Source organism: Pseudomonas sp. GW456-12-1-14-TSB6, assembly GCF_059424205.1.
Map to the genome: position 1 here is coordinate 284,762 of NZ_JBWKZE010000001.1, position 57,671 is coordinate 342,432.

Annotated in this window: 45 protein-coding genes and 1 tRNA gene (2 of these 46 running past the window's edge); 24 read left to right on the forward strand and 22 right to left on the reverse strand. The window is 61.0% G+C overall.

Annotation, left to right across the window (positions count from 1 at the left end; all coding sequences use genetic code 11):
• Positions 1-821 carry the 5' portion of a LysR substrate-binding domain-containing protein gene (locus tag AC07Y2_RS01315; RefSeq protein WP_011334135.1) on the reverse strand. 94 nt of this gene lie to the left of the window's left edge, so only the first 821 of its 915 coding nucleotides appear in the window; the start codon lies at positions 819-821; its stop codon lies beyond the left edge, outside the window.
• Between the two features lie 198 nt (positions 822-1,019).
• Here AC07Y2_RS01315 and AC07Y2_RS01320 point away from each other — a divergent pair, with 198 nt between their 5' ends.
• The 4 genes from AC07Y2_RS01320 (at position 1,020) to AC07Y2_RS01335 (ending at position 5,051) form a co-directional block, all read left to right on the forward strand.
• Entirely contained in the window at positions 1,020-1,769 is a 750-nt protein-coding gene (locus AC07Y2_RS01320) for an SDR family NAD(P)-dependent oxidoreductase (protein WP_085667039.1), read from the forward strand.
• Between the two features lie 97 nt (positions 1,770-1,866).
• The gene (locus AC07Y2_RS01325; RefSeq protein WP_039768386.1) at positions 1,867-3,165 is read left to right on the forward strand and encodes an MFS transporter; all 1,299 of its coding nucleotides are present in this window, start codon (positions 1,867-1,869) and stop codon (positions 3,163-3,165) included.
• Between the two features lie 18 nt (positions 3,166-3,183).
• Positions 3,184-4,032 carry a transketolase gene (locus AC07Y2_RS01330; RefSeq protein ID WP_011334132.1) on the forward strand — a complete coding sequence of 283 codons (849 nt, stop codon included), beginning with the start codon at positions 3,184-3,186 and terminating at the stop codon, positions 4,030-4,032.
• Positions 4,029-5,051 (forward strand): transketolase family protein, encoded by a 1,023-nt coding sequence (locus AC07Y2_RS01335; protein WP_103385280.1) that lies wholly within the window; start codon positions 4,029-4,031, stop codon positions 5,049-5,051. The genes AC07Y2_RS01330 and AC07Y2_RS01335 overlap by 4 nt, the downstream gene beginning before the upstream one ends.
• 16 nt (positions 5,052-5,067) lie before the next feature.
• Here the strand turns inward: AC07Y2_RS01335 and AC07Y2_RS01340 are convergent, their stop codons facing one another.
• Positions 5,068-6,045: a GlxA family transcriptional regulator gene (locus AC07Y2_RS01340; RefSeq protein ID WP_103385281.1), complete on the reverse strand. Its 978-nt coding sequence runs from the start codon at positions 6,043-6,045 to the stop codon at positions 5,068-5,070.
• Positions 6,046-6,150: 105 nt separating this feature from the next.
• Between AC07Y2_RS01340 and AC07Y2_RS01345 the strand changes: the two genes are divergently transcribed.
• From AC07Y2_RS01345 to AC07Y2_RS01355, 3 genes are all read left to right on the forward strand, one after another.
• Positions 6,151-6,948 (forward strand): SDR family NAD(P)-dependent oxidoreductase, encoded by a 798-nt coding sequence (locus AC07Y2_RS01345; protein ID WP_103385282.1) that lies wholly within the window; start codon positions 6,151-6,153, stop codon positions 6,946-6,948.
• 23 nt (positions 6,949-6,971) lie between these two features.
• Complete coding sequence (locus AC07Y2_RS01350) at positions 6,972-7,736, forward strand: SDR family oxidoreductase (RefSeq protein WP_011334128.1); 765 nt, start codon at positions 6,972-6,974, stop codon at positions 7,734-7,736.
• Positions 7,737-7,948: 212 nt separating this feature from the next.
• Positions 7,949-9,100, forward strand: coding sequence for an L-dopachrome tautomerase-related protein (locus AC07Y2_RS01355; RefSeq protein ID WP_092163879.1), 1,152 nt, complete (start codon positions 7,949-7,951; stop codon positions 9,098-9,100).
• Positions 9,101-9,172: 72 nt separating this feature from the next.
• On the opposite strand, the gene AC07Y2_RS01360 is transcribed toward AC07Y2_RS01355, so the two are convergent.
• On the reverse strand, positions 9,173-10,144 hold the full coding sequence (locus AC07Y2_RS01360; RefSeq protein ID WP_178082836.1) for a LysR family transcriptional regulator: 972 nt from the start codon (positions 10,142-10,144) through the stop codon (positions 9,173-9,175).
• Positions 10,145-10,428: 284 nt separating this feature from the next.
• Between AC07Y2_RS01360 and AC07Y2_RS01365 the strand changes: the two genes are divergently transcribed.
• A complete protein-coding gene (locus tag AC07Y2_RS01365) occupies positions 10,429-12,822 on the forward strand; it encodes a glucose/quinate/shikimate family membrane-bound PQQ-dependent dehydrogenase (RefSeq protein WP_103385283.1) in 2,394 nt (797 codons plus the stop codon).
• Positions 12,823-12,906: 84 nt separating this feature from the next.
• A complete protein-coding gene (locus tag AC07Y2_RS01370) occupies positions 12,907-14,205 on the forward strand; it encodes a carbohydrate porin (RefSeq protein WP_041475272.1) in 1,299 nt (432 codons plus the stop codon).
• A gap of 67 nt (positions 14,206-14,272) precedes the next feature.
• Here the strand turns inward: AC07Y2_RS01370 and AC07Y2_RS01375 are convergent, their stop codons facing one another.
• Positions 14,273-16,468 (reverse strand): OsmC domain/YcaO domain-containing protein, encoded by a 2,196-nt coding sequence (locus AC07Y2_RS01375; RefSeq protein WP_207273856.1) that lies wholly within the window; start codon positions 16,466-16,468, stop codon positions 14,273-14,275.
• Positions 16,469-16,645: 177 nt separating this feature from the next.
• Between AC07Y2_RS01375 and AC07Y2_RS01380 the strand changes: the two genes are divergently transcribed.
• Both AC07Y2_RS01380 and AC07Y2_RS01385 read left to right on the forward strand, forming a co-directional pair.
• The gene (locus AC07Y2_RS01380; protein ID WP_103385285.1) at positions 16,646-19,267 is read left to right on the forward strand and encodes a bifunctional diguanylate cyclase/phosphodiesterase; all 2,622 of its coding nucleotides are present in this window, start codon (positions 16,646-16,648) and stop codon (positions 19,265-19,267) included.
• A gap of 99 nt (positions 19,268-19,366) precedes the next feature.
• On the forward strand, positions 19,367-20,650 hold the full coding sequence (locus tag AC07Y2_RS01385) for an OprD family porin (RefSeq protein ID WP_256586950.1): 1,284 nt from the start codon (positions 19,367-19,369) through the stop codon (positions 20,648-20,650).
• 9 nt (positions 20,651-20,659) lie between these two features.
• On the opposite strand, the gene AC07Y2_RS01390 is transcribed toward AC07Y2_RS01385, so the two are convergent.
• From AC07Y2_RS01390 to AC07Y2_RS01410, 5 genes are all read right to left on the reverse strand, one after another.
• Positions 20,660-20,755: transfer RNA gene (locus AC07Y2_RS01390), tRNA-Sec, on the reverse strand.
• 6 nt (positions 20,756-20,761) lie between these two features.
• On the reverse strand, positions 20,762-22,672 hold the full coding sequence (gene selB / locus AC07Y2_RS01395) for a selenocysteine-specific translation elongation factor (protein WP_103385287.1): 1,911 nt from the start codon (positions 22,670-22,672) through the stop codon (positions 20,762-20,764).
• Positions 22,669-24,075 carry an L-seryl-tRNA(Sec) selenium transferase gene (selA, locus tag AC07Y2_RS01400; RefSeq protein ID WP_103385288.1) on the reverse strand — a complete coding sequence of 469 codons (1,407 nt, stop codon included), beginning with the start codon at positions 24,073-24,075 and terminating at the stop codon, positions 22,669-22,671. The genes selB and selA overlap by 4 nt, the downstream gene beginning before the upstream one ends.
• A 51-nt stretch (positions 24,076-24,126) precedes the next feature.
• Entirely contained in the window at positions 24,127-24,807 is a 681-nt protein-coding gene (locus AC07Y2_RS01405; RefSeq protein WP_103385289.1) for a DUF3313 domain-containing protein, read from the reverse strand.
• 17 nt (positions 24,808-24,824) lie between these two features.
• On the reverse strand, positions 24,825-25,136 hold the full coding sequence (locus AC07Y2_RS01410) for a hypothetical protein (RefSeq protein WP_074690604.1): 312 nt from the start codon (positions 25,134-25,136) through the stop codon (positions 24,825-24,827).
• A 149-nt stretch (positions 25,137-25,285) separates the two neighbouring features.
• Here AC07Y2_RS01410 and AC07Y2_RS01415 point away from each other — a divergent pair, with 149 nt between their 5' ends.
• Together AC07Y2_RS01415 and AC07Y2_RS01420 are read left to right on the forward strand one after the other, a co-directional pair.
• Positions 25,286-26,011 carry a response regulator gene (locus tag AC07Y2_RS01415; RefSeq protein WP_074690605.1) on the forward strand — a complete coding sequence of 242 codons (726 nt, stop codon included), beginning with the start codon at positions 25,286-25,288 and terminating at the stop codon, positions 26,009-26,011.
• Positions 26,008-27,339, forward strand: a complete 1,332-nt coding sequence (locus AC07Y2_RS01420) for an ATP-binding protein (RefSeq protein ID WP_103385290.1) — start codon at positions 26,008-26,010, stop codon at positions 27,337-27,339. Before AC07Y2_RS01415 ends, AC07Y2_RS01420 begins: the two co-directional genes overlap by 4 nt.
• A gap of 3 nt (positions 27,340-27,342) precedes the next feature.
• On the opposite strand, the gene fdhE is transcribed toward AC07Y2_RS01420, so the two are convergent.
• Genes fdhE through fdnG form a run of 4 tightly spaced genes read right to left on the reverse strand, consistent with a single transcriptional unit; the run spans position 27,343 to position 32,938 of the window.
• Positions 27,343-28,269 carry a formate dehydrogenase accessory protein FdhE gene (gene fdhE, locus AC07Y2_RS01425; RefSeq protein ID WP_103385291.1) on the reverse strand — a complete coding sequence of 309 codons (927 nt, stop codon included), beginning with the start codon at positions 28,267-28,269 and terminating at the stop codon, positions 27,343-27,345.
• Positions 28,270-28,272: 3 nt separating this feature from the next.
• Positions 28,273-28,926, reverse strand: coding sequence for a formate dehydrogenase subunit gamma (locus tag AC07Y2_RS01430; protein WP_085654089.1), 654 nt, complete (start codon positions 28,924-28,926; stop codon positions 28,273-28,275).
• The gene (gene fdxH, locus AC07Y2_RS01435; RefSeq protein ID WP_103385292.1) at positions 28,923-29,858 is read right to left on the reverse strand and encodes a formate dehydrogenase subunit beta; all 936 of its coding nucleotides are present in this window, start codon (positions 29,856-29,858) and stop codon (positions 28,923-28,925) included. Before fdxH ends, AC07Y2_RS01430 begins: the two co-directional genes overlap by 4 nt.
• A 14-nt stretch (positions 29,859-29,872) precedes the next feature.
• Positions 29,873-32,938 (reverse strand): formate dehydrogenase-N subunit alpha, encoded by a 3,066-nt coding sequence (gene fdnG, locus AC07Y2_RS01440; protein WP_146040470.1) that lies wholly within the window; start codon positions 32,936-32,938, stop codon positions 29,873-29,875.
• 233 nt (positions 32,939-33,171) lie between these two features.
• Here fdnG and AC07Y2_RS01445 point away from each other — a divergent pair, with 233 nt between their 5' ends.
• From AC07Y2_RS01445 to AC07Y2_RS01460, 4 genes are all read left to right on the forward strand, one after another.
• Positions 33,172-34,320 (forward strand): MalY/PatB family protein, encoded by a 1,149-nt coding sequence (locus AC07Y2_RS01445; RefSeq protein WP_103385294.1) that lies wholly within the window; start codon positions 33,172-33,174, stop codon positions 34,318-34,320.
• 95 nt (positions 34,321-34,415) lie between these two features.
• Positions 34,416-35,273 (forward strand): glucose 1-dehydrogenase, encoded by an 858-nt coding sequence (locus tag AC07Y2_RS01450; RefSeq protein ID WP_039768357.1) that lies wholly within the window; start codon positions 34,416-34,418, stop codon positions 35,271-35,273.
• A 90-nt stretch (positions 35,274-35,363) separates the two neighbouring features.
• Positions 35,364-35,975, forward strand: coding sequence for a Yip1 family protein (locus AC07Y2_RS01455; RefSeq protein ID WP_011334107.1), 612 nt, complete (start codon positions 35,364-35,366; stop codon positions 35,973-35,975).
• A 48-nt stretch (positions 35,976-36,023) separates the two neighbouring features.
• Positions 36,024-37,400 carry a cation:proton antiporter gene (locus AC07Y2_RS01460; RefSeq protein WP_052266547.1) on the forward strand — a complete coding sequence of 459 codons (1,377 nt, stop codon included), beginning with the start codon at positions 36,024-36,026 and terminating at the stop codon, positions 37,398-37,400.
• An 11-nt stretch (positions 37,401-37,411) separates the two neighbouring features.
• Here AC07Y2_RS01460 and AC07Y2_RS01465 read toward each other — a convergent pair whose 3' ends face one another.
• From AC07Y2_RS01465 to AC07Y2_RS01485, 5 genes are all read right to left on the reverse strand, one after another.
• Complete coding sequence (locus AC07Y2_RS01465) at positions 37,412-37,948, reverse strand: hypothetical protein (protein ID WP_039768355.1); 537 nt, start codon at positions 37,946-37,948, stop codon at positions 37,412-37,414.
• 54 nt (positions 37,949-38,002) lie between these two features.
• Complete coding sequence (locus AC07Y2_RS01470) at positions 38,003-39,943, reverse strand: hybrid sensor histidine kinase/response regulator (RefSeq protein ID WP_074690614.1); 1,941 nt, start codon at positions 39,941-39,943, stop codon at positions 38,003-38,005.
• A gap of 98 nt (positions 39,944-40,041) precedes the next feature.
• Positions 40,042-40,950, reverse strand: coding sequence for a zeta toxin family protein (locus tag AC07Y2_RS01475; protein WP_039768351.1), 909 nt, complete (start codon positions 40,948-40,950; stop codon positions 40,042-40,044).
• Positions 40,951-41,115: 165 nt separating this feature from the next.
• Entirely contained in the window at positions 41,116-43,401 is a 2,286-nt protein-coding gene (locus tag AC07Y2_RS01480) for an ATP-dependent DNA helicase (RefSeq protein ID WP_103385295.1), read from the reverse strand.
• Positions 43,398-45,050 (reverse strand): VRR-NUC domain-containing protein, encoded by a 1,653-nt coding sequence (locus AC07Y2_RS01485; RefSeq protein WP_103385296.1) that lies wholly within the window; start codon positions 45,048-45,050, stop codon positions 43,398-43,400. Before AC07Y2_RS01485 ends, AC07Y2_RS01480 begins: the two co-directional genes overlap by 4 nt.
• A gap of 195 nt (positions 45,051-45,245) precedes the next feature.
• Here AC07Y2_RS01485 and AC07Y2_RS01490 point away from each other — a divergent pair, with 195 nt between their 5' ends.
• Positions 45,246-45,470: a YgdI/YgdR family lipoprotein gene (locus tag AC07Y2_RS01490; RefSeq protein ID WP_039768348.1), complete on the forward strand. Its 225-nt coding sequence runs from the start codon at positions 45,246-45,248 to the stop codon at positions 45,468-45,470.
• A gap of 58 nt (positions 45,471-45,528) precedes the next feature.
• Here AC07Y2_RS01490 and AC07Y2_RS01495 read toward each other — a convergent pair whose 3' ends face one another.
• From AC07Y2_RS01495 to AC07Y2_RS01510, 4 genes are all read right to left on the reverse strand, one after another.
• Positions 45,529-45,903 (reverse strand): hypothetical protein, encoded by a 375-nt coding sequence (locus AC07Y2_RS01495; RefSeq protein WP_074690617.1) that lies wholly within the window; start codon positions 45,901-45,903, stop codon positions 45,529-45,531.
• A gap of 112 nt (positions 45,904-46,015) precedes the next feature.
• Complete coding sequence (tssM, locus tag AC07Y2_RS01500; protein ID WP_103385297.1) at positions 46,016-49,663, reverse strand: type VI secretion system membrane subunit TssM; 3,648 nt, start codon at positions 49,661-49,663, stop codon at positions 46,016-46,018.
• A 9-nt stretch (positions 49,664-49,672) separates the two neighbouring features.
• Positions 49,673-51,109 carry a type VI secretion system protein TssA gene (gene tssA / locus AC07Y2_RS01505; protein ID WP_103385298.1) on the reverse strand — a complete coding sequence of 479 codons (1,437 nt, stop codon included), beginning with the start codon at positions 51,107-51,109 and terminating at the stop codon, positions 49,673-49,675.
• On the reverse strand, positions 51,097-51,630 hold the full coding sequence (locus AC07Y2_RS01510; protein ID WP_235375881.1) for a type VI secretion system-associated protein TagO: 534 nt from the start codon (positions 51,628-51,630) through the stop codon (positions 51,097-51,099). The genes tssA and AC07Y2_RS01510 overlap by 13 nt, the downstream gene beginning before the upstream one ends.
• Positions 51,631-52,090: 460 nt before the next feature.
• On the opposite strand from AC07Y2_RS01510, the gene tssB reads away from it, so the two are divergent.
• The 6 genes in view from tssB to tssJ are tightly spaced (at most 37 nt apart) and all read left to right on the forward strand, a layout consistent with a single transcriptional unit that may run on beyond the window.
• Positions 52,091-52,594: a type VI secretion system contractile sheath small subunit gene (tssB, locus tag AC07Y2_RS01515; RefSeq protein WP_074690621.1), complete on the forward strand. Its 504-nt coding sequence runs from the start codon at positions 52,091-52,093 to the stop codon at positions 52,592-52,594.
• A 37-nt stretch (positions 52,595-52,631) separates the two neighbouring features.
• Positions 52,632-54,104 carry a type VI secretion system contractile sheath large subunit gene (gene tssC / locus AC07Y2_RS01520; protein WP_103385299.1) on the forward strand — a complete coding sequence of 491 codons (1,473 nt, stop codon included), beginning with the start codon at positions 52,632-52,634 and terminating at the stop codon, positions 54,102-54,104.
• On the forward strand, positions 54,105-54,518 hold the full coding sequence (gene tssE / locus AC07Y2_RS01525; RefSeq protein ID WP_039768339.1) for a type VI secretion system baseplate subunit TssE: 414 nt from the start codon (positions 54,105-54,107) through the stop codon (positions 54,516-54,518). It begins immediately after the preceding gene.
• 7 nt (positions 54,519-54,525) lie between these two features.
• A complete protein-coding gene (gene tssF, locus AC07Y2_RS01530) occupies positions 54,526-56,292 on the forward strand; it encodes a type VI secretion system baseplate subunit TssF (protein ID WP_039768337.1) in 1,767 nt (588 codons plus the stop codon).
• Complete coding sequence (tssG, locus tag AC07Y2_RS01535) at positions 56,256-57,275, forward strand: type VI secretion system baseplate subunit TssG (protein WP_103385300.1); 1,020 nt, start codon at positions 56,256-56,258, stop codon at positions 57,273-57,275. Before tssF ends, tssG begins: the two co-directional genes overlap by 37 nt.
• Positions 57,272-57,671: the 5' portion of a type VI secretion system lipoprotein TssJ gene (gene tssJ, locus AC07Y2_RS01540; RefSeq protein WP_103385301.1), read on the forward strand. It continues 950 nt past the right edge of the window; 400 of the gene's 1,350 nt are visible here — the first part of the coding sequence; it begins with the start codon at positions 57,272-57,274; its stop codon lies beyond the right edge, outside the window. Before tssG ends, tssJ begins: the two co-directional genes overlap by 4 nt.

The following is a 57,671-nucleotide window of genomic DNA, read 5'->3' on the forward strand; positions in this document are numbered from 1 at the left end:
TGGTGTGCGGTGATCGGGGCGCTCAACCCGGGAATGACTTCGACCAACTCGCCGCGCGCCAGGTAGTCCTGCGCCAGCAGCGTGCTTTCCAATGCAAATCCAAGCCCGTGGCTGGCGGCCTCGAGGGTCATGTAGGAGCGGTCAAAGCTCAAGGTGTAGGGGCTTTCAGGGCGCGACAGCCCGTGTTGAGCAAACAGTTGCGGCCACTTGATCAGCGTCGCTTCCGACAGGATCAGGTTGCAGTCCAGCAAGTCGGCGACGGCGCGGATCGGGCGTTTTTCCAGAAGTTTGGGCGATGCGAGGACCGCGATTTTTTCGTTGCGCAGCGTACGCACTTCGAAACTTGGCCAGTTCGGCATGCCGTGGCGGATGTCCACGTCGATCTTGTCCCGACTGAAGTGCAGCGATTCATAGGAGCATGAGAGATTGAGCTGAATGTCGGGATGGCTCTCGCGAAACTGTTCCAGGCGCGGCATCAGCCACAACAGGCCGAAGCTGGGTGATGAATGCAATCGCAGACAGTCGAGGCTGACATCACTGGTCGCGCGCTCTGTTGCCACCGCCAGGCTGTGCAGGATGCCGGATATCTCGGACAGGTATTGCTCGCCCACGGGCGTCAACGTCACTCCCCTGGCCGTTCTGAGGAACAACTGCCGCCCGATCATCGCCTCGAGCTTGGCCAGTTGGTGACTGACTGCCGAGGGCGTCAGGTCCAGCACTTCGGCCGCACGCGCGACGTTGCCAAAGCGCGCAGTTTGCTCAAAGGCCTGAATGGCTTTCAGGGGTGGCAGGATTGGCGGTGCTTCGCCAGATGAACTCATGATGTGGGTTGTTCCGCTGCAAGTGGCTGAGGCCGGGCGTTCGACTATTCAAACACCGCAACCGCATGTTGGCGAGTGCTGAATTTTTTTCAGCATCCAGTGAAGTTTGCGTTATTGCTCAGGGTCGTTGCGGGAGACAAGCTGAGTCATCGGTTCTGCACGGACCGACTCAATAACAACAATCAGAGGTTTTCTCCCATGCTTCTTCAAGGCAAAGTCGCGATCATCACAGGTGCTGCCTCCGCACGTGGTATCGGCCGCGCGACAGCTACGACCTTCGCTCAACATGGCGCCCGGGTGGTGATTCTGGATCTGGACGCATCCGCTGCCCGCGATGCCGCTGCCTCTTTGGGCGAGGGTCATCTCGGCCTGGCTGCCAACGTCGCCGACGAGTCCCAGGTGCAGCAGGCTGTCGCCACCATCATCGAACACTTCGGCCGGATCGACATACTGGTCAACAATGCCGGCATCACCCAACCCCTCAAGACCCTCGATATCCGCCCCGGTGATTACGACAAGGTGCTGGACGTCAGCCTGCGCGGTACGTTGCAGATGTCCCAGGCGGTAATTCCGCTCATGCGCCAGCAAGCCAGCGGCAGCATTGTGTGCATGTCTTCGGTTTCCGCGCAGCGCGGCGGCGGCATTTTTGGCGGGCCTCATTACAGCGCCGCCAAGGCCGGTGTGCTGGGCCTGGCCAAGGCCATGGCGCGTGAGCTGGGGCCGGACAACGTGCGCGTCAACTCCATCGCCCCCGGCCTGATTCACACCGACATTACTGGCGGCCTGATGCAGGACGAGCGCCGCCACGCGATCATCGACGGCATTCCGTTGGGTCGCCTGGGCGAGGCGCAGGATGTGGCCAATGCGGCGCTGTTCCTGGCCAGCGACTTGTCCTCCTATCTGACTGGCATCACCCTGGATGTGAACGGCGGCATGCTGATTCACTGACACACGTGGCGGGCCTCGCGGCCCGTGCGGTTCTGGATCGATGATACGGCCGGGCAGACTTGCCCGGCGGTCAATAAAAACAAGAGATCAGACCATCATGACTACCCTGTCGCTCGAAGCCGTTTCGGCGGTGCGTTCCAACGCCTACCGTAAAACCGCCTGGCGCCTGATGCCGTTCCTGATGCTGTGCTACCTGTGCGCCTACCTCGATCGCGTCAACGTCGGCTTTGCCAAACTGCAAATGATGAACGATCTGGCGCTCAGCGAAACAGTCTACGGGCTGGGCGCGGGCATGTTCTTCATCGGCTACTTTCTCTGCGAAGTGCCCAGCAACATCATCCTGCACAAGGTCGGCGCGCGAGTCTGGATCGCGCGCATCATGATCACCTGGGGCATTGTCTCCGCCCTCTTCGCCTTCGTCGAAACCGCCTGGCAGTTCTACGCCCTGCGCTTTCTGCTGGGCATTGCCGAAGCCGGCCTGGCGCCGGGGCTGCTGCTGTACCTCACCTACTGGTTTCCGTCCTACCGGCGTGCGCGCATGACGGTGTTGTGGTTCATCGCTATCCCGCTGTCGGGCATGGTCGGCGGCCCGCTCTCCGGCTGGATCATGAACCACTTCGCCGGTATGCACGGCTGGGCCGGCTGGCAATGGATGTTTGTGCTGGAGGCTGTGCCTACGGTGGTCGTCGGACTGTTGGTGCTCAGCTATCTCAAGGATGGCGTGCATCAGGCCAGTTGGCTCAACGACGACGAAAAAGCCCTGATCACCCGTGAGCTGGCGGAGGATGACCAGCAGAAAGTGACGCATGCGTCCGTGGGCGAATTCATTCGTGACCGTCGCCTCTGGCTGCTCGCGGGGATCTATTTCTGTGTGGTGATGGGACAGTACGCAATTACCTTCTGGCTGCCGACCCTTGTGCGTAATGCCGGGGTCTCCGATCCGATGAAAATCGGCTTGCTGACCAGCCTGCCGTACCTCTGTGCCATCGCCGCCATGTTGCTGGTCGGACGCAGTGGCGACAAACATCGCGAACGCCGCTGGCACCTGATCGTGCCGATGATCGCCGGGGCCATCGGCCTGACCCTCGCGGCGCTGATGGGAGGCAATGTGATGCTGTCCATTCTCAGTCTGTGCCTGGCGGCTTCCGGCATCCTGTCCGCGACCTCGCTGTTCTGGATGCTCCCCACCACGCTGCTTGGTGGTGTCTCCGCTGCGGCAGGCATCGCCGCCGTCAACAGCTTCGCCAACCTTGCCGGCTTCTGCTCGCCCTACCTGATTGGCTGGATAACCACCCTCACTGGCTCCAGCGCTATCGGCATGTATCTGATCACTGGCGTATTGCTGGTCGGCGCCTCGCTGGTCCTGCGCATTCCCGCTGCCTTGGTCAATCGTTGATTCACAGGAGAATTCACCATGACTGCCAACCTTTCATTCACAACACCCCAGACGCTGGCCGAGCGCGCCCACAACATCCGCCGCCATGCCTTGCGCATGGGCCAGGTGCAAGGCCAGGGCTACGTCGGCCAGGCCCTCGGTGCCGCCGACCTGCTCGCGGTCGCCTACTTCCATGCGCTGAGCTATCGCCCCGAAGACCCGGCGTGGGAGCCGCGTGATCGTTTCTATCTGTCGATCGGTCACTATGCGATTGCGCTGTACGCTGCGCTGATCGAAGCCGAGATCATCCCGCTCGATGAGCTTGAAACCTACGGCTCGGATGACAGCCGATTGCCGATGTCGGGCATGGCCGCCTACACGCCGGGCATGGAAATCACCGGTGGTTCGCTGGGTCAGGGGCTGGGCATCGCCGTCGGTGCTTGCCTGGGTCTCAAGCGCAAGGGCTCGACATCGTTCGTCTACAACCTGCTGTCGGACGGCGAGCTGAACGAAGGCTCGACCTGGGAAGCCGTAATGTCGGCCTCGCACTGGAAGCTCGACAACCTGATCGCCATCGTCGACGTCAACAATCAGCAAGCGGACGGCCATTCCAGCGAGATCCTGTCGTTCGAACCCATCGTGGATCGCTGGAAAGCGTTTGGCTGGTTCACCCAGCGCGTCGACGGCAACGACCTGGACGCACTGGTCGAAGCCTTCGATGCCGCCCGCCACCACCCCGGCACTCAGCCACGGGTGATCATCTGCGACACCACCATGGGCAAAGGTGTGCCCTTCCTCGAAAACCGCGAAAAGACCCATTTCATCCGTGTGGACGAACACGAATGGGATCTGGCACTGACCACGCTTGAAGAAGGAAAAAACCAATGAGCAACGCCGCCAACACACCGACCTCGACTGGCGAATCGATCAAGAAGCGCCTGACCACCTCGGCGATGATTGCCTCGATTGCCTCTGAAGGCCAAGCCACCCGCTCAGCACCTTTTGGCCATGCATTGGCTGCACTGGCGGATCAGCGTCCGGACATCGTCGGCCTCTCCGCTGACCTGTCCAAGTACACCGACCTGCACATTTTCGCCAAGGCCCACCCGGATCGTTTCTATCAGATGGGCATGGCCGAACAGTTGCTCATGAGTGCGGCCGCAGGCATGGCCCGCGAAGGATTCGTGCCGTTCGCGACCACGTATGCGGTGTTCGCCTCGCGTCGCGCCTATGACTTCATCTGCATGGCCATTGCCGAGGAAAACCTCAACGTCAAAATCGTTTGCGGATTGCCCGGCCTCACCACCGGTTACGGCCCCAGCCACCAGGCCACCGATGACCTGGCGATCTTCCGGGCGATGCCCAACCTGATGATCGTCGACCCTTGTGATGCCTTGGAAATCGAACAGGCCGTGCCCGCCATTGCCGCGCATCAGGGGCCGGTCTACATGCGGCTGCTGCGCGGCAACGTGCCGCTGGTGCTGGATGAGTACGGGTATCAATTCGAGATCGGCAAGGCCAAGACCCTGCGCACCGGCAACGATGTCCTGATCATCTCGACCGGTTTGATGACCATGCGCGCATTGGAGGCCGCCAAGGCGCTGCAGACCGATGGCGTCGATGTCGCCGTGCTGCATGTGCCGACGATCAAACCGCTGGATGAACAGACCATTCTCGCCGAGGCCCGCAAGTCTGGCCGGCTGGTGGTTACCGCAGAAAACAGCTCGATTATTGGCGGGCTCGGTGAAGCGGTTGCCGGGGTACTGCTGCGCAACGGAGTGACGCCGACGTTCAGGCAGATTGCATTGCCCGACGCCTTCCTCGACGCCGGTGCATTGCCGACACTGCATGATCGCTATGGCATTTCCACCGACGCCGTCTGCGCGCAAATCAAATCCTGGCTTTGACTGCTGATCGGGGCGCTTACGGATGAGCGGCCCGATCAGATGGATTCTCCTGGCCGATCCGCCTGGCATCCCTTCGAACTGCCTGCGGCGGAACGCCAAACCCTCGCATGAATACTTCGCGCATGTGGCGACGGTCTCGAAACCCCGTTTCCTTCGCCACGCGTTCCAGGCTGTGACGACTTTGCTCGATCATCACGCGAGCGGCCTCCAGACGCAGGCTTTCAACAGCCTTGGCCGGTGACTGGCCTGTCTCGGCGGTAAACACCCGGGTGAATTGTCTGGGACTCAAGTGCACGACGTCGGCAAGTTCCTCCACGCTGAGCGGACGGTCCAGGTGCGTGCGCGCATACTCCAGCGCACTTTGAATACGGTCCGACTTTGGAGCAAGCGTAAGCAGTTCCGAATGCTGGGATTGCCCACCCGAACGCCGTTGATGCATGACCAGTTTGTGCGCCACCGACCTGGCCATGTCGGTGCCCAGATCCTTTTCCACCATGCCCAGCGCCATGTCCAGCGCGGCTGTCATGCCTGCCGACGTCCAGACGGGACCGTCGACGATGAAGATCCGGTCTTCCTCGACCTCGATTTTTGGATGCAGCTCACGGAGCTTGTTCGCATAGGCCCAGTGGGTGGTCGCCCTTCGATCGTCCAGAACCCCAGCCTGCGCCAGAACGAACGAGCCGGTGCACAGACCTGCTGTGCGTCGGGCTCCATCGACGAAGGCGCGCACGCTGGCCAACACTTCTTCATCTGGTGGATTCAACGGGGTCAGCGTACCGGTAATCATCCACGTGTCGGCCAATCCCGGGGCGCCCAGAGGGAGCGTGTCGATGTACATGCCCAACGAAGAACGCATGGTCCCACCACCGATCGAGAAGTTCTGGACCTTGTAGATCTCTTCCCCCGCAACGATGTTGGCGAACTCGAATACAGCCTGGGTTGCCAGGGACATCACCTGAAAACCTTCGGTAATCAGATAGCCGACGCGATGCATGACTGAACTCCTTTTTGAATGTCTTTAAACACTACCATATACGTCGTTTAAGACATCTACCACATCCTTCATCATGGCTCCACACCCAACCCACGGAGCTTGATCATGTCGCAACAATACAAAGGCACTGCACTCATCACCGGCGCGTCCACCGGCATCGGCTCGATTTACGCCGAACACCTTGCCCGCCGGGGTTACGACCTGGTGCTGGTGGCGCGCAACCGCGAACGTCTGAACGCACTGGCCAGCCGCCTGACCAGCGAAACCCGGCAGAACATCGAAGTGTTGCAGGCCGATCTTGGCCGCCCCGAGGACCTCGCCAAGGTAGAACGCAAGTTGCGTGAGGACGCCAGCATCACTTTGCTGGTCAACAATGCCGGCATCGGCACCCATACCGGCCTGCTGGAGAGTGATGTAGAGCGAATGGCCGAGATGATCACGCTGAACGTCACCGCCCTCACCCGCCTGACCTACGCCGCGATTCCAGGCTTTGTCGCCCGCGAACAAGGCGCCGTGATCAATATTTCCTCGATCGTCAGCCTGGCGCCGGAGTTGCTCAACGGCGTGTACGGCGGCAGTAAGGCCTACGTCACCGCGTTTACCCAATCCCTGCACAAGGAACTCTCGGATAAAGGCATCCGGATCCAGGCCGTCCTGCCCGGCGCAACCGCGACGGACTTCTGGCAAATCGGTGGATTGCCTGTCGAGCATCTGGATCCGGGCATCGTGATGTCGGCCCAGGACCTGGTCGCCGGCGCTCTGCAGGATTTCGACAACGGCGTGCTGATCTCCATCCCCTCGATGCACGACCTGCAAGGTTACGAGCGTTACGAAGCCAGCCGCCAGGCCTTGTTCTCCGAGCTCTCGAGCAACCGGCTCGCACCGCGCTACAACGCCAACTGATCGCTATCAAAAGGATATGAATCATGAAACTCAGCGCTAACACGATCTTCATCACCGGCGGCACCTCCGGCATTGGCCGCGCTTTGGCCGAGGCATTTCACCAGCGCGGCAATCAGGTCATCATCGCGGGCCGTCGACAGGCCCTGCTGGATGAGATCGCCCGGGCCAATCCCGGTATCGACACGGTCCAGCTGGACATCAATGACCCGCAGCAAATCAAGGATGTCGCCCAGGAAGTCATACGCCGCCACCCCTCGCTGAACGTGATCATCAATAACGCCGGGATCATGCCGTTCGATAATCCAGCCTCGGGTGATTACGACGACGAACAGGCGGTGAGTCTTTTGCAAACCAACCTGCTCGGCCCGGTGCGTGTCAGCGCCGCATTCGTCGAGCACCTCAAGCGTCAACCCGAAGCCTTCATCATCAACAACAGCTCCGTGCTGGCCTATCTGCCACTGGCTGCGACAGCGTTGTACTCGGCGACGAAGGCGGCCATTCACTCCTACTCGCTGTCGCAACGCTTCACCCTGCGCGACACCCGCGTAAAAGTGCTGGAGATCGCGCCGCCATGGGTCGACACCGACCTGATTCACAAAAGCGGCGATGAACGCGCCATGCCGCTCGACGAATTCATTCGGGAAACCCTGGAAAAACTCGAAACGGCGACCACGGAAGTGTTGGTGGATCGGGTCGTCCCGTTGCGAGCCAACCAAGGCATTAATGAGCATGCGCTGATCAATCAGTTCAACCAGGCACTGGAGGAGAACCCGATTCCGGTCGCCTGAGTTGAAGCCATCTGTCGTCAAGGCTGCCAGCCCTCCCTGATGGAAGGCTGGCCGTTTTGTATTTTCCGCAAAATGCGGAAAGTCTTCCTGCGATCTGCTTCTGTCTGGAGAAGGTCTTCGTGCATAGCCTGTCACTGCCTTCTCGCGCTCACTGATTTATCGCGACTCGTGCTTGAAGGCTCCTCATATCACTGGCGCTCAAGGACTTGAACATGAACAGATTATTTAAAATCGCAGGCCTGGCCTTTGCGGTATCCGTAAGCGGCGTGGTCGTAGCGCAAAGTGATACGGGCAAAGGCGCCGCCATCGAACGTGTTTACGCGTTCAACGGGGCCATGCCGACAGGCGTGACGGTGACCGAAACCGGCCGTATCTTCGTGAACTTCCCCCGCTGGGGCGATGACGTGCCCTACACCGTTGCGGAAATTTCCAACGGTCAGCTTGTGCCCTACCCTGATCTGAAAACCAATGTCGCGGATCCGCGGAACCCGGCCAAGGGATTCATCAGCGTGCAAAGTGTGGTTGCCGACGGCAAAGGCCGCGTCTGGGTGCTCGACACGGCCGCACCGAAGTTTTCCGCGCCTCAGGCGGGCGGAGCCAAGCTGGTGGCGATCGACCTGGCCTCCGACAAAATCACAAAAACGATTGTGTTCCCTGACGACGTCATCCTGCCGACCACCTATGTCAATGACGTGCGCTTTGACTTCCGTACAGGCAAGGAAGGGACCGCCTACATTACCGACTCTTCGGTCAGCGGCCCTGGCGGCATCATCGTGGTCGATCTGGCGAGTGGCCAGGCAAGCCGCAAACTGACTGGTGCCCAATCCACCTCGGCCGACCCGTCCTTTATCCCGAAGGTTGAAGGCAAGCCCGCACTGGTGACGCGCGATGCTCAAGGCAAAACCGGCCTGTTGACGGTGGCGTCTGACGGTATTGCCCTGTCCAGTGATGGCAAGACGCTTTACTTCTGCCCGTTATCGAGCAGGCATCTGTACGCCGTGCCGACTGCCCTGTTGCGTGATCCGGGTGTGAGCGATGCCGAACTGGAAAAAGCCGTCGTCGACCTCGGTGAAAAAGGTGCTTCCGACGGTCTTGAAGCCGATGCCGACGGTGCCGTGTACGCCGGTGACTACGAGCACAACGCGATTCGCAAACGCCTGCCGGACGGTCGCTGGCAGACGCTGGTCGAAGACTCACGAGTGCTTTGGCCCGATACGTTGTCGATCGGCCCGGACGGCTATTTGTATTTCACCGCCAACCAGCTGCATCGCTCGGCAGGTTTTAATGACGGACAGGACAAACGCGTCAAACCGTACAGCCTGATGCGCGTCAAGATCGGCGCCAGGCCTGCAGCGACGTACTAAAGAAACGTCAGAGCAATGAGGTGTGGCTCAAAGGCCTGAACCTGACGCGGCACCTGCAGCCTCGTCAGGTTCTCATTGAGCTACGTAACGTTCGAAGCGTTGCGCCAGGAAAGCCCTCAAGGCCTGCACGGCAGGTGTGAGCGAGGTGCGATGGGGGCAGACGAGTTGGAGCGGTGCCGGCTGCCCGACGTCTGCCGGGAAAAGCTCCACCAGTCGACCGCTGCGCAAGTCATCCAGCACATCGATTTTCGACCTGTAGACGATTCCGAAACCGGCAACCGCCCAGCGCCGGACGATATCGGCATCATCACTGACCCGGTCGCCCGTCACCTGAACGGTCCTGACACCGTCCGCCGAATGAAAGCTCCAGCGTTCGTAGGTCTGCTCCCCCATCACAAACCGAAGGCAGTTATGGTTGCCCAATTCTTCAGGTGTGGCTGGCTGGCCGTGGCGGGCCAGATAGTCCGGCGAGGCGCAGACCGTTCTTCTGTTCGACGGCGCCAGGGCCAGAGAGACGAGGCTGGAATCGGCCAGCAAACCATAACGGATACTGGCATCCAGTTGTTCGCCGACCAGGTCGGCAATCTGATCGCTGACCCGTAACTGCAACAGCACCTTCGGATGCAGTTGCTGAAACTCGTCGAGCCATCGCAACAGCACGTTTCGGCCGATATCCGACGGTATCGACAAGCGAATCGTGCCGGCGATTTCATCGCGACCTTCACTCAGCGCGATCTCGCCATTTTCGAGCGCTTCGAGTGCCTGCCGGGCATGGGAAAGATAGCGTTCGCCATCGTCCGATAATCTCAAGCGCCGGGTCGAGCGAACGAACAACCGTGCTCCAAGACTGCCTTCAAGACGCTGAACCGCTCCGCTGGCCAAGGCTGGAGAAATGTCGAGCAATCGGGCGGCGGCGGAGAAACTGCCGGCCGCAGCCGTGGTGACGAATACCTGAAGGTCATCTACGCGGACTATTTTCTTCACGATCACGAAATTCTGTAGGGTGCGGACGAAGTTTTTCAGCGTAATGGGAAAAATGATCATTGCCCAGCCGTCGCTCAGGCGCCGGCGCTGTTAGCCATTAGTCTAATCAGCCCAGGCACCGGCGTGATCACTGCGCGAACCATGTCTGTCACAAATCCCACTTCCCCTGACAGAAAAGCGACTTTCAACCGCATTTCAATATCGCTTGCAGCCTTACAGGCGCAAACCGTCCCCCGATCCGACGCTTCGCTGAGCAGCAAACTACACTTCATGCTGATTTAGTGATTTAACTAGGTAGTTACCTAACTATATAATGCACGCCTCATTTCAACGGGACATTCAACGTGAAGCAGAGTCAACGCCTCTCGGGCATATCAACATTCATTCTGGTCGGGCTGGGCGTGATCATCGCCCTGCTCGGCCTGGCACTGGCCGCTGGCGGTGTGAAATTGGTCAGCCTGGGAGGCTCCTGGTACTTCCTGGTGGGTGGTCTGGTGATGGCCGTTTCCGGTCTGCTGATCGCGCGGCGCAAGCCTGCCGGTGCCTGGCTGTTCGCGGCGTTTCTGGTTGGGACCGCCATCTGGGCCGTGATCGACGCAGGGCTGGTGTTCTGGCCGGTGTTCTCCCGCCTGTTCATGTTCAGCGCGGTGGGTCTGGTGGTCGCGCTGGTCTATCCGCTGCTCAAACGCGCCAATGGTGACGTTGCAGGTCGCGGTGCTTACGGCGTTGCGGCTGTTCTGGTCGTTGGACTGGCCGTGGCTGCCGGCAACATGTTCGTCGCGCACCCGACCGTCGCCCCTACCGGCACCGGCCCGGGCCTCACCCCGGTCGAGCCGGAAAAGGCGCAGAAAGACTGGGCCCACTACGGCAATACCGAAGGCGGCAGCCGCTTCGCCGCGCTGGACCAGATCAACCGCAGCAACGTCGACAAGCTGAAAGTGGCGTGGACCTACCACACCGGCGACATCGCCGAGAGCGATGGCAACGGTGCCGAAGACCAGCTGACCCCACTGCAGATTGGCAACAAGGTGTTCATCTGCACCCCGCACAACAACCTGATTGCGCTGGATGCCGATACCGGTAAAGAGCTCTGGAAAAACGCGATCAACGCTCAATCCAAAGTCTGGCAGCGTTGCCGTGGCATGGCGTATTTCGACGCCAGCGCCGCCGTCGCCAAACCGGCCAGCGCGCCAGTGAGCGCTCCAATCGCCAACTGCACACGTCGCTTGCTCACCAACACCATCGACGCCCGCCTGATCGCGGTCGATGCCGACACCGGCGAGTTCTGCCGGGGTTTCGGCAACAACGGCCAAGTGGATCTGAAGGCCGGTCTGGGTGATGTGCCGGACAGCTACTATCAACTGTCCTCGGCGCCGCTGATGGCCGGCACCACCGTGGTGGTTGGCGGTCGCGTGGCCGACAACGTGCAAACCGACATGCCGGGCGGCGTGATCCGTGGTTTCGACGTCATGACCGGTGCCATGCGCTGGGCGTTCGACCCGGGCAACCCGCAGGATAAACAGGCACCGGCCGATGGCAAAACCTATGTTCGCAGCACGCCGAACAGCTGGGCCCCGATGTCCTACGACCCGGCGACCAACACCGTATTCCTGCCGATGGGCAGTTCGTCCACCGACATCTATGGTGTCGAGCGCAGCAAACTGGATCACACCTACGGTGCCTCCGTCTTGGCGCTGGACGCCAACAGCGGCGAAGAAAAGTGGGTATTCCAGACCGTGCACAACGACCTCTGGGACTTCGACCTGCCGATGCAGCCAAGCCTGATCGACTTCACCAAGGACGGTAAAACCGTACCGGCGGTGGTCATCGGCACCAAGGCCGGGCAGATTTACGTGCTCGACCGCGCCACTGGCAAACCGTTGACCGACGTAAAGGAAGTGCCGGTCAAGGCCGCCAATATCCCCAACGAGCCGTACTCGCCGACCCAGCCGAAATCCGTGGGCATGCCGCAAGTCGGTGCCCAGCACTTGACTGAATCGGACATGTGGGGCGCCACCCCGTACGACCAGCTGCTGTGCCGGATCGATTTCAAGTCGATGCGTTACGACGGCTTGTACACCGCGCCGGGCACTGACAAATCCCTGAGTTTCCCGGGTTCGCTGGGCGGCATGAACTGGGGCAGCATTTCCACTGACCCGGTGCACGGTTTCATCTTCGTCAACGACATGCGTCTGGGCCTGTGGATTCAGATGATCCCGTCGCAGAACAAGGCTCAGGCCTCTTCCGGTGGCGAAGCGCTGAACACCGGCATGGGTGCCGTGCCGCTCAAGGGCACGCCTTACGCCGTGAACAAAAACCGCTTCCTGTCGGTCGCCGGCATTCCGTGCCAGGCCCCGCCGTTCGGTACGCTGACCGCCATCGACATGAAAACCCAGAAAGTCGCCTGGCAAGTGCCGGTCGGCACCGTTGAAGACACCGGTCCCTTGGGCATCCGCATGCACCTGCCGATCAAGATCGGTCTGCCAACCCTCGGCGGCACGCTGTCGACCCAGGGCGGCCTGATCTTCATCGCCGGCACCCAGGACTTCTACCTGCGCGCCTTCAACAGCGCCAATGGTGAAGAAATCTGGAAAGCGCGTCTGCCGGTCGGCAGTCAGGGTGGCCCGATGACCTATGTGTCGCCGAAAACCGGCAAGCAATACGTGGTCATCACCGCCGGTGGCGCTCGCCAGTCGACTGATCGCGGTGACTACGTGATGGCTTACGCCCTGCCGTAAACCGTCGCGTTCGCCTTCGTTTCACTTGTGCGCGGCACCTTCGGGTGCCGCGTTGTTTCATGTCCTTCGCTCTGGATTTGCGCAATGTCATTGGCTGTTCGCTTTTCTCACGCCGGGGTTTTCACCGGCATGCTGTTCGGTCTCACCTGCGGCGCTGCCCTGCCCGCCCTTGCCGATACCGATTCGAACGTATTTACCCGCAGCACCCTGACCGGCGACTGGGGCGGCCTGCGCCACCAGTTCGACGAAGACGGCATCAAGTTCACCGGTGATTACACCGGCGAAACCGCCTACAACGCCGACGGCGGCCTGCATCGCTCGGCGCGTTACTCGCAGAACATCAAGCTCGGTGCGCAGTTCGACCTGAGCAAACTGTACGGCGTCGATAACGCCGGCAAGATTCAGCTGACCATCAACGATCGACGCGGCAACAGTGCCTCCGAAGATCTGGTCGGCAACCGTCTGCCGATCCAGGAAAACTACGGCGGCCTCTACACCCGCCTGACCGAGCTGAGCTACGAGCGCAGCCTGTTCACCCCGGCACTGAACGTCAAACTCGGCTACATGGCCATGGGCAACGACCTCGGCGGCCTCGACAGCGGCATTCTCTGCAACTTCATGAACGCCGGTTTCTGCGGCCATCCGCTGAACATGTCCGGTGGCAGTGGCTGGACCAACTACCCCAACGCCCACCTGGGTGTGCGGGTGAAATACGACCTCTCCCCGGCCTGGCAACTGCGCGTGGCCGCGTTCAATGTCGATCCGGAAAGTAACGGCAATTCCAGCCGTGCCTGGCACTTGGGCCCGAAACACACCACCGGCACCGTGGTGCCGATCGAGCTGGTCTACAAGCAGGCCGGCAAACTGCCCGGCGAGTACAAGCTCGGGTATTACTACGACAGCTCCGACGTCAAACGCATCGGCAGTGACAAGGAAGTGTCCGGACGCGGCGGCCATTACGTCCTGATCGACCAGGCCGTGTGGGCTTCGGATGTCTCCGAAGGTCGCAGCCTGCACGCTTTCGGCCAATACTCGGCGGCCAGCGAAGCAGCTTCGCCGTTCAGCAAGTGGTACGGCACCGGTCTGGTTCTGTACAAGCCTTTCGAAGGCCGCCCGCGTGACACCGTGGCGCTGGGCTATGGCCGCGCAGTGCCGAACCCGCGCAGCCGCGATGTGCTGCAGGACACCGCCATGGCCAATGGCGCCGCGTTCCCCAATCTGGACAGCGCCGAGCAATTGATCGAGCTCGGTTACGGCTATCAGGCCACGCCTTGGCTGACGCTGCGCCCGAATGTGCAATACATCATTGAACCAGGCGCGTTCTCCGGCCAGGACATCGACAATGCGTTGGTGTTTGGATTGCAGGTGAAAGCCGCGCTCTGACACCATCATCTGCCGACCACAAAAAAAGCACCCGAAGGTGCTTTTTTTGTACGTGCCGCCAACCGAATCAACCCGCGAAGTTGGCCCGCGCTGCATGCAGTTTCTTGTAGCTCTCGATCAGGCGCAGATGCCGATCCAGCCCCTCCAGTTTCATGCTGGTCGGCGTCAAACCGTAGAAGCGCACGCTGCCATTGACCGAGCCGATCGCCGCGTCCATGCGCTCGTCGCCGAACATGCGGCGGAAGTTGGCTTCGTAGTCTTCCAGCTGCAGATCCTCGTCCAGCTCCATTTCCAGCACGACGTTGACCGCTTGATAGAACAAGCCGCGCTCGACGGTGTTGTCGTTGTATTGCAGGAAGGCTTCGACCAGATCCTTGGCCTGCTCGTACTTCTGCAAGGCGAGGTAGATCAGCAGGCGCAGTTCGAGAATGGTCAACTTGCCCCATGGCGTGTTGTCGTCGAACTCGATGCCGATCAGCGTGGTGATGTCGGTGTAATCGTCCAGCTCGCTGTGTTCCAGGCCTTTGACCAGGTTGCGCATGCCGACTTTGCTCAGGTTGTGCAGGTTGAGAATGTTCGCACGGAATTGCAGCGCTTTGTTGGTGTTGTCCCAGATCAGGTCTTCTACCGGATAGATCTCCGAATAGTCCGGCACCAGAATGCGGCACGCCTTGGCGCCGATGTGCTCGTAGACCGCCATGTAGACTTCCTTGCCCATGTCTTCGAGGATGCCGAACAGCGTTGCGGCCTCTTCGGCGTTGGAGTTTTCGCCATTGCCGGAGAAGTCCCACTCGACGAATTCGAAGTCGGCCTTGGCGCTGAAGAAGCGCCACGACACCACGCCGCTGGAATCGATGAAGTGCTCCACAAAGTTGTTCGGCTCGGTCACGGCCTGGCCCGAGAAGGTCGGCTGCGGCAGATCGTTGAGGCCTTCGAAGCTGCGGCCCTGCAGCAACTCGGTGAGGCTGCGCTCCAGCGCCACTTCGAAGCTCGGGTGCGCGCCGAACGAGGCGAAAACGCCACCGGTGCGGGGGTTCATCAGTGTCACGCACATCACCGGGAATTCACCGCCCAGCGACGCGTCCTTGACCAGCACCGGGAAACCCTGCTCTTCCAGCGCCTGGATCCCGGCGAGGATGCCCGGGTATTTCGCCAGCACCTCTTGCGGCACGTCCGGCAGAGCCATTTCGCCTTCGAGGATTTCGCGTTTGACCGCCCGCTCGAAGATTTCCGACAGGCACTGCACCTGCGCTTCGGCCAAGGTGTTGCCGGCGCTCATGCCGTTGCTGAGAAACAGGTTTTCGATCAGGTTGGACGGGAAGTAGACCACCTCGTTGTCCGACTGACGCACGAACGGCAGTGAGCAGATGCCGCGCTGGGTGTTGCCGGAGTTGGTGTCGTACAGGTGCGAGCCGCGCAGTTCGCCGTCGCGGTTGTAAATGCCCAGGCAATATTCGTCGAGAATTTCCGCAGGCAACTCGTCTTTGGCGCCGGGCTTGAACCAGCGCTCGTCCGGGTAATGCACGAACTCGGCATTGGCGATCTCTTCGCCCCAGAACTGATCGTTGTAGAAGAAGTTGCAGTTGAGCCGCTCGATGAACTCGCCCAGCGCCGAGGCCAGCGCGCTCTCTTTGGTCGCGCCCTTGCCGTTGGTAAAGCACATCGGCGACTGCGCATCGCGGATGTGCAGCGACCAGACGTTAGGCACGATGTTGCGCCACGATGCGATTTCGATCTTCATGCCCAGGTCGGCCAGAATCCCCGACATATTGGCGATGGTCTGTTCCAGCGGCAGGTCCTTGCCGGCAATGCAGGTGCCCGCGCCTGAGGTGGACGCCGGCATCAGCAGGGCCTGGGCATCGGCGTCGAGGTTCTCGACTTCCTCGATCACGAACTCCGGCCCGGCCTGCACCACCTTCTTCACCGTGCAACGGTCAATCGAGCGCAGGATGCCCTGGCGATCCTTCTCGGAGATGTCCGCCGGCAGCTCGACCTGGATATTGAAGATCTGGTTGTAGCGGTTTTCCGGATCGACAATGTTGTTCTGCGACAGACGAATGTTTTCGGTCGGGATGTTGCGGGTGCTGCAGTACAACTTTACGAAGTAAGCCGCGCACAAGGCCGACGACGCCAGGAAATAGTCGAACGGACCCGGTGCAGAGCCATCGCCCTTGTAACGGATCGGTTGGTCGGCCACCACCGTGAAGTCATCGAACTTGGCTTCGAGTCGGAGGTTGTCGAGAAAATTGACCTTGATTTCCATGCGGGTTACCAGAATAGCGGGCTAAACAAATTGGCCGCCATTATCCGGCTTTTGAGCGTTAAGTCTTGTGCTTTTGCGCAACGGGGCCTGAGCGGTCAGACACATTTGGCGAACTTCTGAACATCTCGAAGCTGAAGTTGTTCTAGATTGAAGAAGTACCGGATCAAGGACGAGCAAATGGACATCTCCAGCCGTGCGACGTCGTTACCCACCCTGCAGGGCTCTGTCACCCGGCGCCTGGCCATTGCGGTGGGCGCGCTGTTCATTGCCGGGGTGATGGCGGCGACCGCCGCGTTGCTCGGCATTGCCACTCAACTGGATGAGGATGACGTCAACGACGTGCGGTTCTATTCGGCCCGGGCGCTGGAAAACCGGATTACCGCATCCAAGAACTACATCACCAGTTACGCCTACTGGACGACAGCGTATGAACGTTTGAGCGGTACGGTCGACACGAACTGGGCGTACACCGAGCAGAACATGGGCAAGACCCTGTTTACCAGCGACGGCTATGACGGTCTGTTCGTGCTGGATCGGGAACGCACCAAATACGCCGTCGTTCGCGGGCAAATGCTCGATGCGCAACTGCCCCAGTTCCTTCAGCTTTCGGCGAACAGCCTGGTGGAGCAAGTGCAGAGTCAGCCCGACCTGACCAGGCCCGTCAGTACTTATTCATTGTTCGAAGACTGGCCGGCGCTGGTCACCGCGGCGGCGATCCTTCCCAACGATGAGCGCCCAGTGGGCGATCCCCAAAAGACCTCGGTACTGGTATTCGTCGACAAGCTGACGCCCACCAAGTTGCGCAAGATCGGCAGCGGGTACGGCCTGAACAATCTGACGCTGGCACCGGACGAGACCATCGATCCGGGCCAGCCTCGCGTCCCGCTGGACAGCACCGGATACAGCCTCGTTGCAGATCTGGAACGACCGGGCCAGCATCTGCTCTGGTCGTTGCTGCCAACGCTCGGCCCCGCTTTGCTCGTGTTGATGGCGCTGACGGTCTGGTTCTTTCGCCATGCGTTACGTTCCTCGCGGTATGTCGACGACAGTTTCGAAGCGATGCAGGCGTCGAATCAGGCACTGCTGGCGTCCAACCGCGCACTGGAAGCCAGCGAGGAGCGCTTTCGGGCGGTGGCCGAAGCGGCGTCCGACTGGATCTGGGAGGTGGATGAAGCGTTGTCCATCACCTATCTGTCGACCCGGTTCAGCGCGGTCACCGGCTATCCGCAGGCGCAGTGGATCGGGAAACACATCGGGCACTTGCTGGCGTGCGACACCACTCCGCTGGATCTGTGGCTGAAAAAACTGGATGAGGAGAGCAATGCCAGCGACCTGCGCTGCACCTATCGCGACCGCAAGGGGCAACAGCGCCACTGCCGTCTCTCGGCCAGGCCGATCGTGGAAAGTACGGCAGTCGTCGGCTATCGCGGCACGGCCAGCGACATCACCGATGAAGTCGCCGCCCATGCGCAGATCCAGCATCTGTCCTTGCATGACGCGCTGACGGGACTGCCCAACCGCAACAAACTGTCGCGCTATCTGGATGACGCCCTGTTGCTCAAGGAGCACGCTCCGCCTTTATCGGTGCTGATGATTGACCTGGACAATTTCAAACCGATCAACGATTCCCTCGGGCACCCGGCCGGCGATGCGGTGTTGCAAGAGGTTGCCGGCCGTCTGCGCGAATGCACGCGCGACCACGATATCGTCGCCCGTCTGGGCGGTGACGAGTTCGTCGTTGTGCTCTGCGGCATGGACACGCATCAGGAAATCGACAGGTTCTGCACACGTCTGATCGGCAGTCTGCATCAGCCCATCCACTTCGAACAGCAACCGTTGCACATCGGCGCCAGTGTCGGAATCGCCTTGAGCCGGCGTCACGGGTACGTCGCCAGTGAGCTGATCCGTTGCGCGGACATTGCGCTGTACCAGGCCAAATCCGAAGGCAAGAACACCTGGTGCTATTTCGAAGCGCACATGAGCGACCAGATCCAGACCCGCCGGCAGATGGAGGACGACCTGCGCAGGGCCCTGAAGAACAACGAGTTCGTGCTGCACTATCAACCCCGATACAAGGTCGATGGCAAGGAAATCGTTTCGGTCGAGGCTCTGGTGCGCTGGCAGCATCCGGTAAAAGGGTTGCTCGGACCGGATTTATTCATTCCGCTGGCCGAACAGACCGACCTGATTGTTCCCCTGGGTCGCTGGGTCCTGCGTGAGGCTTGCGAAACGGCACTGACCTGGCCGGCGGACATTCTCCTGTCGGTGAACCTGTCACCTGCGCAGTTTGCGATCAGCGATGTGGTCGAAGATGTACGTGAAGTGCTGGTTGGCACTCGCTTCCCGGCCAGCCGGCTGGAGCTGGAAATCACCGAGAACGTGATGCTCAACGACACGGACGGCGCGTTGACCACCATGAACGCGCTCAAGGAACTGGGCGTGCGGCTGAACATGGACGACTTCGGCACCGGATATTCCTCCCTTGGCTACCTGCGTGCCTACCCGTTCGACGGCATCAAGATCGACAAACGCTTCATCGCGTCCATCAGCACCGGCGCCAATGATCGGGCGGTGGTGCAGGCCATCATCGGACTGGGTAAAGCGATGGGGCTGACCGTGACCGCCGAAGGCGTCGAAACCGAGGAACAACTGGACATCCTGGGCAAGGATCAATGCAACGAAGTCCAGGGTTATTACATGAGTCGCCCGATCGACAAGGCGGCCTTCGCCAGTCTTCTGCAGGCATCAAGAGCCGCCGCTGTCGATCCTTCCAGGCAACGAAAAGGCCGGGTGACCTGAGGACGCTGACTCAGCACATCCGCTCAATCGCAGCACGAATGTTTGCTTCAGTATCCGGCAACTTCCCTCACGGCCGGTCACTGACACATGAAAGGTTTCATGCAACCGCGTTTCGCCCTGGCACTGTTGTATTGCGCAATGGCCGACTCGGCATTTGCCAGCGGTTTTCTCGACGACGCCAAGACCGAGGTGCTCAGCCGCAACTTCTTTCTGAGCAACGATTACCGCTCGCCCTCGCCCGCTGGAAAAAACTACAAACAGGAATGGGCTCAAGGGTTTATCGGCACTTTCGCATCCGGTTTCACTGAAGGAACCGTCGGGGTTGGTCTCGATGCCCACGCCTTTTATGGGCTGAAACTCGATGGCGGCAAGGGGCACTCCGGCACGGGATTATTACCGGTGGACAGTGATGGCCGCAGCGAAAGCGAATATTCCAGCGCCGGTGGTGCGCTGAAGTTGAAGACTTCGAAAACCACCCTCGCCTTCGGTGAAATGACCGTGGAAACGCCGGTGTTCGACACCTCGGACAAACGCCTGCAACCGGAATACGCCACGGGGTTGCTGCTCGATAGCCACGAAATCGAAAACGCACGCGTTGTGGCCGGGCGCTTCACGGCGTTCAAGAATCAGGACAGCTCTTCCGGCAAAGGCGACTTCCAGGGCTATGGCGCCAGCACCCAAGGCGAAAGCATCAGTTTTGTCGGCACCGAGCTGTTCAGCGACAGCCCGGTGGGCGGCGCGCTGTATGCGTCCGATCTGAGCGACACCTGGCGCCAGTACTACGCCAACCTGCATTTCAAACAGTCCGGTCTGTTGCTTGACGCCAACGTCTACCACACCCGCGACACCGGGCAGGCATTAGCCGGCGACATCGACAACACGGCGTTCAGCCTATCGGGCAAATACACCTTCGGCGCCCACGCGGTGATGCTCGGCTGGCAACGCATCAATGGCGACACGCCGTTCGATTTCGTCGGCGGCGACTCGATCTACCTGGCCAACTCGATCAAATACGCCGACTTCAACGGCGCCCACGAGCGCTCCTGGCAAGCGCGCTACGACCTGGATCTTGGCGCCTTCGGCATTCCCGGGCTGAACTTCATGACCCGCTACGTCGCCGGCAGCCACATCGACGGCACTCACGCGCCCAAGGGCGGCGCCTATAACCCGTTCGACGCGGATTCCGGTGAATATCAGCCTCAGCAAGGGGACGGCGGCAAACACTGGGAACGCGACATCGATCTGCGTTACATCGTCCAATCCGGCGCGGCCAAGGATCTGTCGGTGCAGCTGTCCCACGTTTCGCACCGGGCCAACAGCGCTCAGGCGGGCGACGACATTGACCGGATCTACGTGGTGATCCAGTACCCACTGGGGTTTTGAGGGGAGAAATGGCGGAAGGCAGCCGGAGTCGAACCTGCCCGGGAACGGATGCCGTCCCCAACCGGGTTTGAAGCCCGGCCGCGCCACCGGGCGCGATTGCCTTCCTTGAACTCAGTCGGCGCCGGGGTTGGCCAGCGCACTGTCGGTGCGGATTTGCCGGCCTTCGCCGACGCGCCGGGTCAGGCCCAGCCGATCGAAGTATTCAAGGATCTGAATACTGCGCTTGCGTCCCAAGCCTAGCGCATCGCGGAAGGCCGTGACTTCGATCTGCGGATTTTCTTCGGCCAGGCGCAGCAGCACCGCCACCATTTGCCGCAGCGTGATGTCGGTGACAAACAGGTCGCGCACCACTTGATGCATCACGCCAAGGCGCGCCAGTTTGCGCAGCAGCAAACGCACGATCGCGTCTTCCAGACCGACGACTTTCGCCACGTCACGTACCCACGGCGGATCGAAACCAGCCTGTTCGAACAACGGCTGCAACGCCTGCCACAGGGCTTCGTCGTCGGCGCTCAGGCGCACCTGATGGTCGGGCAAATGCAGCCACGGGCCGCTGGCGACCAGCGAGCCGGCGCCGAGCAGTTCTTCCAGCAGGCTGATGAAGGTCGCGCGTTCGAGGCTCAAACCGCTGAAACGCCGCAGACGGTCGCGGTCCGGGCCCATCTGATCGGGCTCCAGCTCATGAAAGCGCGCCAGTTGCTCCAGCAGCCTGAACTTGAGCATGCCCCAGCGCTGCGCATTGAACAGCACCGGGCCCTGACGGGTTTCGATCAGGCGGACATTGTCCGGCAGCGTCCAGCCGTCACGCGGACGGTTGAACTGTCGCTCCAGGCGTTGCGGGTCGAGGCCGCTTGCGCTGTATTCCAGTAACGTCGGCAAGGCCTGTTCCAGCTCGGAGCTGATCGCCAGTGCCCGCAGTTGTGCCAGCCGTTCCGGGCTGCGCCGCTGGCGGGCCGGGGCGAAAGGATCAAGGACGCGCCCGCCGCCAAGGGTTCGCTGGGCGCTGGCATCACGCAGGATCAGCGGATCACCGTGGACGCCGTGCACCGGGACGTTCGTCAGCACTTGCGCAAACATGCGCTCGCCGGGCGCCAGGCTCGAACCCTCCAGCAAGGCGACCCGGGCGATCACGTCCTGCGTGCCGAGATGCAGGTGCACCGGCTGGAAATGCTCGAAAACCCGCTCGCCCGGCAACAACCGGAATTCGATATCCAGCCGCTGGGTCGGCGCGTGCAGCCATTCGGCGAGCAACCATTGGCCGCGATGGATCTGCCCGAGTTCCAGGCGATCCGCGCTGATGTTCAGGGCCACGCGCTGGCCGGCGAAGGCTTGTTCGGCAGTCTGATTCTGCGCGTGCAGACCTCTGACCCGCACGGTTTTGCCCGCCGGGCCGAGGCTGAGTTTGTCACCCACGGCGACCAAGCCCGAAAGCGCCGTCCCCGTCACCACAATACCGGCGCCGGCGACACTGAACGCCCGGTCGATGGCCAGGCGAAAACCGCCTTCGCGACTGCGCTCCTCTGCGTCTATCTCCAGCAACGCCTCGCGCAGCGCGTCGACGCCCTCGCCCGTCACGCTGGAAACCGTCAGCAACGGTGCTTCGGCATAGGGTCCGGTCGCCAGCAGGCTTTCGACTTGTCGGTGAACCTCTTCCACCCTGCCCGCCTCGACCCGATCACACTTGGTGATCGCCACCAGCGCCCGTGGAATGCCCAGCAGCTCGACAATCGCCAGATGCTCGCGGGTCTGCGGCATCACCCCGTCATCCGCCGCCACCACCAGCAACACCAGATCGATGCCCTGCGCGCCGGCCAGCATGTTGTGGGTGAATTTCTCGTGGCCCGGCACGTCGATGAAACCGGTCAGCCCGGCGCCGGGTGCCAGTTCGGCGTACAGATAACCGAGGTCGATGGTCATCCCGCGCTCGCGCTCCTGCGGGCGGCGGTCGCCGGTTTGCCCGGTCAGCGCTTCGAGCAGTGACGTCTTGCCGTGGTCGATGTGCCCTGCCGTGCCGACGATCACGTTTGCAACTGCCCGAGTTGTGCCTGCCACGCCGGTTCATCGTCGAGTTGCCGCAGATCCAGCCACAACGCGTCGTCATCGATGCGCCCGAGCACCGGGATCGGCAGGGCACGCAGCGCGGCTTCCAGATTCAGCAGGCAACGTCCGCGCAGGCGTTTCGATACCTGTGGGCGCAGGCACAGCGCTGCGCTTGGCAGGCGCGCCACCGGTTGGCTGCCACTTCCGATCATGCCCAACGCGGGCTCTGCCGTGACGTTCCACTCTTCGCCCAACACTTGAGACAAGGCCGGTTGCAGGCGTTCGGCCTGGGCCAGAATGTCAGCTTGCGGCCGGGTCAGCAGGCGCAGGCTCGGCAAGCGTTCGGCCAGACGATCCGGGTCGCGATAGAGTCCGAGCACCGCTTCCAGTGCCGCCAGCGTCAGTTTGTCGACCCGCAATGCGCGTTTCAGCGGGTTCTTCTTGATCTTCGCGATCAAGTCCTTGCGCCCGACAATCAACCCCGCCTGGGGCCCGCCAAGCAGTTTATCGCCGCTGAAAGTGACGATGTCAGCGCCATCGAGCAGCGCCTGACGCACCGTCGGTTCCGCCGGCAAGCCCCAGCGGGTCAGGTCCAGCAGACTGCCGCTGCCGAGGTCTTCGAGCAGCGGCAAGTCATGTCGATGGGCCAACGCCGCCAGTTCGGAGGTCGGCACCCGGGCGGTGAAGCCTTCGATGCTGTAGTTGCTCGCGTGCACGCGCATGATCAGGCCGCTACGTGGGCCTATCGCCGCTTCGTAGTCGCGGGCATGGGTGCGGTTGGTGGTGCCGACCTCGTGCAGGCGCACGCCGGCGCGGCTCATGATGTCGGGGATGCGGAACGCGCCGCCGATCTCGATCAGCTCGCCCCGGGAAATGATGCCTTCCTTGCGCGCGCCGAGGCTGTTGAGCGTCAGCAGCACAGCGGCGGCATTGTTGTTGACCACGGTCACGGCTTCGGCGCCGGTCAGTTCGCGGATCAGGCCTTCGATCAGATCGTCGCGGTCACCGCGCTTGCCACTGGCCAGATCGAACTCCAGATTCAAGGGATAGCGCGCCGCCAGTTGCACCGCTTCAATGGCTTCTTCGGGCAACAAGGCCCGGCCGAGGTTGGTGTGCAGCACGGTCCCGGTCAGGTTGAACACCCGGCGCACCTGGCTGCGCTGCTTCAATGCCAGACGTTCGGCGACCCTTCCGGCCAGCGCTTCAGGGCTGATTTCAACGGCGGTCAGTTGCCCCGCCACCACCGCTTCGCGCAAGTCATCCAGTAATTGGCGAAACCCCGTCAACAAGGCCTCACGCCCGTAACGCTCGGCCAATGGCTGGCACGCCGGGTGGCGCAACAGGCTGTCAATCGACGGTAACCGCAGGGCAACACTTACGGACATCAGGCACTCCCGAAATCGAAATACGCCTGATGATGTTAGACCACCCTGCTTCTAGCGCAGCGCGGCCCGCTGAACCGGCACATAGGTTTGACTCAAGTCCGTCGCCCAGCCATCGAGCACGGCTTTCACGTTATCGGGCGTCATGACCTGTTTGTCGTTCTCCAGCGGCACGCCCTTGCCCTTGCGCACCACCTCGGCCACGACTTCCCCGGTCGAACCGTCCTCGAAGGACACTTCCGTGGCGATTTCACTGTCGCGGTCACGAATGCCGGTGGCGCTGCTCACCCCGGCCGCGACCAGCGTCACCGGCAGCCATTCATAAAAGCGCAGGCCCTGAGTGCTGGCGGAGACCTGGGTGATGGCCGGTTTGACGATCAGCGTGTCCGGGCCGGGCTTCGACGCCAGCGGCAGCACCTTGCCCAGTTCCAGCCTGAGGGCTGCGTCGTAGTAGTGGGTCACGCCCGACAAGGTGCTTTGGGGAATGCGCTGAGAAGGCTCGAACCGTGGATAGAACTGGCTCGGCGCCAGGTAAACCTGGGTGTAACGCCCCCTCATCAGTGTCGGGCTGACCCAGCTCAGAATCTTCTGCCCCGAAGCGGTCTGCCCTTCCTTGAGCACGCTGTAATCCCGTAGAAACCCGGCCTGCGGCTCGGTCGCAAGCTTCTTGCTGCTGCACGCCGACAGGCTGAGGGTGGCGGCAAACAACACGGCCAGTGAGCGATGGCTAGTCATCGATGGTGTTTCCTTGTTCAAGCGTGGACGTGGCTGTGCGGGGTGTTGTCGGAGCACTCGATGCGCAACTGGCCGTGGGTCATGATCCATTGGATGAATTCGGCGGTGGGAATCGAGTGGAGGTATTCGACCCAATGGGCCTCGGTCGGGCTGAACCGTTCGAAATAGCGGCGCAGGATCAACTGACTCTGATCGTTGGCCAGCCCCAGGCACGTCTCCTGGAACAGGATCGGCGTGTCCGGGCCCGGTGCGGTGGTGCGCTGGGTCAGGATCAACGGGCGCACGGCGCCATGGTCCCGGGTGATGTAGCCGCTGTTCATGTCCTTCATGTTGAGCCCCCTTGGTTGGAAGGCGTGCAGAGTGCCTGCGGATGTTTGCCCGACGATGTCCGGCTGATGTCCGCGCTGAAGGAATGTTGCAGGATTGAAATATATGACCGGCGCATCGAAATGGTTTTAGATGCGCTTCTTTTGGGTTCATGGATTGCGCAAACGTGAGCAGATTGCTGATCGTCGATGACGACGGGGAAATTCTGTCCTTGCTGAAGAAATTCTTCGTTCAGCACGGTTATCAGGTCGATGTCGCCGCCCATGGCGAGGCCATGTGGGCGGCCATTGCGCAGGCGCGACCGGACACGATCATCCTCGACCTGATGCTGCCCGGCGAGGGTGGCCTGAGCCTGTGCCAGAAGGTCCGGGCGCAGATGGGCATCCCGATCATCATGCTCACGGCCATGGCCGAGCTGAGCGACCGCATTGTCGGCCTTGAACTGGGCGCCGACGACTACCTGACCAAACCCTTCGCCCCGCAGGAACTGCTGGCCCGGGTGCGCGCCCTGCAACGGCGGGTCGGTGAGAGCACGCCGTCCGGCGCCGAGCCTTCACGGCCGGTCATGGCCTTCGCCGGTTGGCATCTGGACATCACCTGCCGTGAACTGCGCTCGCCGGAGGGCGTGATGATTCCGATGTCCGCCGGCGAATTCGACCTGCTGCTGGTATTGCTCGAACATCCGCAACGCATCCTGACCCGCGAACAACTGATCGACCTGACCCACGGTCAGGGCCACGACGCCTATGACCGCAGCATCGACGTGCAGATCAGTCGGCTGCGACGCAAGATCGAACCGGACAGCAAACGTCCGGACCTGATCCGCACGGTTCGTAACGGCGGCTACATGTTCACTGCCAAGGTCAGCCGCTCATGATCGGCCGGATGCTGCGGCGCGACACCCTCAGCCGGCGGATTGCCCTGACAATCGTCGCGGCCATGCTCGCGTCGCTGCTGCTCAATGCGCTGTTCGTTCAGGTCGCGGGGATCTGGGCTCGGCCGCCGATCGAGCGCACCGGGCTGCTGGAACAGATTGCCGCCACCACGCGCGTGATCGAGGCAGCGCCGGCGGCTCTGCGCCCGCGACTGGCCAGTGCCGCCAGCAGCCCGATTCTTGAAGTGGTGTGGAAACCCCGTCGAGCCGACTTCGGTCTGCCGGGGGACGGCGAACAGGTCGAGGCCGGAAAAGTTCCGGCGCTGCGGCAGTTGCTCGGCGATGACCGACAGATCGACGTGTTCAACCCCGACGACTGGCCCGCCGGCAGCCCTCGCGCGCATTACATGGCGCTGGTGCGGCTGGCCGATGACAGCTGGCTGTCGTTCACGCCGCCGGAGCGCAGTTGGGGCTTGAGTTTGAACGTGCGGATTGCCGTGATCGTGGCTTTGGGATTGGTTGCCACGCTGCTGGTCGCCTGGCTCGCTACACGGCAACTGGCCCAGCCGTTACAGCGCTTTGCCCATGCGGCGCGGCGTTTCGGCGGGGACCTGAAAGCGCCGCCGATCCACCTCGAAGGCCCGCACGAGATCCGTCAGGCCATCGTCGCCTTCAACACGATGCAGGCGCAGATCCAGCATTTCATCGGCGAACGCACCCACATGCTCGCCGCCATCTCCCACGACTTGCGCGCCCCGCTGACCCGAATGCGCCTGCGCAGCGAGTTCATGGAAGACCTCGACCATCAGGGCAAGCTGATCCGTGACATCGAGGAAATGCAATCGATGATCAACGCCGCTCTGGCGTTCTTCCGGGAAGACACCCACCTGGAGCAATCCACCGCGTTCGATCTGTCGGAGTTGCTGCAAACCATCGTCGATGACTACCGCGATCAGCACCTCGACATCGGTTTCACCGGCCCGGCGCATGTGGTGTACGACGGCCGGCCGCTGGGCATCAAGCGGGTCATCGTCAATCTGCTGGATAACGCGGTGAAATACGCACAGCGTCCGAGCGTGGTGCTGAGCAGCAATGACACGTCGATTCGCATCGAGGTCATTGACGAGGGGCCGGGAATTCCCGAGGACGCGCTGGAGCGGGTGTTCGATCCGTTCTTCCGTCTCGATACTTCGCGCAACCGTGACACCGGTGGCGTAGGGCTCGGTCTCTCGGCGGCACGGGGAATCATTCGTGAACAGGGCGGCGAGCTGAGTCTGCGCAACCGTCGCAGTGGCGGCTTGCGCGCCCGGGTTGAATTGCCCCATCGCTGAGGCTTATTCGTCGCCGGGCGCCAGCAACAGATTAGGCGCCAGGCGCTGATAGCCGTCCTGAGCCAGGCGCATGTCGAGCAGCAGACTGCCCAGATCTGCCGACAGCGCCTCGCCCTCCCCGTCGTTTTCCAGATACAGCAACTTCAGGTAGCTGTTGCAGCCCGGACAGACTTCGGCGCGCAACGGCGCCTGATTGGCGGCGTGACGGTCATCCTCGAGGCTCAGGTATTCAAGCCCTTTGCTCTGCTCGCAATACACGCACTTGACCCGCACCACATGCCATTCGCAGGCGCACAGCGAACACACCAGATAACGCAGGCCATTGTGCTTGCCGCGATGGCGGATCACCCCGGCCATGGCCGGCGAACCGCAGGCCGGGCACTGGCTGAGGCTGTCGCCGGGTGTCAGTTGCAGGTTCGGCGCACTGAGCAGCCAGTGACTCCACGCCGCTTGCAGCGCCGCCCCGAGAAACGGCACCAGCGCCGCCGGCACCAGCGAATACTGGCCGCTGACCAGCGCCACGGCCCACGCGCGTAACTGGCCGGGACTGGCGATGCGCAGCGTGGTCACGGCCTCGCCCACCGCCGGTTGCTCAGGGGCGACATAACGCTGGAGCAAGGCCTCGAAATACAGCTGCCAGGTGTCCTCGCGAATCAAGGTTTCGGCAGCAAACGGTGGCATGCCGTGTTGCCGGCAGACTTCCAGCCGCTGTTCATCAAGCGGCGCGGTCGAGGGCGGATCATCGAGGATTTGCTGCTGGACCCGGCACAAACCGGCAATCAAGCGCAGGTAATCGGCCAGCGGATGCGCTTCGGCCAAACGCTCCAGACGCTGGGCCCGCAGCGTGAACAGGTTGTGCGGCGGCAGGTGCAGAAACGGCGGCGAACTGGCCGCTGCTTCGATTTCTCCGGGTTCAAGGATGGTTGGCAACTGTCAGCCCTTTTTCGTGACCGGTCGCTCCGGCGGATCTTTGCTCTCCACCTCGCGATACCAGAGTGCATGGTGTTTCCTGGCCCAGGCGCGGCTGACCCAGCCGTGCATCATTGCGTCCACCGAGCCCTTGATCCAGATCCCGGCATAGATGTGAACGATGATGCTCAGGATCAGCACAAACCCCGCCAGTGCGTGCAGCAACATCGCCCAGCGGATGGTGGTGATGCCGAAGTAATGACTGAAATACGCGCGCCAGATCACCAGCCCCGTGAACAGCAATCCGAGCATGCACAGCAGTAAAGTCCAGAACAGCAGCTTTTGCCCGGCGTTGTATTTGCCCACCGCCGGCACGGTTTCTTCATCGTTGACCAGCACCCGGTCAATGCGCCGCAGCCATTTCCAGTCGTTGTCGATGAAGAAGTTCGAGCGCCAGAAGCGAAACACCAGACCCAGGAAGAACACGAACATCAGCACGCCCATGAACGGGTGCAGGATCCGTGTCCACGGCCCGCCGCCGAACAGGTGGGTCAGCCAGAACATCGACGGATGAAACAGCGCCAGCCCCGACAGCCCGGCCATGAAGAACAGGATCGCCACCAGCCAGTGATTGGTGCGTTGGTTGGCGGTGTAGCGCAGGATCGTCTTGTTGCTCATGGCCGGCCCTCCCCGCGTGGGTCGAAGGTGTGCACCGCCGGATCGACGACGTGCACCGAGGTGTCGGGCGGATCTGGATGTTCATCTTCCTCGACCCGGTTCGGGCCGATCCGCACGTAATGGAAGAACCCGGCCAGCACCGCCGCGCCCATCGCCAGCAGACCCAGCGGTTTGCTGATGCCTTTCCACAAGCCCACCAGCGGACTGATCTCGGGGTTGTCCGGCAGGCCGGCGTAGATTTTCGGGGTGTCGGCGTGGTGCAGCACGTACATGACGTGGGTGCCGCCGACGCCTTGCGGGTCATACAGGCCGGCGTTGTCGAAGCCACGGCTTTTCAGGTCGACGATGCGTTCGGCGGCATGGGTTTTCATGTCGTCCTTGGTGCCGAACACGATGGCTCCGGTCGGGCAGGTTTTTACGCAGGCCGGTTCCAGACCCACCGCCACCCGGTCCGAACAGAGCGTGCATTTGTAGGCCTTATGGTCCTTCTGCGAAATGCGCGGGATGTTGAACGGGCAACCGGTGATGCAATAACCGCAGCCGATGCAGTGGTCCTGATCGAAATCGACGATGCCGTTGGCGTGCTTGATGATCGCGCCAGGGCTGGGGCACGCCGCCAGGCAACCGGGTTCGGCGCAGTGCATGCAGCCGTCCTTGCGGATCAGCCATTCGAGGTTGCCGACGTCGGTTTCGTGCTCGGTGAAGCGCATCAGCGTCCATGAATCGGCGCTCAAGTCCTGCGGATTGTCGTAGGTGCCGTGGTTGTGGCCCACCTCGTCGCGCAGCTCGTTCCATTCCGAGCATGCGACCTGGCAGGCCTTGCAGCCGATGCACTTGGTGGTGTCGATCAGCTTGGCCACCTGTTCCTGGCCGCGTATCGAAGGCGCCGGCGTGGTGGTGGCCGAGCGGGCAATGATGTCTTGGCTGGCCATCTAAAGATTCTCCATCAGAGCTTCTCCACGTTGACCAGGAATGACTTGGATTCCGGGGTCTGTGTATTGCCATCGCCGAGAAACGGCACCAGGGTGTTGGTCAGGTAACCGTGGCGCGTCAGGCCGGTGAAACCCCAGTGCAGCGGAATGCCGATCTGGTGCACCACCTGGTTGTTGACCTGCAACGGCCGGATCCTTTTGGTCACCACCGCCACCGCTTCAATGAACCCGCGCTTGCTGCTCACGCGAACCCGATCGCCAGCGGCGATGCCCTTCTCTTTGGCCAGCACTTCGCCGATTTCCACGAACTGCTCGGGTTGAGCAATCGCGTTCAACTTGCAGTGCTTGCTCCAGAAGTGGAAATGCTCGGTCAGCCGGTAGCTGGTGGCGGCGTACGGGTAATCCTTGGCCACGCCGAGGCTGTCCCACACCGAATCGAAGATCCGCGCCGCCGGGTTGCTGGTGGCTTTCTTGTTTTCCGGGTGCAGCGGGTTGATGCCGATCGGCGTTTCGAACGGCTCGTAGTGCTCGGGGAATGGCCCTTCGTTCATCTTGTCGACGGCGAAGAACCGCGCCACGCCTTCGGGGTTCATGATGAACGGGTTCATCCCGGCTTCCGGCGGCACGTCGGCCTTGTAGTCCGGAACATCGGTGCCGCTCCAGGCTTTGCCGTTCCACCAGACCAGGCGTTTTTTCGGATCCCACGGTTTGCCTGCGACATCTGCCGAGGCCCGGTTGTACAGAATCCGCCGGTTGGCCGGCCAGGCCCATGCCCAGCCTTGATGCTGATGCATGCCGTATGGGTCGTTGTTGTCGCGGCGGGCCATCTGGTTGCCGGCTTCGGTCCAGCTGCCGCAGAAAATCCAGCAGCCGGACGCAGTGCTGCCGTCATCCTTGAGCTGGGCGAACCCGGGCAGTTGCGAATTGCCCTTGATCGCCGCGCCGGTGGCGTCGGTGAAATCGGTGGTGGCGTAGCCGTTGATCTCTTTGGCGATCTCTTCCGGCGAGGGTTCTTCGGCGATCTTGTACGGCCACGACAGCTTCAACAGCGGATCGGCGAATTTGCCGCCCTCGGCCTGATAACGCTCTCGCAGGCGCAGGAACAGCGCGCTCATGATCTGCACGTCGGTGCGCGCCTCGCCCGGGCCGTCGGCACCTTTCCAGTGCCATTGCAGCCAGCGACTGCTGTTGACCAGCGAGCCGTCCTCTTCGGCAAAACACGTCGTTGGCAGGCGTATGACTTCGGTCTGGATGTCGGCGCTCTTCACATCGTTGAATGGCCCGACATGTTCCCAGAACTGCGAGGTTTCGGTGGCCAGCGGGTCCATCACCACCAGCCATTTCAGTTTGGCCAGCGCCGCCATCACCCGGTTCTTGTCCGGCAACGCGGCAATCGGGTTGAAGCCCTGGCACATGTAGCCGTTGACCTTGCCCTGCCCCATCAGATCGAACACCTTGAGGATGTCGTAGTTGGGGATGTCGAGTTTCGGCAAGTAGTGGTAGGCCCACTGGTTCTCGGCGGTGGCATTGGCGCCATACCAGGCTTTCATCAGGCTGACGTGGAACTTGCTGTAGTTCTGCCAGTAGGACAATTGCCCCGGCCGCAATGGAACCTGGGTGCGTTTATGGATGTAGGCCGCGTAATCCTGCTCGGCGTCGGTCGGCAAGGTCAGGTAACCCGGCAGCGCGTTGGACAGCAGACCAAGGTCGGTCAGGCCCTGAATGTTCGAGTGCCCGCGCAAGGCGTTGACCCCGCCGCCCGGCATGCCGACGTTGCCCAGCAACAGTTGCACCATCGCTGCGCTGCGGATGATCTGCGAGCCGATCGAGTGCTGGGTCCAGCCCAGCGCATAGAGAATGGTCATGGTCTTGCCCGGTGCCGAGCAAGTGGCGATTTCCTCCCAGATCTTTTTCATCGCATCGACCGGCATGCCGCAGATCTGGCTCGCCAGGTCGATGTTGTAGCGGCTGTAATGCTGCTTCATCAGTTGATAGACGCAGCGCGGGTCCTGCAGGGTCGGGTCGACTTTGACGAAGCCGTCATCCCCCAGCTCGTAACCCCAGGTGGATTTGTCGGTGTAGCTGCGTTTGGCCGCGTCGTAACCGGTGAAGAGCCCGTCCTCGAAGCCGAATCCAGCTCTGACGATGAACGATACGTCGGTGTAGTTGCGCACGTATTCGTGCTGGATCTTGTCCTCGGTCAGCAGGTAATTGATCAGCCCGCCCATGAACGCGATGTCGCTGCCGGTGCGAATCGGCGCGTAGTAATCGGCCACGGACGCGGTCCGGGTAAACCTCGGATCGACCACGATCAGCCGCGCGGCATTGTGCGCCTTGGCTTCGGTCACCCATTTGAAGCCGCAAGGGTGGGCTTCTGCTGCGTTGCCGCCCATCACCAGGATCAGATTCGCATTGGCGATATCGGTCCAGGTGTTGGTCATGGCTCCACGGCCGTACGTCGGGGCAAGACTTGCCACCGTCGGGCCGTGTCAGACACGCGCCTGGTTATCGAACCCCAGCATGCCGAGACTGCGAACCACCTTGTGGGTGATGTAACCCGCTTCGTTGGACGCTGCCGACGCCGCGAGGAATCCTGTAGTCAGCCAGCGATTGACTGTCTGGCCCTGGGCGTTCTGCTCGACGAAATTGGCATCGCGGTCGGCCTTCATCAGGTCGGCGACGCGGTCGAGGGCTTCGTCCCAGGTGATCCGGGTCCATTCGCTGCTGCCGGGCTTGCGCACCTGCGGGTACTGCAAGCGGCCGGGGCTGTGAATGAAGTCCAAAAGACCCGCGCCTTTCGGGCACAGGGTGCCGCGGTTGACCGGGTGGTCGGCGTCGCCCTCGATATGGATGATGTTTTGCGCAACGTTCTTCGCCGCATCGCCCTGGCTGTACATGATCAAGCCGCAACCGACCGAGCAGTACGGGCAGGTATTGCGGGTTTCATGGGTGTGGGCAAGCTTGAAGTGGCGCACCTGCTCGGCGAAGGCCTGCGTCGGGGCCATGCCCAACGCGCCCAGGCTAGAGCCTGCAAGGCCGATACCGGCGACCTTGAAGAACTGACGACGGCTGAGATCCATCGTGCACTCCTGATCAGGTGGAACCCGGTACTGGTGCCGGGTTTGTTCTGGACAATCACGGTTGCGGCACACGAGTGCCGACTTTTTCACTGTAGACAAAGCCTCTGCCGCCTGTGTGAAAACCGACCGTCGGCCGTTTGTCGGAGCATCACCTCCCACAGGTTTTGTGTGCTCCTTCAAGGGCATGGGCTTATCATGGCGGGCACGACCCATCTCCGCTTCAGAGACCGCGCATGACTTTCGATTTTGATCAGGTATTCGACCGCCACGACACCGGCAGCACCAAGTGGAGCCGCTACCCGGCCGACGTGTTGCCAATGTGGGTCGCTGACATGGATTTCGCCGCCCCGCCGGTGGTCATTGAGGCGCTGCACCAACGCCTGCTGCACCCATTGGTGGGCTACAGCGTGGCCCAGGACAATCTGCGCCAGGCCATCGTCGCCGACCTCTGGAACAAGTTCGCCTGGCGGGTCAAACCCCAGGAACTGATTTTCCTGCCGGGTGTGGAATCCGGGTTCAATATGGCGCTCAAGGCACTGGTGCAACCGCAGCAGAACGTCGTGGTGCAAACCCCGAATTATCCGCCGCTGCGCCATGCACCGGGTCATTGGGGCCTGAACAAGGTCGAACTGGAATTCGACGCCCAGGCCGACGGCAGCTACGCCACCCCGCTGGACGCACTGCGTGAATCCCTGACCGGTGGCGGCGCCCTGCTCCTGAGCAACCCGCACAACCCGATCGGCAAGGTCTTCGGCCGTGAAGAACTGCAAGCCGTAGCAGACATCTGCGTGGCGCAGGACGCCTGGATCATCTCCGACGAGATCCACGCCGAGTTGTGCTACGACGGTCGCGTGCACATTCCGACCGCGTCCCTGAGCCCGGAAATCGCCCGCCGCACCATCACCCTGATGTCGGCGAGCAAGGCCTACAACATCGCCGGCCTCAAGACTTCGTTCATGATCATCCAGGACGCGGCCCTGCGCGAGCGCGTCAACCACGCCCGCTGCGGCATGGTCGACAGCGTCAACCCGCTGGGCATGGAAGCCACCCGCGTGGCCTACAGCGAAGCCGGTCCGTGGCTTGAGGCGCTGAAGCAGTACCTACAAGCCAACCGTGACTGGCTGGTGGACGCGGTGCGCAGCCGCTTGCCCGGCGTGACCCTCAATGTGCCGCAAGGCACGTATCTGGCCTGGCTCGATTGCTCGGCGCTGGATCTGGACGACCCGCAGAAGTTCTTCCTGGACCACGCTCGTGTCGGCCTCAGCCCGGGTCTGGACTTTGGCGACCACAGCCAGCAATTCGTGCGCCTGAACTTCGGTTGCCCGCGTTCGATGCTGGAAGAAGGCATTGCCCGGATGGAGCGAGCCCTCAAGTCCCGGTAATCACGTCAGGGCAAACCCAAGCGTCAATCCGATCGAACTCAGCGCAAACGGGCCGGGTCAACCGGCCTACTTGCCATGAGACCCGGAGATTGACGATGACCGACTATCCAAAACCCCCGTTCCCGAAACAGGCGCAACCGGTTCCCGGTTCGCAGCGCAAAATGGAGCCGTATCCTGATTGCGGCGAACAGAGCTACACCGGCTCCGGTCGGCTGGCCGGCAAGATTGCCTTGATCACCGGTGCCGACAGTGGCATCGGTCGGGCGGTGGCGATCGCCTTTGCCCGCGAAGGTGCCGATGTAGCAGTCGCCTATTTAAATGAACACGAAGACGCCAAGGAAACCGCGCGCTGGGTCGAACAGGCCGGCCGCCAGTGCCTGTTGCTGCCTGGTGACATTGCCCAGAAAGCCCAATGCCAGGCGTTGGTGGATCAAACCGTCGAGCGCTTCGGCCGTATCGACGTGCTGGTCAACAACGCGGCTTTCCAGATGACCCACGAAACCTTCGAGGAGATTCCCGACGACGAATGGGTGATGACCTTCGACGTCAACATCACCGCTATCTTCCGTCTGTGCCAGGCAGCCATCAAACACATGGGACCTGGCTCCTCCATCATCAACACCAGTTCGATCAACTCGGACATGCCCAAGCCAACCCTGCTCGCCTACGCCACCACCAAAGGCGCCATCGCCAACTTCACCGGTGGTCTGGCGCAAATGCTCGGCCCGAGGGAAATCCGCGTGAATTGCGTGGCACCGGGGCCGATCTGGACGCCGCTGATCGTCTCGACCATGCCCGATGAGGAAGTGCAGCATTTTGGCGAGCAAACCCCACTCGGGCGTCCCGGCCAGCCAGTGGAGGTCGCGCCGATCTACGTACTGCTGGCGTCTGATGAAGCCAGCTACATCACCGGCCAGCGCTATGGCGTGACCGGCGGCAAACCGATGCTCTGAGCCGCTTGCCAGAAAAAGTGAACCGCTGGACACGGCGACCTCTCCATACCTTCATGGCCCGTTCGGGTTGCAAGAGATCAGGAGGTCGTCATGTCTGCGCCTATTATCAAACTCTTCACCCAGCCGAATTTTGCCTGGACCGACATCCGCCGCGAAGAAGAGGCACATCCGCGTCATTACCTTGCTCACCTGCTGTTGCTGGCCCTCGTCCCGGCGGTGTGCCTGTTCATTGGCACCACGTATGTCGGCTGGAGCCTGGCAGTGGGTGAAACCGTGAGGCTCAGCAGTGCCAGCGCCTTGCAGCTGAGTGTCCTGCTCTACGTCACCATCGTGGTCGGCGTGGCGATCATCGGCGGATTCATTCGCTGGATGTCGCGCACCTTCGATGCCCGGCCGACGCTCAACCAGTGCATCGGTTTCGCGGCATACACCGTAACCCCGTTTTTCATCGCCGGTCTCGCCGGCCTGTATCCCAGCCGCTGGCTGGCGGTGCTGGTGCTCGGCGCAGCGTCCATCTATTCGACGTTTCTGCTGTTCGTCGGCCTGCCGACTTTCATGCACGAGCGCAAGGAACAGGGTTTGCTGTATTCGGCCAGTGTCTGGGGTGTCGCGCTGCTGGTGCTGGTGACGTTGTTGGTGTCGATGATCCTGCTGTGGTTCAACGTGCTGACGCCGGAATACCTGCGCACGACTGCGGGTTAGGCCGGTTATGTCGGGGCGGCATCGAACTGACCTTACGGGCCGCGCGTCATGAGCTTCATCATCTGGGTGGCGGTGCTCGGTGCCGTGCTGCTGACCCTGGCGCTGACGTCGTCCTATCTTCGCTGGATGCCGGTGACGACTTCCGCTGTCTGTTTGCTGCTGGGGGTTGGCATCGGGCCGTCCGGGCTCGATCTGCTGAAACTGCCGCTGGACGAAGCCTCTTTGTGGATGGAGCACCTGACCGAAGTCGCGGTGCTGTTTTCCCTGTTCGTCTGCGGTTTGAAGTTACGTTTGCCATTGCGCGACAAACGCTGGCGGATTGCATTCGGTCTGGCAGGTCCGGTGATGGTGCTGACGATCATTGGCGTCTGCCTGTTGCTGCATTTTGGCCTGAACCTGAATTGGGGCCCTTCGCTGTTGATCGGCGCGATTCTGGCTCCGACCGACCCGGTGCTCGCGGCGCTGGTGCAGGTTAACGATGCGCGGGACGTCGACAGCGTGCGTTTCGGCCTGTCCGGCGAGGCCGGGCTCAACGACGGCGTTGCATTTCCCTTCGTGATCCTCGGGCTGTTGCTGCTGCACGGTGAAGGGTTTGCCGCCGAGTGGCCCGACTGGGTACTGCGCAGCCTTTTGTGGGCGGTTCCGGCCGGGTTGCTTTGCGGCTACTGGATGGGCCGTGGCATTGGTCGACTGACCCTCTCGCTGCGTATCCGCAACGATGACAGCACCCTGAGCCCGAACGACTATCTGGCCCTGGCGTTGATTGCGCTGGCGTACGTCGTGGCTGAATCCATTGGTGGCTACGGCTTTCTGTCGGTATTCGCCGCCGGCCTCGGCTTGCGACAGGAGGAAGTCAAATCCACCGGCGCCCACCAACCACCCGCCGAGCATATGGTGCAACCGATTGTCGGTCATCAGAACGTCGAGCCGCAGCAGGCGGTGCACGGCGATACCGAGCGGCTGGAAGACAGTCAGGTGGCGGCCGGGATCATGATGGGCGACATGCTCGCGTTCGGCGGTTTGGTGGAACGGGCGATGGAGGTGTTTCTGGTCACGCTTCTGGGGGTAGTGCTGGTCAGTCACTGGGATTGGCGGGCGCTGCTGGTCGGCGGGGTATTGTTCTGTGTCATTCGCCCGGCCTGCGTAGCGTTGATGCCGTGGGGATCGCTGTTGGCCAGGCGCCAACGGTTATTGATCGGCTGGTTCGGCATTCGCGGCATCGGCAGTCTGTACTATCTCTTCTATGCGCTGAACCATGGGTTGGGCGACAGCGTGGCCACGCTGTGTACCGACCTGACCCTGTCGGTGGTGGCGCTGAGCATTCTGCTGCACGGCGTCAGCACCCAGCCGATCCTCGCCAGCTATGAGCGGCGCAAGAACAGAAACGGGCGAAAAAAGCCCGGCCATGATGACCGGGCTCGATAGCGGGGTGTCATTTATCCTCCCGGATTGGTCACCTGAATATAGAAGGCATAGCTGCCGAGCAACATCCAGAATGTGGCGAAAATCCACGGCGTACGAATGGAAAACAACAATGACTTGCGATACCCCTTGTGGCTCGACTCCATTTCGCTGAATAACGGCGATTCGTCATAAGCCAGGCCCATCAGCGGTTCGCTGCGCAGCAGTTCACTCTGCTTGAAGTGCCAATGATCAATGATGTCGTAGGCGGCGCGAATCCCCGGCCAGGCGTTGAGCGAACTGAGCAGTCCGAGTAACGCCAGAAACGGCGGCACCACCAGGGTGAACAGCTTGCCCCATTCCGGGTTGAGGTTGGCCATGCAGGACGCGAAGGCAATCACCAGAAACGATTGCGCCGCCAGGTAGGCGTCGGTGCGGTTGGCCAGGATGCTGGTTTCGTACTGGATTTCCCGACGGTAGAAATCCAGTCGCTCCTTGGGCGAACCGAACATCTTCGCGTTGTGTTCGGTCTGGATTTCTTCGGCGGTCGGTTGGGTCAGTATGCGAGGCACGGTACGAACGCTCCGAAAGGCAAAGCGTTTGGAGCCGCCCCGTCGCGGACAAGTTCAGCCGGATTCAGTCCCGGTTCGTTTCATCGTCTGGGCAATAATCGTTACAAGATTCATCTGATTGAACGGTTTCGACAGCCGTGGCAACCCCGCTGCGAAGCCTTCGAGGCGTTCGGCAAAGCCGGTGGCGAGAATGATCGGCAGATCCGGCTTGAGCAAACGCACGGCATGAGCCAGTTGCGCGCCGCTCATATGCGGCATGGCCATGTCGGTGATCATCAGGTCGATGACCTCTCCCTGGTCAAACAGCTCGAGCGCGTGGGTACCAGAGGCGGCGCTGATCACCCGATGGCCAAGGTCTTCCAGCAGCAGGACGGTGCTGGTACGCACCAGACTGTCATCATCCACCACCAGCACGCTGAGGCGCGGCACTGTAACGGTGGACACCATCGTGCCGGACGATTGGGTCGCGACTCCGTCGATGGCGACCGGTAACCAGAGCTCAGCAGTGGTGCCCTGCCCCTTGATACTTTTCAGAATGAACCGGCCGCCCAGTTGTTCGATGAAGCCATGGACCATCGACAATCCCAGGCCGGTGCCCTTGCCCAAACCCTTGGTGGTGAAAAACGGATCGGTTGCCGACGCCAGCGTATCAGCGTCCATGCCTTCCCCGGTATCGGTCACCCGCAGACAGACATAACGCCCGGCCGCGAGCGTCGAATCGTTTTGTTCGATGACCACTTCAGGTTCCGCGCTGATGGTGACGCTGCCGCCCTCGGGCATGGCGTCGCGGGCGTTGGTGGCGAGGTTGAGCACCGCCAGTTCGAGCTGATTGCTGTCGGCCAGCACCGCTTGCAGGTCTTCGGGAAACTGCGTTTCGATGCGGATCCCGGGCCCGAGTGAGCTGCGCAACAACCCGGTGATGCCCTGCACCAGTTTCGGGATATCGATCGGTTCGGTCTTGAGCTCCTGCCGCCGGGCAAAGGCCAGCATGCGTTGGGTCAGCGATACGCCGCGCAATGCTCCCTGCGTGGCGTTTTCCAGCAGGCGGCTGACTTTCGGGTCGTCGCCCATACGTTTGCGCACGATTTCCAGGTTGCCGAGGATCACCGTCAGCAAGTTGTTGAAGTCGTGGGCGATACCTCCGCTCAACTGACCGATGGCCTGCATTTTCTGCGCCTGGAACAGCGCTTCACGGGTTTTCTCCAGTGCCTGTTGCGCCTCGGTGGCTTCGGTCACGTCCCTGGTGATCTTGGCGAAACCCAGCAAGGTGCCGGTTTCACCGCGAATCGCATCGACCACCACATGCGCCAGGAATCGCGTACCGTCCTTGCGCAGACGCCAGCTCTTGTTCTCGAAACGGCCCTCGCGCGCAGCGGTTTCCAGAGCGCGCTGGGGTTCGCCGATCTCACGATCTTCAGGGGTGTAGAACATCGAAAAGTGCTGGCCGATGACCTCTTCCGGCCTGTAGCCCTTGATCCGCTGCGCACCAGGGTTCCAGTTGGACACGCGGCCGTCCGGGCTGAGCATGTAGATCGCGTAGTCGCTGACGCCCTGAACCAGCAGGCGAAACTGCTGTTCGCTCTGCTTGAGGGTTTCTTCGGCCATCTTGCGGTCGGTCAGGTCGCGGGTGATCTTGGCAAACCCGAGCAGTTGCCCGCTCGGGCTGAAAATTGGATCGATCACCACGTGGCACCAGAAATGCGTGCCATCCTTGCGTACCCGCCAGCCCTCACCCTCGAACCGGCCTTCGCGGATCGCCGTGTCCAGCGCCCGCTGCGGCATACCGTTGGCGCGATCTTCGTCGGTGTAGAACCTTGAAAAGTGCTCGCCAAGGATCTCGGCTTCTTCGTAACCCTTGAAGCGTTTGGCGCCGGAGTTCCAGCTGGTGATGATGCCTTCGGGGTCGATCATGTAGATCGCGTAATCGACCACCGCATCGATCAGCAAACGAAAACGCATGTCTTCGATTGCAGCGGACTTCTTGTTATCGCTCATCAGGCTTGGCTCGAAACAGATCTTCAATAACCCGAGTATGCGGCAAACCAGCGGAATGGAAAGGCGCAATAGCACCTCATGTCCGAACCTCGGCTCGCTCAACGTTGAACATATTTGGCGATCCGGGCATAAAGTGCATCGAAAAGAAAGTCCGGTACCTGCATTGCATACTGCGCAGCCTTGTGCAGGGCGAGATGACTCTCCTTGATCACCTCGTGACGTTCGCTGTCGCTGTTGAGCGATTTGCCGATGATGCGCTCATAGGCGCTGTAGCTGAACGGCGTGGATGTTGAGGTAACGGAGAGCTTGTTCTGCATATCTCGAGCATACAAGCTGTGCGCACGCACGACACGCTCCCTCATGGCCCCAAAACCTCGTTCGTAAAGGAACACCTGTGAGCCGCCGACTCTTTTGGCCGCAGCGTCGAGCGCGTAGATCACTGCGTGGGCATTTCCAAAACTGGATTTCAGTTCCGAAGGTCGGACAAAACGTTCGAGCTCGCCTTTCTCCAGGCTTTTGAACCCTCTCTGGACGCCGGAAATAAATGCGAACGGATAGTTGCAGGCCACGATGTGAACCTCAAGCCTGTAACCGGCGTTGGCCATGTAGTCAGGCAGAGTCGCAAACTCGATACTGTCGAACGCGCATTCGAAAATGATGTTGAGCTTTTGCTCAAAAGCCCGTTCAAAGATTTTCCTGCTCAAATCACGAATGAAGTCATTCGTATGTTCGTAGGCGTGCAACGTGCCCAGCTTGATCATCTCCTGGTATTGCGGATGCTTCTCCCGATACTCCGGCAGATACAGACGGACGTAATTTTTATAGAGGCCGGAAGGAAGCAGTTGTTTTTCCAGCAGGTAGGTTTTCCCCGAGCTTTGCACTCCGGCTGTCACCAGGATAGTGGGTGTGAGCTGTGCAGTGATTCCGGCGAACAGGGTTGTGCTGATGTCATTGAAGGCTGAAGTGACCTGCTCGGAGGTATACGTATAAGTGTGGGTAGCGGACATATATTGATTTCCTTATCAAATATCGCGAGAGACCGAGATCCGGCTTACTGAATAAAGACTGAAGTTCGCGATTTATCAAAGGGGGTTTTTCACAAGATATGTCGCTGTTTTATAAGGAAATATGTCCTACAAGTCCAAGTAAAATCCCCTCAAGTCGCACTGACGTTATCCCGCAACATCGCCAACCGGATTCTCACTGCTCAACGACCACCAGAACGGCAATAATTGCTTGATTCGGCTTTCGGCAAAACGATCATCGATCAGCATCACCACGCCGCGATCCTGCTGGGTACGGATCACCCGCCCGGCAGCCTGCACCACTTTCTGCACGCCTGGGAAAAGATAGGTGTAGTCGTAGCCCGCACCGAAGATCGCTGCCATACGGCGCTTCATCTGTTCATTGACCGGATTGAGCTGTGCCAGCCCGAGGGTGGCGATGAACGCGCCGATCAGCCGCGCGCCGGGCAGATCGATGCCTTCACCGAAGGCGCCGCCGAGCACGGCAAAACCGACGCCCTGGCTGTCGGCGGTGAATTGATCGAGAAAGTCCTGCCGCGCGCCTTCGGTCATGCCTCGGGATTGCTGCCAGCGGGTGATGTGTGGGTGCCGCTCGGCGAGCAACTGCGCGACCTGTTGCAGGTAATCGAAGCTGCTGAAGAACGCCAGGTAGTTGCCCGGACGTTCACTGAACTGGCGGGCGATCAGCTCGACAATCGGTTCCAGCGATGCTTGCCGGTGCGTGAAACGCGTGGAAATCCGGCTGACGATCTGCACCTGCAATTGTTCGGCGCTGAACGGCGACTCGACGTCGATCCAGACCGTGTCGGCCGGGGTGCCGAGCAAATCCGCGTAATAGTGGCGCGGGCTGAGGGTGGCGGAAAACAGCACGCTGCTGCGCGCCGCCGTCAGGCGCGGGCCGATGAACGCCGCCGGCACCACGTTGCGCAGGCACAGTTGTGATAACGGGCGTTTGCGTTCGAGATCGCGTTTGCTGATGTCGAACAGATAATGCGCGTCGAACAGTTCCGCCACCCGGCCGAATTGCAGCATTTCGAAGTAGAAGTTCTGCAGTCCGCTGTCGAGCCCTTGCGGGTGATCGTTGAGGTAGTCGCCGATGCTCGCCGTGCAGGATGAGAGCGCCTGCAACAGTTTTTCCGGCGCCTTGTCGTAGGCCTGATACGGCGCGAACTGGTCATTGTGCAGCGCGTTCCATTCACGATTGACCCGTTGCAAAGACTTTTTCAGGACCTCGGGCGCGGTTTTGCGCACGCTGCCCAGTGTCGCCTGATCGAGAGTGGCGCTGTACATCTGCCGCCCGCGCTCGACCAGGTTGTGCGACTCGTCCACCAACACCGCAACGTTCCATTGATTGAACTGCGCGAGACCGAACAGCAGCGCGCTGAAATCGAAGTAATAGTTGTAGTCCGCCACCACCACGTCGGCCCAGCGGGCCATTTCCTGGCTCAGGTAATACGGACACACCCCGTGCCGCGCCGCGACGTCCCGCAGTGCGGCCTGATCCAGCAGGCGCAATTGGCTGGCAGCCTCACGGGCGGCGGGTAAACGGTCGTAAAAGCCCTGGGCCAACGGGCAGGATTCACCGTGACAGGCCTTGTCCGGGTGTTCGCAGGCCTTGTCCCGGGCGACCATTTCCAGCACCCGCAGGGGCAAGGTTTCGCTGTGCTCGAACAGCACTTGCGCCGCATCCAGCGCCAGTTTGCGTCCGGGTGTCTTGGCAGTGAGGAAGTAGACCTTGTCCAGTTGTTGCGGCGCCAATGCCTTGAGCATCGGAAACAGGGTGCCGAGGGTCTTGCCGATCCCGGTTGGGGCCTGGGCCATCAGGCAGCGCCCGGTGCTGACGGCCTTGAACACCGATTCGGCGAGGTGACGCTGGCCGGGGCGAAACGTGGCATGGGGAAAACCCAGCTGCTGCGCCGCCCGGTTGCGCGCTTCGCGGTGGGCCATTTCCTGTTCGGCCCACGCGAGGAACAAACCGCACTGCTGTTCGAAGAACTGTCGCAGCGCATCAGCGCTGAACGCCTCGACCAGGCAGGTTTCCTTTTCCGTGACGATGTCGAAATACACCAGCGCCAGATTGATCTGCTCAAGCTGCAATCGGCAGCACATCAACCAGCCGTAAATCTTCGCCTGGGCCCAATGCAACGAACGGTGATTGGCCGGTTGCTTGCCCAGGTCGCCACGGTAGGTTTTGACCTCTTCCAGGCAGTTCTGCGTCGGGTCGTAGCCGTCCGCCCTGCCCTTGACCTTCAATGGCCCGAATGCGCCCTCCAGCGCCACTTCGCTCTGGTAGGCGTCGTTGCGCCGGGACGCCACGGTGCGATGCCCGGCAATCCCCTCCAGCGCGGTCGGTGACGGGGTGAAGCGCAAGTCGAGGTCACCGGTTTTCGCGGTGAATTCGCACAGTGCCCGCACGGCGATGCTGTAGCTCAAGCGCCCTGCTCCGCCCATTGCACGTAACACACGGCGACCGGCATCCGGTGCGTGTGGCAGAACTCCAGCCAGCGCAATTGATTGTCTTGCAGCCGATCGCCCGGGCCTTTGACTTCGATCATCCGGTAGGTCCTGTGCTGCGGCCAGAACTGGATCAGGTCGGGCATGCCGGCGCGATTGGCCTTGATGTCCAGCAGCAGACGGCTGAACCAGTGCTTGAGGTGTTCGGCCGGCAGACAGGCCAAAGCCTGCTCCAGCAGTTCTTCATTGAGCGCGCCCCAGAACACGAACGGCGACTGCACGCCCCATTTGGCGGCGAACCGCGCGCGGATGGTGTCGGCATAGCGGCCATCGTCGAGTTCGGCCAGACAGGCCTGAAACAGCTCGGCGCGTCGGGGCTGGAAGTCTTCATTGAGCAGATCCACCGGCCCGCGCTGGAACGGGTGAAAGAAAGCGCCCGGCAATGGTGCGAAGATCGCCGGCCAGCACAACAGGCCGAACAGTGAATTGATCAGGCTGTTTTCCACGTAATGCACCGGGCCCGTTTCTTCGTGCAGGTGCGCCTGAACGTGATATTCCACCGACAACGCCGGATCGAGACGCGGCAGATGCAGGTCCAGCCGTTCCACCATGCCGGGCGCCGTGCGCTTGATCGGTGGGCCGCCGAGCTTGCGCCGCAAACGCGGCACCAGCCGTTGCAGGCCCTGCTGTTCGGTAGCGGTTTCCGGCGCCTGCTCGGCAATGACCGCCAGTTCCAGAGCCAACGCATATTTGGCGCTGCGCTCAAGCACGCGGATCATCCGCAATCGCGCGCCGGGATAGGCGCAGTCGCGATAGATCTTCAGCGCCAGGGCGAATTCGCCGAGGCGCTCGCAGTATTGGCCGATCTGGAACAACAGCTTGCCGCGTCGGCGTTGCAGCCACGGGTTATCGAAATGCAGCGCCGCGACTTGTTCGACGATCGGCTCCAGCGGCTCGCCGGCTTCGAAATACAGCTGGCAATCGTGCAGAAACAGGCAGGCATCGACGTCGGCACGGCTGCGCAAGCCCCGGGAATCGGCGCAGAATTCGACTTTTTCATAAGTGAAGATGCCAAGATCGGCGAGCGCGAATTCCGACCAGTCCTGATAGAGATTGCCGAAGAACATCAGGCGAAAACGGTCGCACAGGTCCATCAGCGTCAGGCTGAACAGCCGATCCGCCAGCGCCGGGCACCATTGCACGAAACTGCGGGGCTCGGGGAATTGTTCGTGCAGCTGCGGCAACCAGTCGACTTTCTTGCCTCGGGGCTGGTCGATGGCCGGGCCGAAGGCTTGCAGGATCTCGGCCTTGAGCAACACCTCGAACAGTTCCGCCATCGACAACGGCGCCTGTTCATGGAGCCAGCCATGCTCCAGCAGCGGTTGCGCCGCCTCGGCGATGTCGCCGATTTCCGTGTAATTCAGCTTGCTGGCCCGGAAATGTACACCCTTTCGCATCACCATACGCACCAGCAGGCCCTGGGACGGACGCGGCAGCGCCTTGAACTCGCGAATGAAGGCATGTTCCGTTTCGCTCATGACATCGGCATAGCGAAGCTCAAGCCAATCAAGCACCTGGCGGAAGTTGTTGAGGTAATAGAACGGATCGTCGAGGGGATTGGCAGTCACGGTAATTTCGGGGCCATGGCAAGCGAGTACTGGTTATGCGTACAGATACCAGCCTGCCCCGGCAGGCGCAAACGGAAAAAGATCAGTGGCACCTTCATTGCAGATTTTTTCAGGTGGCCATCGAACTTTTCCCGGCGTAATGGCACCAACCGCGTTAGAGGCCGACAATGGTCGAAATGAACAGGAATGCTGCTTATGAAAATCAAGACTCTCGGGATCCCGTTGGCTGTTGCGGCCCTGCTGACCCTGGCCGGTTGCTCGACCCCGACGGTGGTTACCCTGCAGAACGGCACCCAATATCTGACCGAAGACATGCCCGATACCAAAACCGAGGATGGCTTCTACGAGTTCAAGGATATTTCCGGCGCCAAAGTCCGCGTACGTGCCGACGAAGTGGCCACGGTGCGCAAAGAAGACTGACGGATAAAACATCAAAAAAGGCTGCGACCCTATGGGATCGCAGCCTTTTTTGCATTCATCAGCGTGGTAACGCCATGCCCGGGAGAGAGCCGTCGCAACTGAAAGGACGCTCGCCACGGCGAACCAGTTCTTCCTGCAAGCGCTGGCAGCGCTGACGCTCCTGTTGCGCCATGCGGTCGATGCTCAGATTTCCGGTCATTTCCGGCTCATGGTCTTCGCCGATGCGAACGGTCACGAACGGTTGTTCGGGCTGGATATGAAAGCGGTTTTTTTCTTCGACGGGTTTGGCGTCTTCGCTTTTGGCCGGCTCTGGCAGTTGATCGGGTGTCACGCCATAGCGACTCAGAATCGAGCTGTGAGGCAGATCGGCCCAGGCATTGGCCGACAGCAGCGCCAGTCCCGCGATACCGATATACCCCTTGAAACCTTTCACGTGTGAATCTCCTGTACTCGTTGGCAGCCCTTGAATGACGAACGTCGACGTCATGGCTTTAGGCCGCATTTCCTGTTGGTGCAGGGATTGGAGTCAGGGAATGGCTGGTGAGTCACTTCCTGCCCGTCTCCGTTAAGGCGACCCCCTCAACCCTGTTTATGGTTTTGTTTGATCGACGCTCCTCCAACAACGTCCTCGGCAACACAAACCCTTCAAAACTGCGTTGGGTAACCGGGTTGTTGGCCTTCTCCGCCCCAATCCGATAGCGCATCAAGCCATCGGCGACGGCAAAGGTCAGGTCCACGCTGGTGTCGGTCCTGCCATTAAGATGCCCACGGCTGAGCAGCCGGAACAACGACCACGGCCCGCGATAGCTAAGGCTGGCGGTGTTGCCGCTGCTGTGCACCAGCGTCAGTTGGCTGCCATTGGTGTTGCCCAGACTGTTGGGCCACACCAACCCCGTGCGTTGCGGCGCGCCGTGCTGGTAAGGAATCAGTTGGCCGTCGACGCTGAGCATGCTGCTCAGACGGGTCGCGCTCAGGGCCAGGGGTTCGATGGTGAGTTGCACGGCCAGGTGGCCGCGGTGGTTGAAGAAAGTGTCGCGGATGCGCTCGACCTTCTTGAGCTGTTCCAACACGTCACTGCGTACCAGGTAGCCGCCAAGGTTTTCGGAGTACAGAGCATCGAGGTTGTCCTTGAGGAACACGTTCAGGTATTGATCGTGGAACTGCTGTAGACGCCCCTGCGGGCTGAAGAAGGCTTCGAAGTCTTCCAGCGAGGCGTCCTCGCCGCTGGCCTTGAACGGGTAGCGGCTCGCCAGCCGGTCGCGGTAAAAACTGTAGATATCACTGTCCCAGCGTTTTTCCAGTTCGCGTAAGGCGGCAATCACCAGTACCTGCGAGGTCTGGTCGGCGAGCTTTTTGATTTGCTGGTTGAGTGGTTCAGGCAGGCCGACGGCGACACGTTGCAGGTTGGCAATCGGATCGGCACCGCCGAGGGAAAAACGATTGAGCACGGTTTTCAGCGCCGCTTTGCCGGGGTCGGGATTGTCGTGCACGGCTTTGGCGTAGTCGTAGACGGCGCTGACGGAACGTAGCGTTTCTTCGTAATAGGACGGCTGCTCGCCGCGCGTGGTGGTCAGTTCCGTCAGGCTGGAAAACGCGCGCCGGATACCCGCAGCTTGTTGCTGGCCGTCCGACACCTTGTCCAACGTCAGTGGTGCCTGCCCTTCGACCAAGGGCGCCGACGGGTAAATCACGCTATTGTCGCGCAAGGTTTCCAGCAAACGCCGCAGAGGGGCGGCCGGGCCAGTGACCTGCTCCAGCACGGCCACGCCGTGACTGAGGTCGTCGAAGTCGGTGATCGCGAACTGATTCAGCGCACGTCGCCAGCTGTCGACATAATCGGCGCTGTATAACGCGCGGACCCGCTGGGTCAGTACTTTGCGGTCTTCGTCGGAATAGTCCAGGCGTTGCCGCTCGCCGAGCACCCACTGGTCGATCATTGCCAGCTCGATGATGCCCTCGGTGCCAGGCTCAAAGTAGTCCCTGAAGCCCTTGGCCGTGAGCAGCGGTGCCAGCATCAGGCCGCTACCCTCTTGATCGGTGTTCAATGGACTGTAGACGATGTCGAACGCCGGACCGACCTCGGCGCGCAGGTCCAGCGGGCGGTGCAAACGCTCTTGGGCATCCTGTTTCAGGTTCATGTAGACCCGTTCAGCCATAGGCAACTGGCGCAACTGTTGTTGCACTTGGGCAACGCGCTCACGGTAGTGCGGCAAATCGGCGTCGGCGTATTTCAGGGCGTAGCCCAAGTGTCTCATCAAGTCGGCCTGCAACTGGCCCTGCCCGGGATAGGCCCTCTGCCACTGTTTGGCGACCCACTCCTCGACGATGGCCGGGCGGCGGTTTTGCCGTTCTTCAAGCATGCGGTAAACGCGCAAGGCCGCCAGTTGCTGATTACTACCGGCGGGCGCGGCATTGATGGCATCCAGCACACCGCTGGCAATCGCCGGCAGAAAGCGTTTGGACAGTAGATTCAGATAGGCCTCATCCACCGTCGGACCAATCGCTCTCCCCTGATACAACCCCATATCCGCCAGCAGCGGCCATGCCTCGCGATAGTCACCGTACACCAGCACCGCATCGCGAATCTGATCCAGCGGCACCAGCAGATTGCGCCCGGTCGTGTCGACCTTGGTGTCGATGTCCCGTTCACTGAACTCCTGACTCTTGGCCAGGACGCTCGCAGCCTTGTCGCGGTTGATGTTGAAGTAAAACTGCCAGGTTCCGATCACCACCAAAACGCCCAAGGACGCGACGCTGAAGCCAGCGATCAGCAGTCGTCGCTTGTTACGGGCCACCTTGATGTTGTCACCCGCCAGACCTGCTTCCGGGTAAATCACTCGCTGGAAAAGCTGCTGGGCAAAGTAGATCGCAGTGCCACCAGCAGGCTTGACCTCGGGAGGCGGTGGCGGCAGTTGATACGCTTGCCCTGCCTCTTTGACGAAGGCATTGCTCAAGGTGCCCTGCTGAAATACCGAGGAGAAATACAGCCCGCGCACCAGCGCAGGGGTGGTGAAACGATCACTGCCGAGCATTTCGCTCAGGAAACCCGACAGTGCCGGGCGCAGGCCCGCCATCTGACGCAACAGGCCCTGCAGTCGATCGCGCTCGGTCAGCCCACGCGACTCCTTGACACTGTCGAAGATCTGTTCACTCAGGTAGGTGACAAAGATCTGGTACTGGCGGGTCAGTTCCGTCAGCCAGGCATCGAAATCATCCACCGCGTCCAGACTGAAGGTGAAACCCAGCAGGTCTTCGCGCCCACTATGCGACAACCGGGCGAAGAACTCTTCGAAGCCTTCCAGCAGGTCGAACTTGCTCAGCGTCACGTACACCGGCAAGCGCGTACCCAATTGCCGCGTCAGCTCAAACAGCCGGGTGCGCAGCAGGTTGGCGTGGGCCTTGCGTTGTTCGGGACGTTGCGCCAACAAGGCCTGCACATCGATCACCAACACCACGCCGTTCAATGCGCGACGGCTGCGGTTGCGCGCCAGCCAGTCGATCAGGTGCCGCCATAGACGTGGGTGAGTGCCAGCGGGCAATACCGGTTTGACCTTGCCTTGGATCGCGCCCTGCTGCTCGACGCTATCAGCCGCTGGCTCCGGATGACTGAGGAATTCACCCGGCGGGTCGATCAACACCGCCTCGTCACCGATCCACCAATCCACCGGATAGGCCAGTTGTTCTTCCTGGTGCGCCCTGACCCCGGCCCTGGTCACATGGGACAAGGCAAAGCTCTGATTGGAGCGTGTGATCAGGCTGGTCTTGCCGGCATTTTCCTCGCCCAGCACCAGATACCATGGCAATTGATAGAGCGAACGGCGGCGTTCCATGTTGTTGAGCAAGTTGCCCAAGCTGCGGTCCAGTGCTCGCTCCTGCGCCTCGATGTAAGGCAGGCACGGGTCGGCCTGCACCGCGGCCTCGTGCTGGCGTTCAAGCTGCAGCCGGTGATAACGACTACGCACCCGCCATGCCCAGATCAGCAGCGGCACCACCAGCACCACAACGCTGGCCGAGACGCGCATCGCCAACTCGCTCAGCGGCCGATGTTCACGCCAGGCCCACTGCGGGCCCAGCCACCAGATAGCGATCAATAAAAACACCACGCCCAGCAGCACCAGTATCGGCAATGCCTGGTTGAACTGACGCATTACCGGCAGGCCCCAACGTTTGACGTATCCCCAGAACATCCCCATAAATCGCTCCTACTCCTTAACCGCTTTAATCAAATGACTGTCGTCGATGGGCTGCGCCACTTTCCGGTATAACTCCGGCTCCCACCCCTGCGCCGTGGTATCGCGCATCAACCGCGCAACGCTGGCGTACAGGTCGTCCGCCAGCCACGACAGGCCACGCGATGCCAGCAGGTCGGCAGCAATCACTGTGGCGTAGCTGCGCTGGCGCGGGGCGTCATGAGAGGCGTGCAGGTCCTGCAAGCGCAGCAGAACCACTTCGACGCCTTCGGTGTTGAGTTGGGTGGTCAGTTCGTCGCGCAGGCCGGCGTATTCCTGCACGGGGCTGCCGGTGGTTCGCGCCTCATCGGCGGCGGTGATCCATGCCTGGGTTTGTGCGTCCACGAACGGTGTGCCATCGCTGAAACACAACTCCAGCAGGGCCGGCAGGCGGCAGACGAAACGTTCGCAGGTCTGGCGAATGGCAGCGGCCACTTCTTCCATCGCCAGGCGCGAGGCGACTTGGGCGGCCAAGTAGCTGCCGCGCAACCAGTACGGTGAGGCGCAGACGCTTTTTTCGAGACGCGGCAGCAGGTTCGGGTCGAGCGTATTGTGGTTCAGCGCGTCCTGGTAACCGTCGACTATGTCCTTGGGCACGGCGGTCAATTCGGTTCGACGATCGCGGGTGACGGGGGGCGCGGTGCGCAAATGCGACCACAGGCCGAAGCGTCGTAATTGATAACCGGTGGGGTCGTAGGGATCTTGTTGATTGATCTGCTCGGCCATGCTCAACACGGCGCGCCGCTGTTCACGCTCGTTGCCTGGCGCCTGCAGCTTGGGGCTGGTGAAAAATGCTGAATCCAGAGCGCCGCTGGAGGTGACTGCATGGGACGCTTCAGCGGCAACGACCGGCTCACTGTATTTGCTCAACTGGCGTTGCAACGCCTCCAACGGGGCGGGATCGAACCTGGCGGTTTCCACGCATCTTTGCAGGGTAGCCATGGCCAATTCCGCAGCCGCCTGGCAAGCCGGGGTAAAGCTACTGCGATCCAGGGACGGCAACACCTGCACCAGGTTCTCCAACAGGCGCTGCACCTGCTTACGCTTGTTCAGATAGCCCGTCGGGCCGGGCTTGGGATAGGCATTGTCCCAATACAGGTCGACCATACCGGCCACCAAACCCAACGCATCCGCCCAGCGCGCCCATTGCCGGGTCCGCAGCCACACTACTTGCAGATGACCGAGGATGCGCCAGTGCTTGCACTGGGTGGCCAGGTATTCGCGGGACGCTTCGTCGATATACGGCCAATCGATGTCGCTTTCGCGCAGGCCGCCGAGCTTGACCATTTCCTGATCGATGGCCTGATAGGTTTCGTCCTCCACATCGAAATGGCCGGCGAGTTGTTCTGGGTCGATGGGGGTCAGCAGTCGCTTGACGGTATCCGCCGGAACGTCGATCACCAGCGACATACCTTGCGCTCCTGCTCTATCAGTTCGCCCAGCCCTTCAGCGTCGAACACCAGCCCGTTCAGCCGCAGGTAGTCACTCTCCAGTCGCAGGCGCTGGCCGCCGCCCATGTTGCGTAACAAGGCAATGGCCTGCAGCCCTCGACCCGCATCCACCACCAACCCGGCATCGTCCAGCACTTGCCACCGATAGGCCTCGGAAACCGGTCGGTCGTCCTTGAACAGCTGGATGCGAATTTTGTTGGGTTTGGCTGGCTCATCCAGTACCAGTTGCAGGCGGGAAATTTTCGATTCGCAACTGATAACCAGGTGAGGTCGAGGTGGCAACGCGCCCAGGGCCGGGGCGGAGATCACCAGCCGTTGTTGCCGCTCATCGTCCGGCTCTGGAAACGACGACAGCAGAAAACGCTGATCCTCGGGTGGACGCTTGACTTCGTTGCGTTGCACCAGATCGATAATCGGCAGTACCTGCCCAACGGCGCGTGGCGCCGCTGGCGCGTGATGGATGGGCGTGCCAGCGGCCAAATCAAAACACTCCAGGCGCTTCAAGGGCGAGACAATTGAGGGGCAGTCTTGTGTTGCCGCCTGCACATCCATTACGGCCACGACCGTCAGACAAAGCCCCCATTTCCATCCTTGCCCGTGCATCAACGCCTCCTGAGTATGTCTCGTCGAAATCAGAATCCGATGTTCTCAGCATCTTTAAAATCAACATGACTTATTTGAAAGTTCAACAAATTAACTTACGGAGCCTCACCAGAACTCAATGAATAAGCAAGTAGAAAACAAACAGCGCCTTGCAAAAGTCCCAACAAAAAGACACGCCCTTCAGATGTATCCGTGGAAGTTGTAGGAAAACCAGTAACGATCCGCAAGGTATTATTTCCTACATTAAAAGCCCACGAATCGCGTCCACAACGTCCTACAAGACAAACGTTGCAACAACTGTTTCTAATACGCCGACTTTATGAAAAGGATTCTTCCCATGTCGAAAAATCACGGCTCTGTCGCGCCCAAAGAGCGCATCAACATCAAGTACGTCCCGGCCACGGGCGATCAACAGGCCGAAGTTGAGTTGCCGCTGAAGTTGCTGATCACCGGTGACTTCAAAGGCCACGGCGAACTTACTGCCCTGGAAGACCGGCAAGCTGTACGCATCGACAAAGATACGTTTAATGAAGTTCTGACCAAGGCCGAAGTTGCCCTGGACATGGCGGTTCCGTCCGTTTTAAGCAAAGACTGCGACACCGATTTGAACGTACGGCTTCAATTCAAAAACATTCATGACTTCGGCCCTGATGCCGTCGCCCGACAAATTCCCGAATTGAACAAGTTGCTGGAACTTCGCGAAGCCCTCGTTGCACTCAAAGGTCCGATGGGCAACGTTCCGGCCTTTCGCAAACACCTGCAAAACCTGCTGACCGATGCAACCGCCCGCCAACGCCTGGCCAGTGAACTGGACCTGGTGCTCGACGCGCCCAACGACTGAATTGAACGCCCTTCTCAACGGAGTACTCCCCATGTCTATGGAAAGCGCCGCCACCCAAGTGTTGGTGGCTGACGAACAGCCGTCGTTGCTTGATCAACTGCTGGCCAACACCACCATGCGCCCGTCTCAGGAAGGCTACGCGGTAGCTCGCCAAGGCGTGGCTGCGTTCATCAGCGAGATTCTGCAAAGCGGCGATCACCAACAGCCGGTCAACAAGCATCGGGTCGACCAGATGATCGCCGAGATTGATCATGCCCTGAGCAAGCAGATGGACGTGATTGTGCATCAGCCGCAGTTCCAACAACTGGAGTCGTCGTGGCGTGGGCTGAAGCTGCTGGTGGATCGCACGGACTTTCGCGAGAACATCAAGCTGGAAATGCTGCATGTCACCAAAGAAGAGCTGCTGGACGACTTCGACAACGCCGGTGACATCACCCGCAGCGGCTTGTACAAGCACGTCTATACCGCCGGCTACGGCCAGTTTGGTGGTGAGCCCGTTGGTGCCATCGTCGGCAACTACACCTTTGGCCCTGGTTCGTCAGATATCAAGTTGCTCAGTTACGTGGCTTCCATCGGCGCCATGTCCCATGCGCCGTTCGTCTCGGCCGCAGGCCCAGAGTTGTTCAATCTGGAAGGTTTCCAGGGGCTGCCTGACCTTAAGGAAATCAGCGACATTTTCGACGGCCCACGCCACACCAAATGGCGCAGCCTGCGTGAATCCGAAGATGCTCGTCATCTGGCCCTGACCCTGCCACGTTTCCTGCTACGCACGCCGTACAGCACCGACGACAACACCACTCGCAGCTTCGGCTATGACGAAACCGTCGACGGTGACCACGACAATTACCTGTGGGGTAACACTGCGTTCCTCATGGCTTCGCGGATTACCGACAGCTTCGCCCGCTACCGCTGGTGCCCGAACATCATCGGTCCGCAATCCGGCGGCGCGGTGGATGATCTGCCCGTGCATCTGTACGAATCTCTCGGCCAATTACAGGCCAAGATCCCCACCGAAGTACTGATTTCCGACCGCAAGGAATTTGAACTGGCCGAAGCCGGGTTCATTCCGCTGACCATGCGTAAGGACAGCGACAATGCGGCGTTCTTTTCCGCCAACTCGGTGCAAAAGCCCAAGAGCTTCCCCAAGACCCGCGAAGGCCAGGAAGCCCAGACGAACTACAAGCTCGGCACCCAGTTGCCGTACCTGTTTATCGTCAATCGCCTGGCCCACTACATCAAGGTGCTGCAACGCGAGCAGATCGGCAGTTGGAAAGAACGCCAGGACCTGGAACGCGAGCTGAACATGTGGCTCAAGCAGTACATCGCCGACCAGGAAAACCCTTCGAGTGACGTACGCAGCCGTCGCCCCTTGCGTGCCGCGAAAATTGAAGTTCAGGACGTGGCCGGGAATCCGGGCTGGTACCAAGTGTCGCTGTCGGTAAGACCACACTTCAAGTACATGGGCGCCAACTTCGAGATCTCGCTGGTCGGTCGACTGGATACGCAATAAGTGGGCGGCAGCCTGTTTGAACGTCTCGAGCCCGACGCACCGCGCTACCGCCCGGGCAGCGCGGATGAACAGGCCCGCCAGCGTGTCGAGGCGATAAAACACCACTTGGAACAGGTGCTCAACTCTCGCCAGGGCTGCTCGCAAAGCAGCCCTGAACTGGGCCTGCGCGACTTCAATGGGGTCACCCAGGCCAGCAGTGATCTGGTGGTCGCCATCAGCACCGACATCCGGCGCTCGGTGGAGGCATTTGAACCACGTATCAAGGTAACGGGCGTGCGATATCAACCCGACCCGGACTTGCCGTTGGAACTGAACTTTCGCCTGGATTGCCAGGTGCGGGTCAGCCACAAGGAAGAACAGGTGCAGATCGAAGTGGCCATGCATGGCCGCGACGGCTACACCCGCGTGAGATGAGGAAGCAATGGACCTGAAACAACGCTTTGCCGAGGAGCTGCGCTACCTGCGCGAACTCGGGCGAGAGTTCGCCGAAGACAATCCGCAACTCGCGCAGTTTCTCGGCGATCAGGCCGGCGACCCGGACGTGGAGCGGCTGTTGGAGGGCTTCGCGTTCCTCACCGCCAAGCTGGGGATGAAGATCGATGACGATTTGCCGGAGCTGACCCATCCGCTATTGCAGATGCTCTGGCCCAACTACCTGCGGCCTCTGCCCAGTGCGACCATCATTCGCTTTACACCCTTGCCCGATGCGATCAGCCAGTGCCAGGTGATTCCCAAGGGCACGCCGTTGTTCGCCAAACCGGTGGATGGCATCTCCTGCCAGTTTCGCACGTGCACCGACGTCAATCTGTACCCGCTCGCCTTGCAGGAGGTCAGCGATGCCCACAGTCGTGAGGCCTCGGTGATGCGTATCGATCTCAAGGTGTTGACGGAGCAACCGCTCACCAGCATGGCCTGTAACCAGCTGGAATTTCATCTGGGCGGCGATAGCGCCACTGCGTTGACCTTGTACCTATGGCTTGCCCATTACCTGGACAGCGTCACGCTGCACATCAATGGCCAACGCTATCGCCTGTCGGCCAAGGATATTGGCTTCCCCGGTTTCACCGCCGAAGAGGCACTGCTGCCCTACCCGCGCAACGTGTTCGATGGCTATCGCATCCTGCAGGAATATTTTGTATTCCCGCAGCGCTTCCACTTTTTCAGCCTGACCGACTTGGCTCACGTCTGGCCGGATGTCAGCGCCCCCACCCTGCGCTTCGAGTTTCAGTTCACCCGGCCCATGCCACCGGACATCCGCCTGCGTACCAGCGACCTGCACTTGTACTGCGCACCGGCGGTGAACCTGTTCCGCCACGATGCCAATCCAGTCTCCCTGGACGGACGCAGCCAGGAGCGGCGCATCAGCCCCAGCGGCAGTCAGCCCGAGGCTTACGAGATTTTCAGCGTCGACAATGTCGCCGGCTGGGACGCCGCCGACAAGGAGCGCAAGGGCGATCCGCTGCGCACGTTTACCCCGTTCGAATCGTTTCAGCATGAGATCGAACATGCGCGCGGCCGCACGGCCTTGTACTTCCGCACACATATCGAAGAGTCCCACGGCCGCGAAGGCCTGCGCCATCGCATCGCCTTCGTGCGTGGCGATGAGAGCCTGTATATCGGCGAGCATGAAACGGCGTCCATCGAGCTGACCTGCACCAATCGCGACCTGCCGCAGTTGCTTGGCGTGGGGGATGTGTCGCGATCAACTGAAGTCACGCCATCGTTTGCCACTTACACCAACCTGATCGCACCGACGCGCAGCTACCGACCAGTACTGGACAGCAGCCTGCACTGGACGCTGATTTCCAACCTGTCGCTGAACTACCTGTCGCTGCTCTCGGCCGAGCCGCTCAAGGCGGTAATCCGCGCCTATGATTTCGCTGCGTTGCACGATCTGCAACAGGCCCGCGCCACCCGCAAACGCCTCAATGGCATCCACGAGGCGGTGACCACCCCCATCGACTGGCTGATGAAAGGCCAGCCGGTGCGTGGCCTGCAGACCCAACTGAAACTGGACCAGAACGCCTTTCTCTGCGAGGGCGAGTTGTACCTGTTTGCCAGCGTGCTTTCGCACTTCTTCGCCCTGTACGCAAGCATCAATTCCTTCCATCGCCTGGAAGTGATCAATACCACCAACAACGAGCGTTATGAATGGCCACTGTTGACCGGCAGACAGCCCGTGATCTAGCCGACGTGCTGTTGGCCGACGCGCGGAACTATTCGTTTCACCGTCTGCTGGAGCATCTGCACGCCTTGCATGGCGATGACCTGGAAGCACAGCCATTGAGTGCGGCGGCGCGGCGGCGTGTGCGGCTGCAAAGCCACGCGGGGTTGGGATTTCCGGCTTCCGATGTGGTCGTGGCAGCACGTCTGGAAGAAGATTGCGCAGAAGTGCGTTATCGCCTGCAGACGAGCTTCTTTGGCCTGCACGGCACCGACTCGCCGCTGCCCGGTTATTACCTGGATCGTCTGGCCTACGAGCAAGCCCAGGAACGCGGTATTCGCCCGGCGTTCATGGACTTTTTCAATCATCGCTTGCTGACCCTGCTGCACCACAGTTGGCGTAAATACCGCTACTACATCCGCTTTCAGGCCGAGGCCAGCGATCGTTTTTCGCGTTATGTGTTTTCACTGATCGGCTTGAACGATAACGACCTGCGCGGCGCCACGCCGCTGCCATGGGGTCGTCTGTTGAGCTTTGCCGGGTTGATCGCCAGTCGCAGTCGCTCGCCCTCGATGGTGTCCGGAATTGTCGAGCATTGCTTTGATCTGCACGGCGTGCACATCCGTGAATTCGAGGTGCGCTCGGTGAGCTTTCCACAATGTCAGCGCATGACGCTGGGCAGGGCCAATGGCACGTTGGGTAGCGATTTTGTAGTGGGTGATCGCAGCAAGACCCGCGCCAGCAAGTTCACTCTGGTGATTCCCAACCTGACCCAGGCGCGCTTCCGGCAGTTTTTGCCCAGTGGAGAGCAGTTCGGGCGACTGCGTCAGTTGATGGATTTTTTGCTGCGCGACGTCACTGCCTATGACCTGGAGCTCGGGTTGCGCGAAGAGGATGTACCGCCGTTCAACCTGCAACGCGACAGCGGCACCCACTTGGGCTGGACCAGCTTTATCGAGCATCAGCACCGCCATCGCGCCGTGGTACGGATTCGGGGGCGCGCATGAAACTGAGCCTGGTTATCAATAATCCTGCGCAATTGCTGCATGGGTATCTGCCCAGTCATCGGTTTGGTTTGCGGGGTGGCAACATCGGCAGTGCCTCGGCGGACTGGTGTCTGGTGGATCGCCTAAACAGCGTCCACCCGAACCATTGCGAAATCCGGGTCGTCGAAGGACGTTTCTGCGTGATCGATCGCAGTGGCAGCACCTATGCCAATGGTCATGATTTGCCGCTGGCCCGTAATGTGGCAGTGAGCCTCAACGATGGCGACCTGCTGCAGATTGGCGCGTATCGGGTCGCGGTGCAGCTGGGTGAGTACGCTCCAGGCCAGCGTTCGCTCGATGAGCTGTTTACCGGCCAGTCGCAAGGCCTGCAAGCCTGGCACCTGGAGGAACGACCGA

Bases quoted from the DNA above. Each gene is read 5' to 3' on its own strand.
- AC07Y2_RS01370 (WP_041475272.1), top strand. From the start codon at position 12,907: ATGTCATTGGCTGTTCGCTTTTCTCACGCCGGGGTTTTCACCGGCATG.
- tssC (WP_103385299.1), top strand. From the start codon at position 52,632: ATGGAAAGCGCCGCCACCCAAGTGTTGGTGGCTGACGAACAGCCGTCG.
- AC07Y2_RS01350 (WP_011334128.1), top strand. From the start codon at position 6,972: ATGAAACTCAGCGCTAACACGATCTTCATCACCGGCGGCACCTCCGGC.
- AC07Y2_RS01460 (WP_052266547.1), top strand. From the start codon at position 36,024: ATGAGCTTCATCATCTGGGTGGCGGTGCTCGGTGCCGTGCTGCTGACC.
- AC07Y2_RS01325 (WP_039768386.1), top strand. From the start codon at position 1,867: ATGACTACCCTGTCGCTCGAAGCCGTTTCGGCGGTGCGTTCCAACGCC.
- AC07Y2_RS01345 (WP_103385282.1), top strand. From the start codon at position 6,151: ATGTCGCAACAATACAAAGGCACTGCACTCATCACCGGCGCGTCCACC.
- AC07Y2_RS01430 (WP_085654089.1), bottom strand. From the start codon at position 28,926: ATGAGCAACAAGACGATCCTGCGCTACACCGCCAACCAACGCACCAAT.
- AC07Y2_RS01380 (WP_103385285.1), top strand. From the start codon at position 16,646: ATGGACATCTCCAGCCGTGCGACGTCGTTACCCACCCTGCAGGGCTCT.
- AC07Y2_RS01420 (WP_103385290.1), top strand. From the start codon at position 26,008: ATGATCGGCCGGATGCTGCGGCGCGACACCCTCAGCCGGCGGATTGCC.
- AC07Y2_RS01320 (WP_085667039.1), top strand. From the start codon at position 1,020: ATGCTTCTTCAAGGCAAAGTCGCGATCATCACAGGTGCTGCCTCCGCA.
- AC07Y2_RS01340 (WP_103385281.1), bottom strand. From the start codon at position 6,045: ATGCATCGCGTCGGCTATCTGATTACCGAAGGTTTTCAGGTGATGTCC.
- AC07Y2_RS01455 (WP_011334107.1), top strand. From the start codon at position 35,364: ATGTCTGCGCCTATTATCAAACTCTTCACCCAGCCGAATTTTGCCTGG.
- tssF (WP_039768337.1), top strand. From the start codon at position 54,526: ATGGACCTGAAACAACGCTTTGCCGAGGAGCTGCGCTACCTGCGCGAA.
- selA (WP_103385288.1), bottom strand. From the start codon at position 24,075: ATGTCCGTAAGTGTTGCCCTGCGGTTACCGTCGATTGACAGCCTGTTG.
- fdxH (WP_103385292.1), bottom strand. From the start codon at position 29,858: ATGGCCAGCCAAGACATCATTGCCCGCTCGGCCACCACCACGCCGGCG.
- AC07Y2_RS01355 (WP_092163879.1), top strand. From the start codon at position 7,949: ATGAACAGATTATTTAAAATCGCAGGCCTGGCCTTTGCGGTATCCGTA.
- AC07Y2_RS01490 (WP_039768348.1), top strand. From the start codon at position 45,246: ATGAAAATCAAGACTCTCGGGATCCCGTTGGCTGTTGCGGCCCTGCTG.
- AC07Y2_RS01475 (WP_039768351.1), bottom strand. From the start codon at position 40,950: ATGTCCGCTACCCACACTTATACGTATACCTCCGAGCAGGTCACTTCA.
- AC07Y2_RS01445 (WP_103385294.1), top strand. From the start codon at position 33,172: ATGACTTTCGATTTTGATCAGGTATTCGACCGCCACGACACCGGCAGC.
- AC07Y2_RS01415 (WP_074690605.1), top strand. From the start codon at position 25,286: ATGGATTGCGCAAACGTGAGCAGATTGCTGATCGTCGATGACGACGGG.
- tssA (WP_103385298.1), bottom strand. From the start codon at position 51,109: ATGTCGCTGGTGATCGACGTTCCGGCGGATACCGTCAAGCGACTGCTG.
- AC07Y2_RS01450 (WP_039768357.1), top strand. From the start codon at position 34,416: ATGACCGACTATCCAAAACCCCCGTTCCCGAAACAGGCGCAACCGGTT.
- AC07Y2_RS01330 (WP_011334132.1), top strand. From the start codon at position 3,184: ATGACTGCCAACCTTTCATTCACAACACCCCAGACGCTGGCCGAGCGC.
- AC07Y2_RS01385 (WP_256586950.1), top strand. From the start codon at position 19,367: ATGCAACCGCGTTTCGCCCTGGCACTGTTGTATTGCGCAATGGCCGAC.
- AC07Y2_RS01375 (WP_207273856.1), bottom strand. From the start codon at position 16,468: ATGGAAATCAAGGTCAATTTTCTCGACAACCTCCGACTCGAAGCCAAG.
- AC07Y2_RS01410 (WP_074690604.1), bottom strand. From the start codon at position 25,136: ATGAAGGACATGAACAGCGGCTACATCACCCGGGACCATGGCGCCGTG.
- tssG (WP_103385300.1), top strand. From the start codon at position 56,256: ATGGCCACTGTTGACCGGCAGACAGCCCGTGATCTAGCCGACGTGCTG.
- AC07Y2_RS01405 (WP_103385289.1), bottom strand. From the start codon at position 24,807: ATGACTAGCCATCGCTCACTGGCCGTGTTGTTTGCCGCCACCCTCAGC.
- tssB (WP_074690621.1), top strand. From the start codon at position 52,091: ATGTCGAAAAATCACGGCTCTGTCGCGCCCAAAGAGCGCATCAACATC.
- AC07Y2_RS01335 (WP_103385280.1), top strand. From the start codon at position 4,029: ATGAGCAACGCCGCCAACACACCGACCTCGACTGGCGAATCGATCAAG.
- AC07Y2_RS01360 (WP_178082836.1), bottom strand. From the start codon at position 10,144: ATGATCATTTTTCCCATTACGCTGAAAAACTTCGTCCGCACCCTACAG.
- AC07Y2_RS01470 (WP_074690614.1), bottom strand. From the start codon at position 39,943: ATGAGCGATAACAAGAAGTCCGCTGCAATCGAAGACATGCGTTTTCGT.
- tssM (WP_103385297.1), bottom strand. From the start codon at position 49,663: ATGGGGATGTTCTGGGGATACGTCAAACGTTGGGGCCTGCCGGTAATG.